Below are 56,245 nucleotides of genomic sequence, written 5' to 3'. Positions count from 1 at the left end.
TTCAGCCCGGCACCCTTGGTTTCTTCGCGGATGATATCCATGCACAGTTCTACGCATTCATCGCAAATGAACACCGTGGGGCCGGCGATCAGCTTGCGCACCTCGTGCTGACTTTTGCCGCAGAAGGAGCAGTAGAGTGTGTTCTTGCTGTCGCCGCCAGAATTCGTCGCCATTTTCCACCTCTCAGGTCTGTTTCGCGCGCCTACCGGTCAACCCGACCAGTGTCCAGACCATCTTTTCGTCGCGTGTCCGAAACAGCTTAAGCCAGCCATTTCCGGTCTACAATCGCAAATTTCCCGCGGCCCGGCAAAGACCGCGGGTCGCGATTACTTGGACTCGTCTTCTTCGCCCGGCTTGATCCGGTTTTCGACGATTTCGTCGATCAGCCCCCAATCCTTCGCATCCTCGGGCGACATGAAGTTGTCACGCTCCAATGCGGCCTCGACCTTTTTCAGGGTCTGGCCAGTGTGTTTGACGTAGATTTCATTGAGTCGCTGCTTCAGTTTCAGCGTCTCTTCGGCGTGAATCATGATGTCCGTCGCCTGCCCCTGATAGCCACCGGACGGCTGATGCACCATGATGCGGCTGTTGGGCAGCGAGAAGCGCATGCCTTTCTCGCCCGCAGTCAGCAACAGGGACCCCATAGAGGCCGCCTGCCCGATCACCAGCGTCGAGACCTTCGGCTTGATGTACTGCATCGTGTCATAGATCGACAGTCCAGAGGTCACGACACCGCCGGGGCTGTTGATATACATGCTGATTTCCTTGGACGGGTTTTCCGCCTCAAGATGCAGCAACTGCGCCACGATCAACGAGGACATGCCATCATGCACCGGGCCGGACAGAAAGATGATCCGTTCCTTCAGGAGGCGCGAGAAAATGTCGTAGGCGCGTTCACCCCGGCTGGTCTGCTCGACCACCATGGGGACGAGCGTGTTCATGTAGTGTTCGTACGGGTCTGTCATGTCGCCCCTGACTTCTAGAGTTTGGTTATCCGTAAGCTCGATTAGCTAACAGAGTCTTAGTGTCGGCCAAGAGGGGCTGCAAGGGGCCGGGTGAAATTGCTCAAGCGTCTGGCGTGGACGAAATATCCGCGCGGTTGTGTTTTCATGCATACGGGGCACCCATTACAAAACGCCCCGCATATTTTAACTTACCCGGATTTCGGCCAAACATATGACAGGGGTGCCCGCATACCAAACCAGCCATTCCTCATGGGGTCCCGTCGCAATGCGGCGTTTTTGCCTGTCTGGCTGCCAAGACAGTCACCCATTGAGGTTTTTGTTCGGGCCTTTTCTTCGTCGCGGCACGACCAACAGGCGGCGTCAGCACCAGTCGCGTACAGCAAGCGCATGACTATTGTCCCGCGGCTTTCATATAGGCGATGATCGCGGCCAGATCCTCGGGTTTGCGCAGCCCAGCAAAAGACATCCTGGTGCCCTTTGCATAGGCCTTCGGGTTGGCAAGGAAAGCAGACAGCGCCTCTTCGTCCCAGACACCTTCCATCGCATCCAGCGTTTTGGAGTATTTGAACCCATCGACCGCAGCGACCTCACGCCCGACCACGTTATTCAACTGCGGTCCGGTGCGGTTTTTGGCTCCATCTCCGATCTGATGACAGGCTTTGCACTTCTTGAACACCTTCTCGCCGGCCTCAACGAGTGCGGGATCAATTGCGGCATGCCCGTCACTTTCCGACGCCGGTGCGGCGTCGGGCGCGGCTTCAGACTCGGGCGCGGCTGCTTCATCTTCAGCCGTATCGGCCGCAGCCTCGGCGGCGGCGGTTTCGTCTGGCGTCACGTCCAGAACCGCCGCACGCATGGTGATTTCCACCGTGTCCTTGCAGGCCTCCATGCACGGCTCGCCGGTGAAGACCGGGATTTCCGTCTCGGCCCGGTCATCCATGTAGAAGCCTTCCGCATTGGGCATCTCGACCCCGGCAAAGTTTTCACGGCTCAGCGTAAAATCCTCGTCCACAAGATCGTTCATATAGAGCAGATAGGCGGTGATCGCATACACGTCGTCGGGCTGGAGGGACTGCGCATTCCCGAACGGCATCGCCCGGTTGATGTAGTCGTAAACCGTTGACAGATAAGGCCAATACGAACCTGTCGTCTTGACCGGGCGATCCTTGGTCAGCGAATTGAAGCCTCCGGTCAGCACCGGCCAACGGCCCACGCCCTCGCCGAAATCGCCATGGCAAACCGCGCAACTCTCGACGAAGATCTCCTCGCCGGTCATGACATCGCCGGAGCCTTCGGGCAAACCGGTGCCATCGGGCCGCACGTCAATATCCCAGACAGCAATTTCCTCGGCCAGTGCTTCGCGGCCAAGCCCCAGCTTGGCGTCGGCGGGCACCTCGTCTGCCTGCGCAGCGGCAATGAACATGCCATCCATATCAGCCGGTGCATTCAAGGCCATACGGCTGGCCTGGTCGGGCAAAGACGCAATCGTGCCATCGGCGAAATTGGCAGCGGCGGCCAGAACTGCCGCGGTTCCCAGAAACGCGCCGCCAAACAGCTTAAGAGACTTCGACATTCTCGGCGACCCCCTGTTCGTTGACATACCAGGTCTGGATGCCGTTATTGTGATAGATTGAGTTCACGCCCCGGATCTCGCGAAGCGCCTGTTTGGTGGGCTGCACATAGCCGGTGGAATCATGCGCACGGCTTTGAAGATAGAGCGGCTGCCCGTCCCATTTGATGTCCAGATAGAAGGCATGCATCGACTTATCGAGGCTTGGCCCAGACATCCGGGCCTGCGCCCATGTCTTGCCGCCATCAATGGTGACGTCGACGCGCGGAATGGTGCCCCGTCCCGACCAGGCCAGCCCTTTGATAACCAACGGTCCGGGACCATGGGTGATCGGCGCTTGCGGGCTGGGGCTGGTGATGACGGATTTCGCGTCCATCTCCCATGTAAAGCGGCGCGCCTTGCCGTCTGGGAAAAGGTCGGTGTATTTCGACGTCTCTTCACGGTGGTGCCAAGGCTTGTCGCCCACTTCGATGCGGCGCAACCACTTGATCCACATATTCCCTTCCCAACCGGGAACGACCAGTCGCAAAGGATAGCCCTGCTCGACGCGCAGCGCCTCGCCATTCATCTTGAACGCGACAAGGCAATCGTCCAGTGCCTTTTCCATCGGGATCGACCGGGTCATGGCAGCCGCATCCGCGCCCTCGGGCAAAATCCATTTGCCCTCGGACTTGATACCTGCCTCGTTCAGCAGCAACCGCAAAGGCACGCCGGTATACATGACATTGTGGATCATGCCGTGAGTGAACTGGCAGCCGTTCAGCTGCGCACCTCGCCACTCCATCCCCGAGTTCGCCGCGCATTCCAGAAAGTAGACGTGATTCTCACGCGGAAACCGCATGATGTCTTCCATCGTGAACACAAGCGGCGTGTCCACCAACCCGTTTATCATCAGCCGGTGCTCGGCGGGATCAATATGCGCGGCACCGCCGTGGTGACGCTCAAAGCACAGACCGTTGGGGGTGATAATGCCGTCCAGATCATGCAGCGGCGTGAAATTGATGGAACTGACAGGATCAGCCGTCAGCCATTCCACCGTGCGCCGGATCACCTGATCTTCATATTCCGAAGGCTTGCCATAAGGGGCAACATCGACTCCGTCGCCCAATTCCTGCATCCATGGCTGGATCTGCGTGATCGCCGGGTCACCTGCCGCCCGCGCCGCACCGGCGCCTGCAACGGCCCCACCTGCGGCCAGGGCCCCTTTCAGAAATGTCCTGCGCGATGCCGTCCCGCTCTTGTCCGAGGCTGACATGCTTTCTCCTCCACTCATATCATCACATTCATGTTAATGAATTACTTTATGTGAGTCTACCTCCGCCGTCCGTTCAGCCTGGTTTTTTGCGCCGGGACTTGAACGGAACAGTCAAATGTCCTAGCTCAGGCAGAAGCGAGGACGACCTCCCCCCATGTTGGGACAGAACCCGGGACGGCCCGGATCAGTAAACGGAGGATAGAATGCGCAAGACAGCAGATCGCGTCCGTCACGCACTCAGCTTTGAAATCATCGCGCTGGTCATTGTCACACCACTTGGGGCCCTGGTTTTTGACAAGCCGATCTCTGATGTGGGGGTCGTGGCCCTTGTCGGCGCCACGGTCGCGACATTGTGGAATTACGCCTATAATCTGGCCTTCGACATCATCCTCAACCGGCTGACCGGCACCACTTTGAAAACGCTGCCCGCCCGTATCGTGCACGCATTGATATTCGAGACAGGCATGCTGGCGCTTTTGCTGCCCTTCTTTGCCTGGTACCTCCAGATCGGCCTGTGGGAAGCCTTCGTGATGGATCTGTCCTTCGCAATATTCTATCTGGTATATACGTTTGTCTTCAATTGGGCTTACGACCGCCTTTTTCCGCTTCCCGAATGGTCAGAAACGCGGGCTTCGATTTCTTGACAAGGTTCTGCCATCCTGTGACCCTCATGGTGCCTTGACGTTACAGAGACCGATACAAGGGTTGTCTGCGCGATGACCGATGCCAATCCCTATTCCTCGCAACCGCCCAAATCCTTTTGGCGCAGCGCCGTTGCGGAACCCGGCCTTTACCGCATGTCCGACCTGTGGACACCCGCGTTCAGCCTTCCCGCCAACGCGCGTTTCGCGACCTATGGATCCTGTTTTGCCCAGCATATCAGCCGCGCCCTTCAAACGCGCGATCTGAACTGGGTGAACGCAGAGCCCGCCCCCGGAAAGACCTCGGCCGCGCTGGCCGCAAAATACAACTACGGCGTCTATTCGGCCCGCACCGCCAATATCTATACCGCCCGCGCATTGGAAACCTGGATCGAACTGGCCGAAGATCCCAAACTGACCAAATCCATCGAGATCTGGCAGGACGGCACCCGATTTCGCGACAGCCTGCGACCGCTTATAGAACCTGACGGTTTCGCCAGCCGCGAAGAGGCGCACACCATGCTGCGCTCCACCGCCAAGGCTTGTCGCCGCTCTATCGAAGACGCCGAGGTTTTAGTGTTTACCATGGGTCTGACAGAGGGGTTCGAGCACGCCGAGACCGGCCAGCCATACGCGCTATGTCCGGGCACCGTGGCGGGCCAGTTCGACGTGGATCTTCATGTATTTCGCAATTACGGTTTTACCGAGATCCTCGCCTCGATGAACGCGGCGATAACAGGCATGCGCCGCATCAATCCGGAAATAAAACTGCTGCTGACAGTTTCGCCCGTGCCGCTGACCGCGACCGCATCCCAAGACCATGTTCTGGTGGCCACAACCTACTCCAAGTCAGTGCTGCGCGCCGTCGCCGGAGAACTGGCGCGAAACGACCCGAGCATCGACTACTTCCCGTCATACGAAATCATCTCGGCACCACCCGCACGCGGGCAGTTCTTCGAGCCCAACATGCGCTCTGTGTCACCCTACGGCGTGTCGCTGGTGATGGAGCATTTCTTTCGCGGCCTGGATCTGTCTGAACCTGCAAAGGATCACAGCCCCGATCCTTCCGTCGAACGTCGCATCTCCGCAGAGAAGGAGATGGAAGCCGAGGATCTTGCCTGCGAAGAGCTGCTTCTGGAGGACGAGAATGCCCATTGACGCGCTGGTCATCGGCGACAGCCACAGCCGCGCGCTGCGCAGTGGTTGCAACGCCAATGGGCTGAAGATTCAGGGGTTCTCGGCGAGTGGTACAAACTGGATAGACCAAACCCTCCGCTTTGACCGCAAACGTGGCCTGCGTTCTACCACAAACCGCGGCATGAACCGGCGCTTTGACAAGATCGCGGAAGCCGTCGGGGTTGAAAACATCTTCGACACTGGCGCGCCTGCGCTTATCAGCCTGTTCAATCTGGGGCGTCTGTCGGGCGGCTTCTCGTGGCACAATCATCACGTCCCCGAAGAGGATGACAGGGACGCCGACGCACTGCACGTCTCGCCGGCTTTTCTGCGCGACTATGTGCTGGAACAGCGCCGGTTTCAGCTTGGTCTGATGAAACGCATATCGGTCCGGTCCAAGGTCTGTATCGTGGCTCCGCCGCCAATCAACCCGTCCCCGGCCAGCCGCGCCATGCGTCGGATCCTGTGCGAGTCCGTCCGCGACATGAAACTGCCTCTGGTGGACCCGTTGGATTTCATGGAGGACGGCACGGTGTCCCTGCCGCCCGAACATATTCACGAGGACGGCCGGCACGGCAACGATGCTTACGGCACATGGCTGGTCGGCCACATGATCGCGGCAGGCGCGATCCCAAAATCAGGCGCTTCGGACGCGGCCTGACCTGCGCCAAATCGAATGACCCGAATCCGCAAAAACGCGTCCAAACCAACACATGTATGCCAACCAACACCTCGCCTCAGGGGGAGGTCATGCGCCAGCATGGCCGGGGGCAGCGCCCCTGCTGCGTGCCAACGCAAAATGAAACCTGAGCGCGCCGACAGGCGCGCACCGCTGGATCAAACCACCGGACCCGCCCCATATTGCGACACATGCGCGTTCAAGATCATGCGCCCACCACCTCGACGGATGTATTGGGCTCCAGCCGAATTGTACCTTCTTTGCGGATGTGGTTTTCCACGACATCCCAGATCTGCGGGCCTTCCGTGCCTTCGTTGACGCTTGCCCAGCCAGCGACGACGTAGTTCTTTGCAGGATCAAGCACCTCGCCGGACTTGATCAATGTCATGTCCGAAATCCGCTCACCCTGCGGTTTTGTAATGTCGATGCGGTAGGCCATGCCGCCAATCCGCACCATATCCCCGCCCTGCTGATAGTAAGGGTCAGGATTGAAGATATTATCGGCGACGTCTTCAAGAATCACTTTGATGAACTCGCCCGTCATCTCGGACCTATAGGCTTTGCCATAGGTCATCGACGTGACATTGTAGATGTCCTCGCGCGTGATGTCCTGCCCCGGCAGGAGCGACGGCCCCCAGCGCACACCCGGCGACATGGCGATATCCGCCTCGCGTTCCGACAGCAGCGCATCGCAGATCAGATCATCCCAGGAGCCGTTGAAATTGCCGCGCCGGTACAACAGCGAATCCGTCTGGCCGATCACCTCTTCCAGCTCGGTCTTGAAGGGTGCGCGCTGCTCATCAATCAAAGCAGAAACCTGCGCGTCCGGCGTGATCACATCCGAGAAGATCGGGATCAACTTGTGGTGGAATCCCATCATCCGACCGTCCCGTACATCCAGATCGACGCGCGACACGAACTTTCCGTTAGAGCCGGAGGCAACGATGATCGTCTCGCCCACCAGCACAGGCTCGGGCAGCGCATCATGGGTGTGGCCGGACAGGATCACGTCTATCCCTTTGACGATCCCTGCCATCTTCTTGTCGACGTCGAACCCGTTATGGGACAGGCAGACGACAAGCTCTGCGCCCATGCCGCGCACCTCGTCGACCATTTCCTGCATATGTTCGTCGCGGATGCCAAAGCTGTATTCCGGGAACATCCATCCTGGGTTGGCGATCGGCATATACGGAAAAGCCTGCCCGATCACCGCAACCTTCACGCCCCCACGCTCGAAGAACTTGTAGGGTTTGAACATCTCTGCCGGCTCGTCCCATTCGGCATCGAAAATGTTCTGGCCAAGTGCCGCGAAAGGCAACCCCTCGACGATCTCGTTCACCCGCTCGGACCCCAGCGTGAATTCCCAGTGAAAGGTCATCGCGTCGGGTTTCAGCGCGTTCATCACGTTGACCATGTCCTGGCCTTGGGTTTTCAGGCAGGTGTACGACCCATGCCAGGTGTCGCCGCCATCCAGCAGGATCGCGTCAGGCCGGTCTGCCCGGATCGCATTGACCACGGTCGCCACGCGGTCCAGCCCGCCGACCTTGCCATAGCCCCGCGCAAGCGATGAAAAATCGTTGTAAGTCAGCGCGTAATGCGACGGAGAGCCGTCCTCGATCCCGAAAAGGCGACGGAAGTCGGCACCGGTGACATGCGGCACCTCGCCCTTGTTTTCACCGACCCCAAGATTGATTTCCGGTTCACGGAAGAAAATCGGCTTCATCTGCGCGTGAATATCCGTGATGTGGATCAGCGAGACATTTCCGAACGTCTCGAACTGCAAAAGCTGGTCCTGTGTCAGCGCCTGCTGTGCAGCCAGTCGGGACCAATTGCCAAAACCGCTGGCCCCAACAAGGGCGGACGCAGCCATAGAGACCTGAAGAAAATCGCGGCGGGAGATCATGGCAGAGTATTCCTGTTATCAGACTGAGCACTAGAGCGGCTTCACATTCGCATGTGTAAATATATCGGATATATAAAACCCGCACCGGAACAATCCGGCGCGGGCAGAATGGTTTACTGACGAACCGCCGGCGTTTCGACCGAAAGACCGTTGCCGCGTGAGGCGACATACAGTTCCAGCGCGCGGAACTCGTCAGAGCCTTCGGCGAAGGTCTCGGCACGCGTGTCACGAATGCAGCCACGGAAACGGTTGTGCTTGGAGATCAGCTTGGCCTGTTTCAGACGGTATGTCGGAAAACCATTGGTCTGGCCCTGGCTCAGGTGATCGGCGCGGATGTAATTGCCATAATTCTGCTCGTGGCAGTTGGCACAGGACAGTTCAAGCTGGCCGTAGCGCGTGTAGTACATTTCCTTGCCCTGCTCCCAATAGGGGGCGGCGTCACCATCGATTGCAACGTCCATCGGCATACCTCGCGACTGAAGCGAGATCAGTGCCGCCATTGACTGCATGTCATTGCCCGACCATTTCCATTCATCGGCCTGCATACGCTCTGTCCGGCATTCGTTGATCAGGTCTTCCATGACCACCAGCTTGCCGTCGGCATCGACTTTGGGCATTGCTGTCGCCAGACCAGCGAAGTTTTCGACGCCCTCGTGACAAGAGGCACAGCTTTCGCCGGCCTCTCCTTCGACCACGTCATAGGCGTCGATGGCCTGATCCACGAACAGCATCGCCGGATTGTCAAAGTCGTCGATTTCCAGCGCCTGTGTCTCGTCGGTGCGGAAATGCCAGCCTGAAACAATCTCGTCGAAAACGTCATCCAGATGCGCGGGCGCAGCCGTCTTGGAGATCATCTCGATCTCGCCGTTGATGATCAGCGTGTCATCGTCGGCACCGCCAGCGAATGCCATCGGGCCCGCCGCGATCAGCAGCCCGGCGATTGCCGTCATTGCCTTGAATCTCATTTATTATTCCCTCCCGTTATTGCGCCCTGCCCGGATGTCCGGACAGGGCTATCGCGAAATCAGGCGACGGTAACGCTTTTGGTTTCCTCGTAGACGGATCCGTCATCGTCATACCAGGTGAACTTGAAATCACCGGTCTCGGGCACGGTCGCCTCGAACTGGAAATAGGGGTTGGTGGAAATCGCCGGTTCCATCGTGACATCGACCACATTCTCACCGTTGAAGTCGCAAGTGAAGCGGTTGATGATCGAACGCGGAATGGTGTTGCCGCTGCTGTCCTTGCGCTGGCCCGACTCCATCGGATGGCTGATGAGGGTCTTGATGGTGACCGCTTCGCCTGCCGATGCCTTGCCGGGAACCTTGACGCGGGGTTTAACTCCGGATGCCATTGTCTCGTACTCCTCTGATCAGCCGCCGCAGCCGCCGATGGTCACTTTTACGGTCTTGGACTGGCGGGCAAAGCTGCCATCGGCCAGCTGGGCAACCGCGATCACGTCCTGCGTTCCGGCCAGTCGAATGCGGGTGCTGGCGGATTGCGACGCTGCCAACGGGCCAAAATTGAACGTTGCCACCGGGGGCGTCGGGTTGCCTGCTGCCAGCACCATGATGGCTGTGGCACCGGGGGCCGAAACCTCGATCGGGACGGTGTTGCCGTTTTCCGCGATCTCGGGTGCCGTCAGTTCGACCCCGGCATCGGCAAGCTCTGCGCCACCGGTGAATTCCGCGATCAGGTCATCCACGGCAGCATTGGCGCGGAACGGCAGAACCGTCAACAGGGCCGCTCCGGCCCCCATTGCCAGCGTTTCACGTCGTGTGAAGTGCATCTCTTTCTCCTCATTGCCGCAGCGCGGTCAGCTTTCCTTCAGGGTCAGCAGATAGGCCACGACGTCCTCGATCTCCTGCGCCGAAAGGATCGGCGTCAGTTCTTCTTCCTTTGCGGCCTTGCCGGTATAGGCATTGCCGGGACGGATAAAGCCGCTGGTCTTGTAAAAGGCGGGCATCACCGACCCCTCGAAGGTCATTTTTGCGTTGGCGACGATGCCGCGCAGTTCTTCTGCACTGCGGTAATCACCGATACCGTCCAGAACCGGCCCGACCTCTCCATGGAAGGGCGTATCCTGCAACGCTGTCACCTCGTGGCAGGCGATACAGTTGCCTTTGGCACGCGATGTCATGATCTTGATACCGTTGGCCGGATCACCGTCGGTGCCGCTGAGCGACGCCGCAACGGCACCATATTCATCAAACTGGACGTCTCCGGGTGCAACGTCGTCGGCTTGCGCCGCCCCCGCTGCCATCACCGCCGCCAGTGCGATCATCGTGATCTTCATGTGTCCTCCCATGCTATCTGTTCTGTCCTCGCGGATAGCTTTGTATACCGTAGGCCAGTGTACGCATCTGACGCAACAACAAATTCACAGAAGTGAATGCCTGCATCGTTGTCACGCGGATCAGTCGGTGTTGCCATCATTTCTTTCCCGGATCATCCGGGCGTGATACCGCTGGAAATCCTCATCACTATCAAGCAGGTATCTTTTCTCTAACACCCAGGTGTACATATCCATCGTCGTGCCACGCGCAAACGCGCCCGGCATCATCGCCACTGCCGCTTGCGGTGCACTCACACCTTCGGGCACATCTTCCGGCAGAAACAGGACCGTGGGCGTGAACAGAATCCCCCATTTCCGGGCCGCCGCCTTTTCGGACGTCACCTCGCCGTCGAAATCGGTCATCTCGGTGTCGCTGTGCAGGTTCAGCCGGACGACATAGAAATTCTCGTCGATAAAGGCGCGCACGTCGTCGCGTGAATAGATCTCTTCATGCATCTTGTGACAGTAGACACAGCCGCGCTGCTCAAAGAAAATGACCATGCGCTTGCCTTCGGCATTGGCCTCGGCCAAATCCTCGCGCATGTCCTTGAACGTGTCGCGAAAGAAGGGCTCGTCATACAGCCCGTCATCACCCATTTCCAACGCGGCACCCGCGGTGGCAAGGCCGCAGATCAGCAGCACTGCGCCTAGAAGTCGTTTCATGTCATATCCTCCCAGATAGATTCAGCCGAGTGAGCCGAAAGACGGAAACGTCGCCAGCATCCAGTTGCCGATCACGCTTACCGTGTCCGTTGCGATCAGGATAGCAAAGAGGATGAGCATCGCCCCCATCACTTTTTCCACATATCCAAGATATTTGCGGTTTCGCGCCGCCCAGGCAAGGAAAGGCCGGGCAAACAGCGCCGCAATGATGAAAGGCGCTGTCATCGCCAGCCCGTAGACCAGCAGCAACAGCCCGCCGCGCCAGATGTCGCCCATCCCGCTGGCGATCATCAGGATAGAGGCCAACGCCGGACCGACACAGGGCGTCCAGCCGAAACCGAAAGCCAGCCCCATCACATAAGCGCCAAGCACCGTTGTCGGCTCTGCCGTGCTTTCGATCCGGGCCTCGCGGTAGAGCAGCCCGATGCGTATCACACCCAGAAAATGCAGGCCGAAGACGAACAGCACCGCCGCCGCGACATAGCTGAGCGGTTGCTTCCACTGTGCGAAGGCCTGCCCGACCACCGTGGCCCCCATGCCAAGCAGCACGAAGATGGAGGTCACGCCCAATGCGAAAGCGACCGAGGACAGCACCAGCCGGGACTGCGCGCCATGCGCCACCGCGCCATCCTCGCGCAGCTCGCTCATCGAGATGCCCGCCATATAGCACAGGTAGAATGGTACCATCGGCAGGATGCAGGGGGTAAAGAAACTGAGCAAACCCGCCAGCGCCGCGCCCAGATAGGATATGTCGAACACGCGTGTCGCTCCTTGAATAATTCACATATTCAAATTAAGTTGTGGATCATGGTTTCGTCAATCAGGTCCTGATGGCACAGATCAGAAATCTTCTTGCCGCATGCGCGGTATTTTTCGGGGCTGCCCTGTCGGCAAGTGCTGCGCCGCAGCTTGTCATGGTGGAACGTGACGGCTGTCATTGGTGCGAAGCCTGGAACGAGGTCATCGCGCCGATCTATCCCAAAACCGACGCAGGAGCGTTTGCGCCGCTTCTGCGTGCGGATCTGTACGAGGAACCGCCCGAGGGCGTGCGTTTTGACCGGCCCGTCAGTTTTACGCCAACCTTCATCCTTGTCGATGGCGGGCGCGAACTCGGCCGGATCGAAGGCTATCCCGGAGAAGAGTTTTTCTGGGTATTGCTGGAGAAGCTATTGACCGACACTACAAGTTACGAGGCAGGCTCTTGAGACCACAGGATTTGATTCAAGACCGCGTAGCCCCTGCAACCCATCGACGAGGACATTAGTGATGCCCCTGCCGGTTCTTAGCCCCGACATGTCGGAAGGCGAACTTGACAAGATCGTTGAAAATGCCACTGCGGCATCGGCGTTTCTGAAGGCGATCAGCCATGAGGGTCGGCTTATGATCCTGTGCCATCTGGTCTCTGGTGAGAAATCGGTGACCGAGCTGGAAGACCTGTTGTCGGCGCGCCAGGCTGCCGTATCGCAACAGCTTTCGCGGTTGCGACTGGAAGGTCTGGTCGTGCCCCGCCGGGACGGCAAGGCGATCTACTACCGTTTGGCGGATGATCGCCCGCGCCTGATGCTGGAGCGCGTCTACGAGCTGTTCTGCGCGGAGGATTGATGCGGCGCGCAGCCGAGTTGGGTGAGAGTGCGTCAGAGGGCCGGCTGCGCAGCGAGGATCGGAGCGAGGGGCCAGCCCCTCGCGCTCCCCGGAGTATTTTGGCCAAGAAGAAGGGGACACAGAGGCTTTGGGACGGACTTGTGGCGTTTGATCGGCAGGACAACAATTTGTCGGTAATATGAGGACAGGCCTTTACCCGGTCGCGTGGACAGAAGGAAGTTCCGCAAGATGCTCGACATCATGACAGAGTCCCACCTGGTCGCGCTGATCGGCCTTGGTGGCGGGGTTCTGCTGGGCTTGGCGGCGCGGTTGGGCCGGTTCTGTACGCTGGGTGCCATTGAGGACTGGCTTTACGGCGGCTCGGACATTCGCTTGCGGATGTGGGGGGTGGCTATTGGCACGGCGATCCTTGGCAGTTTCGTCCTGATTGGCAGCGGTGCCTTGCCTGCGGGAGAGACAATGTACCTGTCATTGCGCTGGATGCCTGCCGCGTCGATCATCGGTGGGCTGATGTTTGGCTATGGCATGGCGCTGTCGGGCAATTGCGGCTACGGCGCGATTGCACGTCTGGGCGGCGGCGATCTGCGCAGCTTTGTTATCGTGTTGGTGATGGGCGTCTCGGCCTATGTGGTGTTGAGCGGCCCGCTTGCGCCTTTACGTGCGGCGCTGTTCCCGCCGGTGCCTGTGACCGATGAGGGCGTGCCGGGCATCGCGCATATGCTGGCGGGGGCGACCGGCATTTCCGTTATTTTCTGGGGCCTTGGCATTGGTTTAACCTTGTTGGCAGCATCATTGGGTAGCCGCGCCATGTGGCGCGAACCGGCGGCCATATTCTGGGCGGGGGTGGTCGGGGTCGCGGTGATCTCTGGCTGGGCCGGAACGGCCTGGGTTGCGGCGCGCGGCTTTGCAGGCTTGCCCGTGGTCTCGCATAGTTTCTCGGCACCGATGGGCGAGAGCATTCTGTTTGCGATGACCGGCAGCGCGCGGCCGGTTTCCTTTGCCGTCGGGTCGGTTGCAGGCGTCTGGGCCGGGGCGTTCATCGGCTCGCTTCTCAAGGGGCATTTCCGCTGGGAAGCCTGCGAAGATCCGCGTGAATTGCGGCGTCAGATTCTGGGGGCGATCCTCATGGGGGCCGGCGCGGTGATCGCGCTTGGCTGCACTGTTGGCCAGGGCATCACGGCGTTTTCCGTGCTGGCGATTTCAGCGCCCGTGACCTTTGCGGCGATTTTTGCGGGCGCGGCCTTTGGTCTGCGGCAATTGATCGAAGGCTTTCAGCCCGCAGAGTGATACCCGACCGGAATGGGGTAAAAGGGGGCATTTGTACGCTGGAATTGTACAAATGCCCCAGAAGGTTAGTATGCGGCGATCACCCCGTCTCGGCCAGGCGCGCGACATAGCGCGCCAGCGTGTCGATTTCGAGGTTCACGCGGTCCCCGACGGCCACCCGGCCCCATGTCGTGACCTCTTTGGTATGCGGGATGAAGTTGATACCGAATTCCGCGCCCTCGACCTCGTTCACGGTCAGTGACGTGCCGTTCAGCGCCACGGATCCTTTCGGCGCGATGAACCGCGACAGCGAGACGGGGGCGCGCAAGACAACGCGCGTGCTGTCGCCCTCATCCCGGACCGAGATAACCTCGGCGACGCCATCGACATGGCCCGACACGATGTGACCGCCCAGTTCGTCGCCGACCTTGAGCGCCCGTTCAAGATTGACGTCCCGCCCTTTGGCCCATGTATCCAGATTGGTCTTGGACACGCTTTCGGCACTGATTTCGACATCGAACCAATTGGCACTCAGGTCAATCACGGTGAGGCAAACACCGTCACAGGCGATGGAGGCCCCGATGTCGACGCCGCTCGTGTCATAGGACGTGCCGATCCGGGCGCGCAGATCGCCGCGCTGCTCCAACTGAAGGATTTCGCCCACATCCGTAATTATGCCCGTAAACACAATCTTTTCCCCATTCTGTTAATTTGACCGAAGCTTCTGGATCGGCCATAGTCATCCGCAAGACTGTAGCTGTGTATATGTAGCCTTTGTATGAGGTATTTGAACAAGTTGAGCAACGAGTCTCCAGATAGGCGCGCGTTCCTGTTTCTTCAGTGACCACATGGACCATTTTTCAACCGGCTGGGTGTGATGCTGCACCACGCGGGGGCAGATGTCTGGCGTGTCGGTTTCAACGCAGGCGATCAGGCCTACTGGACCGATCCGCAAAGCTACATCCCCTACACCGGTACCGTCGACCAATGGCCAGATCGGTTTGGCGAGCTGGTGGATGAAAAATCCGTCACCGACATCGTGCTTTACGGCGATACGCGGCCGATACACGCCCTCGCGGTGAAAGAGGCGCATCGCCGCGGACTGACCGTCCATATCTTCGAGGAAGGCTATCTGCGGCCCTGGTGGGTGACCTACGAACGGAACGGATGCAACGGCAATTCACGCCTGATGGACATGACTGTGCCGCAAATGGTCGAGGCGCTGCGCCAGTCGGATATGGAGGCCCCCCTGCCCCCGTCCCATTGGGGCGACATGCGCGCGCATGTTCTTTACGGCGCGCTGTATCACTGGTTTGTCATGTTCCGGAACGGCAAGTACAAGAACTTTGAGCCGCATCGCAAACTAAGCGTGTCCCAGGAATTCCGCCTGCATCTCAAACAGCTTCTGCTGATGCCCGCGATCGCGGCACGACGACGAATTGCCACCGCGCGTATCCGGCATGGCGGCTACCCCTACCATCTGGCGCTTTTGCAACTGGAACATGATTCCAGCTTTCAGCAGCACTCGCCCTTCACCTCGATGAGCGAATTTCTGGAACTGGTGATCAGCGGGTTCGCCGAGGGCGCCCCGAAGCATCATCATCTGGTGGTCAAGGCGCATCCGCTGGACGATGGCCGCGTCCCGTTCCGCAGGGTCATCGCCCAACTGGCAGAGCGTTACGGGATCAGCGGCCGCATTCACTATGTCCATGGCGGCAAGCTGGCACAGATGCTGAACGAGGCGCGCAGCGCGGTCACCGTCAATTCGACCGCCGCACAGCAGGTGCTGTGGCGGGGATTGCCGCTGAAAGTGTTTGGAAAAGCGGTTTACAACCAGCCGGAATTCGTCTCGGACCAACCCTTGAGGGATTTCTTCGCGGGTGCCTCGCGCCCAGACCGACGCGCCTACAAGGATTATCGGCGTTACCTTCTGGAAACCAGTCAGGTGGCCGGGGGGTTCTATTCCGCGCGCGGGCGCAGGCAGTTGCTGCGGCATGTGGTCGACATGATGCTGTCCCACGAGGATCCTTATGATGCGCTGCTGTCGGGCACCGCGGCACCGCGGCAACAGTTGCGGCTGGTGACCTGACCACGGCTATCGCCTGCGCTGGCAATATGGATTGGTTTCCGGTAGCTTCCGGCGGACAGCCGAGGCAAAACAAGAATAGTCCAAGGAAGCCAGACAGTGAAACCAACCGCCACCCGCTGGGCAAAATCCGTGGCTCTTCTGGCCGTCGTGTCGATTCTAGCGTCTTGCGGTCTTCCGCGTGTCGGGCCGAACAAGCGCGAAATCTACGCCGGATCGGTCCAGAAGGACGGCAACGCCTTTGTCGTTTCCGTCGATGATCATGTCACCCGCGCCATTTCTGTTGTGCCATCCTTCGGGTTTTCCGACAGTTTCCGGCATGCGGCAGCCTTGGGCAGCGACACGATTCGCGCCGGTGACACGCTGGGTCTGACGGTCTGGGAAAACGTCGATGACGGGCTTTTGTCCAACGAAGGTCTGAATGCCACCGTGCTGGAAGAGGTTCAGGTCGATGGCAACGGCTTTGTCTTTGTGCCCTATGCAGGACGCATCAAGGCTGCGGGCAATACCCCCGAGGCGATTCGCCGTATCATCACCAACAAGCTGGCCGACCAGACCCCCGATCCGCAGGTGCAGGTGCGCCGCTTGGCCGGGGACGGGGCGGCTGTCAGCCTGATGGGTGCCGTGGGCGGTCAGGGGGTCTATCCGATCGAACGCCCGACCCGCACGCTTTCGGCGATGCTGGCCCGTGCTGGGGGCGTGACAATAGATCCCGAAGTTGCCCAGGTCCGCGTGCTGCGTGGTGGCCAGACCGGCAAGATCTGGTTCAAGGATCTGTACGAAAATCCCCAGATGGACATCGCCCTGCGCGGTGGCGACCGCATCGTGATCGAACAGGACAGCCGCGCCTTTACCGCGCTGGGTGCGACCGGCCAGCAGGCCCGCATGAAGTTTGAACATCAGTCGCTTACCGCGATCGAGGCGATCGCGCAGGTCGGCGGCCTGACGCCCTCTGCGTCGGACCCGACCGGGGTGTTCGTGATGCGCGACGAATCTGCGAGCGTCGCCAATCAGGTTTTGGGCCGCAATGACCTGCAAGGCGATCAGCGCATGGTCTATGTGCTGGATCTGACCCAGCCCAACGGCATTTTCATCGCCCGTGATTTCACCATTCGCGACGGCGACACGCTGTATGTGACCGAGGCGCCGTTCACGCAATGGAACAAGGTTGTTGCCGCGCTCACCGGTTCTCTGACGTCGATCACAACGGCAGATACCGCCGCCACGGCGTTGACGGGCGGTTAACGGGCGCGACATGCATCGGAACGAAACCGCCGGGAAGCCATCTTCCCGGCGTTTCTACGTCTACAATGGCGGTTTTCTGACCCAAAGCCGTGTCCGCCGCATCCTTGCCCTTGCCGGGTATCGCGTCTCGCTGGGTCTGCCGGGGCCGGATGACCTGATCGGGGTCTGGGGTCGCAGCCCGACGGCCCACCGGGGCGAGGCGATTGCGCAACGCCGTGGGACGTCACTGGTCCGGGTCGAGGACGCGTTTTTGCGCTCTGTCCGCACCGGGCGTGATGGTGATCCGCCGCTTGGCCTGTTGATCGACCGGTCGGGCGTGCATTTTGACGCCAGCCAGCCCAGCGATCTGGAAAAGCTGCTGCTGGATCACCCGCTTGACGATCCTGCGCTGTTGGCGCGGGCCCGGACGGGCATGGCGCGGCTTCAGACAGCCGATCTGAGCAAATACAACAGTTTTGATGCCGGTCTGCGCGCGCCGGAGCCGGGCTATGTGCTGGTTATTGACCAGACACGCGGTGATGCTTCGGTGACGGCCAGCAACGGCGATGCGGCGCGGTTCCGCGCGATGCTGGACGCCGCGCGGGCAGAGCATCCGGCGCGGCGCATCTTGCTGAAGACCCATCCGGAGACGCAAGCGGGGCATCGGTCGGGCTATTTCCGGTCAGAGGATGCCGACGGCAACGTGGTGTTGTACGACGGCGCGGCCTCGCCCGGGGCGCTGTTGCAGGGGGCTGTTGCGGTCTACACGCTGTCGTCGCAACTGGGGTTCGAGGCGATCCTTGCCGGGCACCGTCCGCGCGTTTTTGGCCAGCCCTTCTATGCCGGTTGGGGGCAAAGCGATGACGAAAGACCCGTTGCCCGCCGCCAGCGTCACCTGACGCCGGAACAGATTTTTGCGGCCGCGATGATCCTTTATCCGCACTGGTACGATCCCTATCGCGACAGGCTTTGCACATTTGAACAGGCCGTCGAGACGCTGGAGGCGCAGGTGCGGGCCTTTCGCGACGACCGTCGGGGATGGGTGGCCGAGGGGATGCGTCTGTGGAAACGCGCGCCGTTGCAACGGTTTTTCGGCAATGAGCGCAAGGTCCGGTTCGAGAATGACACCCCGGCGGAAACCGCCCGCACAAAGGGCCTGCGCCATATGGTCTGGGCGGGCAAGGCCACGCCCGGATCGGATGCGGTACGGGTCGAGGACGGTTTTTTGCGTTCGCGCGGTTTGGGGGCAGAGCTGATCCCGCCGCTGTCGCTGGTTTGCGACACGACAGGCATCTATTACGATCCTTCAAAAGCCTCGGATCTGGAACAGTTGATCGCGCAAAGTCCGGACCTGCCTGCTGACCAGATCCTGCGCGCCGAGCGCCTGATCGGCGCGATCACGGCCGGTGGGCTATCGAAATACAACCTGTCGCAACGCTGCCCGGAGCTTCCACCCGGCCACCGGATACTTGTGGCCGGACAGGTCGAGGATGATGCCTCTATCCTGACCGGATGCGGCGCGCTTCGGACCAATCTTGCGCTCTTGAAGGCGGCACGCAAGGCCAATCCCGACGCCATTCTGCTTTATAAACCGCATCCGGATGTCGAGGCGGGGCTGCGCAGCGGGACGGTTCCCGAGGCAGGTCAGATCGCCGACAGGGTGCTGGATCACACCGATATGGCGGGGTTGCTTGAGGCAGTGGACGAGGTCTGGACCCTGACATCCCTGACCGGGTTCGAGGCCTTGCTGCGCGGTTGCCGGGTGGTGACACTGGGCGCGCCGTTTTACGCAGGCTGGGGGCTGACGACCGATCTGGGCGAGGTGCCCGGTCGGCGCCGGGCACGGGTGACGCTGCCGGGGCTGGCGCATGCGACATTGATCGCCTATCCGCGCTACCGCGACCCGGTGACCGGCCTGCCCTGCCCGGTCGAGGTGATCGTGGACCGGCTGGCCAAAGAACAGGTGTCAAGGCCCGGACCGTTCAACCGAAGCCTGTCCAAATTGCAGGGGTTGTTCGCCAGTCCGGCGCATCTTTGGCGAAGGTAGCTCTGGATTTGGGTGGGTCTTCAAAGCGCAGAGTTCGCGCCGCGTGTGACGGCAAGGACAGGCAAGTGGCGCGGCTACTCCGGCGCTGTGCGACGGGTCCAGCGGTGCATCACATCCGGACCGATCGCGCGCGTTTCGACCAGATCAAACCGCGGCGCATCGGCGAGATGCTCCAGCCCGAGCGCGCCGATCGAAGGCCGCCCCTCGGCACCCAGAGTGACGCCAGCGGTAAAGCCGATCAGTTCATCCACCAAACGTGCCTCGAACAGGGAGGCGGCCAGCGTTCCGCCGCCCTCGCAGAAGACGCGTGTCAGCCCGGCTTGCCCCAACGCTTGCAGCACCGACGTGGGATTCAACTGTCGGCCCAGCAACGTGCAGGGCAGCAAGCGTGCGCCCAACCCCTCCCACGCCTTGTGAAGCGTCGCATCGGCATCGGGTCCGTGGCAGATCCAGACCGGAACCTGTGACGCGGTGCGGGCAAGCTGACCCATCAGCGGCAGGTCGAGCAGGCGCGACACCACGACCCGCACGGGTTGATGCGCAACGCCCAGACCGCGCACGGTGAGCGATGGATCGTCGGCCCGCGCAGTGCCACCGCCCACCATCACCGCATCGTGCTGGTTGCGTTGCGCATGGACCAGACGCCGGGCATCGGGGCCGGTGATCCACTGGCTTTCGCCGCTGGCGGTGGCGATGCGGCCATCAAAACTGGTGGCGAGTTTCAGGGTCAGCCAGGGCCGCCCCTGTTCCACGCGGCGGAAGAAACCGGCGTGATCCTCGGCGGCCTGCCCCGCAAGGATGCCCGTTGTGACGGCGATGCCGGCCGCGCGCAGCATGACAAAGCCACGCCCCGAGACGCGAGGATCGCTGTCCTCGAACGGGGCGACAACGCGGGCGATACCGGCCTCAATCAGCGCCTCGGCGCAGGGGGGTGTCTGGCCATGATGGGCACAGGGTTCCAGCGTGACATAGGCCGTGGCCCCGCGTGCGGCCTGTCCGGCCTGCGCCAGCGCCACGGTTTCGGCATGCGGGCGCCCGCCGGGTTGGGTCCAGCCGCGTCCGACGATGCGACCCGCTTGCACGATCACGCAGCCCACCGCCGGGTTTGGCCAGCACCTGCCCTGCCCGCGCCGACCAAGGGTCAGCGCGTGGGCCATATGACGGGTATCGGCCTTTGTCACTTTTCCGGGGCGGGGTCCGGGCGCAGCTCGCTGACGAACTTGTCGAAGTCATCGGCGGCCTGAAAATTCTTGTAGACGCTGGCAAAGCGCACATAGGCCACGGTGTCGATCCGGGCCAGCGCCTCCATCACGATCTCGCCGATCTGCTTGGACGGGATGTCGGTTTCGCCCATGCTTTCCAGCCGCCGCACGATGCCGGAGATCATCTGGTCGATCCGTTCCGGCTCTACCGGGCGTTTCTGCATGGAAATGCGGATCGAGCGTTCCAGCTTGTCGCGGTCGAAATCTTCGCGTCGGCCATTGGTCTTGATCACCACCAGATCGCGCAGCTGCACGCGTTCATAGGTGGTAAAACGGCCGCCACATGCCGGACAGAAACGTCGCCGTCGGATCGAGACATGGTCCTCTGCGGGACGTGAATCCTTGACCTGAGTGTCGATATTTCCGCAAAACGGGCAGCGCATGGGCCATCCCCCTATGTTGATCCGCCTCTGTTTGTAGGTCTATGGGCCCACTTGGGCAGTACTATAGGACAGCCGCTAGGGTTTGGGTAGATGTGTTTTACACACGCTAGATAAGCGCGAAAACGCGGCGTATCCGCGTCAGTCGACGACCAGCGCCAGACCGGGACTATCGCCGCTATGGGGGCAGCCGCCGTTGAAGGTCTGCACCACATTGTGGCGCGCGGGACAGCGGCAGGCTTCCGGAGAGATCGGCTATTCCCGCCCATCCAGCCGTAGGGGTGGGTGCCTGCGGTCCGGTCCCTCGCGCTTCTTCATGACGCTACAGCCTTTGCCAAACGGTCGCAGTCTTGTCTGTGGCTGGCGCATTCACCGTCCTGCCCCTCTGGGTGATTTATTATCGACAATTCTGTTGACAATCCTCTTGGTAGCTTTAACAACAGTGCGGACAGCCGGGGATTGCCGGCACCGAGAAGGAGCGACAAGCGGATGACTGCATACCCCGTGGATACCGGCAATCTGTCCGACCTTCTGTGTGCCATGTTGGAACACGAAGGCTGCGCGCCAGAAGAGGCGCGGATCGTCGCCGATCACCTGGTCGAGGCAAGCGCACGCGGGCATGACAGTCACGGTGTCGTCCGGATTTCACGCTATGTGCAATGGCTGCGATCGGGCAAGATCAAGGCCAACCGCGCGGCAAAGGTGATCGCCGATATCGGCGCGCTGGTGCAGCTCGACGGGCAGTCCGGCATGGGCCAGCGGCTTGCCGGGGAGGCCATTTCCATAGGTATCGAGCGCGCCCGCAGCCACGGAACCGCAATCATCGCGATGCGCCACGCCGGCCATATCGGCCGGCTGGGTGCCTATGCCGAACAAGCCGCGCGGGCCGGCTTTGTCTCGCTGCATTTCGTCAATGTCGGCGGCTCGCGGATCGTGGCACCCTTCGGTTCGGCCGAGGCGGCCTGTTCCACCGCGCCCATCGCCATTGGCGTGCCCAATCCGGGCGGCGATGATTTCATCCTCGATTTCGCCACCTCCATGGTCGCCGAAGGCAAGGCGCTGGTCGCCGCGCGCGGTGGACCGCCGCTGCCGCCCGAGGCCCTGGTGGGCAGCGATGGTCAGCGGACCTCGGACCCGCAGGTCCTTTATGGCGACACCCTGAACGCACCGGTGCCGGACCCGCGGGCCGGCACCGGTGCGCTGCGCACCATGGGGGACCACAAGGGCTCGGGCCTGGCGCTGGCCTGCGAACTTCTGGCCGGGGCGCTCACCGGGAACGGCACCAACAAGCAGGGCGACGGGATCTTCGGCAATGGCTATGTCGCCATCGTCATTGATCCGGCACGGCTCGACGACACCGGCGGCTTCGCGGCCGAGGTGCGCGACTACATCGATTTCGTCCGCGGACTGCGACCCGAAGCAGGGTTGGAGCGCGTGCAGATCCCCGGCGACCCGGAACGCGCGCGCCAGCACCACACCCGGTTGAACGGGCTTACGGTGCCTCCCGGCGTGATGCTGGCCATACTCGACCTGGCCGAAGAGATGGGCCTTGACGCCCAGGGGCTGGAACACGAGGCCATGGCCTAACTGCGAGCGCGGCACTGTGCTCCGTGACAGGATTTGAACAACGAAAGGAAAAAGCATGTCGATTCCGAGCGTACGCGAGATCTGGGAGAACGGCGACAAATGCATCAACGGCTGGTGCGCCATGCCCTCGACGGTGACCGCCGAGATCGTCGCGCGGCAGCCGTTCGACACGCTGACGATCGACCTTCAGCATGGGCTGGTGGATTACCAGATGGCGCTGACGATGCTCCAGGCGATGGGCGTGAGCGACGTGCCAAAGCTGGCCCGCGTGCGCTGGAATGACCCCGGCTTCATCATGGCGCTGCTCGACGCAGGGTTTACCGGCATCATCTGCCCGATGATCAACACCCGCGCCGAAGCCGAGGCCTTCGTGTCGGCCTGCCACTACGCGCCGCGCGGGTCTCGCTCTTTCGGGCCGACGCGCGCCTCCATCGCCTACGGTGCCGACTACCAGGAACAGGCCAAGACCCGCATCGCCACCCTGGCGATGATCGAAACCCGCGAGGCGCTGGACAACCTCGATGATATTCTCACCGTCGAAGGGCTCGATGCAGTCTATATCGGGCCGTCCGACCTGGCGATCTCGATGGGCTACCCGCCCTCGCTCGAGAACATCGCGCCCGAGGTCGAAGAGGCGATCGTGACGATCCGTGAAAAGGCCCAGGCCGCCGGGCGCTTTGCCGGCATCCACACCGGAAATTCCGCCGTCGCCGCGGCCAAGCTGAAAGACGGGTTCAACCTTGCGTCGCTGTCAACCGACACCAAGATCTTCTCGGCCGCCGTCGCCGACATGCTTCGCAATGCGCGGCCAGACGCGGGTGACAAGACGGTGAAGGCACTTTATTGAACCAGAGTGGAGCGGGAGGCATGCGCAGTTCATGGAAGTGATTGACCAGATCGAGGAAGACATCGTCTTCGGCCTATATCCACCGGGATCCCGGATCGTGGAGGATGCGCTGCAAAAGCGATTTGGTCTCAGCCGCTACCTGCTGCGCAGCATCCTCGGCGAGCTAGAGAACCGCGGATTGGTGACCCGTGTTCCCAATCGCGGTGCGCTGGTGGTGGAGCCGACGCCTGACGAGATCGACGACCTCTACGAGGTGCGCGAGATCCTCGAGTTGCGGGCCGCCGAACGCACGCCGTTTCCGATCCCGCCGGCCGGGCTGGGGCAGATGGAGGAACTGGTGGAAACCCATGCCGAGGCGGCCTCCGCGCGCGACCTGCGCCGGGTATTCCGGCTTAATGTCGAGCTGCACCGACACCAGTATTCGTTCTGCCCCAACGAGATGCTGCAACGGGTGATCGAGGAATACTCGCGCCGCGTGCACAGCATCCGGGCGGTAAAATACAACGATCCGGGGCATCTCGACGTGGTGGTGGCCCAGCACCGCGAGATCGTCGAGGCGATGCGGCAATGCGACACCGCGCGATATGTCGAGGCGGTGCGGGTGCATCTGCCCGATTCCAGCATCGCATACCGCCGCGCCTGGGAGCTGAAACATGGCCGCAGCGAACAGGTGGGCTGAACGCCCCGCGCCGCTGCTGACAGCACCGGCGGATTAAGCAGCATATCCTTTGAAATCGTGCTTGCGCCTCGTGCCGCGGGGTGCGCCCGGCTGCGTGATGAGCAGGTGGACATTTGTGTCAATAAAGTTGTTGACAATTATGGCGGCAATCTGGCTCACTTCCCGCAAGTGGATGAGGAAGAAGACATGACCAGCAAACGATTCCTGATCGGCAATGCCGCGGGGTTTTCCGGCGACCGGGTCGATGCGGCGCTGCCGGTGGTGCGCACGCTTATCTCGCGCGGCCTGCCCTCGGCGTTGTTCTTCGAAGTGCTTGGCGAACGCACCGTGGCGCTGGCGCAGATGGCCCGCAACGCCGACGCCGACAAGGGTTTCGAGCCCATGCTCGACCGGCTGCTGGCACCGGTGTTGGGCCTCTGCCTTGAACACGGCATTCCGATCATTGGCAATTTCGGCGGTGCCAACCCGCAGGGTGCGGCGCGCCGGATCGCGGCGCTCGCCAAAGAGCTGGGTCTGCGTCCGGTCAAGGTCGGCATTGTCGAGGGCGATGATGTGCGCGGCCTGCCGCTGGAAACATACCCGGTGTTCGAGGCCGATGCCGGGATCGACACCCATGGCGGCGACATCATCGCCGCCAACGCCTATCTCGATGCGCAGCCCATCGTTGCAGCCCTGCGTGGCGGTGCCGACGTGGTGGTGACCGGCCGCACCGGCGATCCGTCGCTGGCGCTTGCCCCGCTGATCTGGCATTTCGGCTGGTCCGCCGAGGACTGGGACAAGCTGGCCGTGGGCGCGGTGGCCGGGCATCTGCTGGAATGCGGCGCGCAGCTTGCCGGCGGCGTGTTCTTCGATCCCGGCTACAAGGACATTCCGGACCCCGCCAACATCGGCTTTCCGATCGCCGAGGTGGAGGCCGACGGCGGCCTGGTGGTGACCAAGGCCGACGATACCGGCGGGCGCGTCAGCGTGGCCAGCGTGACCGAGCAACTGCTCTACGAGGTGCACGACCCGTCGCGCTACGTCACGCCGGATGTCACCGTCGACATGACCGCCATCACCCTGGAGGAGATCGCGCCCGACCGGGTGCGCGTGGATGGCATCGCCGGGCAGCCGCGGCCCGAGGACCTGAAGGTGACGATCAGCCACGACGGCGGCTGGCTGGGCGAGGGAGAGGTCAGCGTGGCCGGCCCCAACTGCCGCGCGCGAGCAATGGCGATGGCGGATGCGCTGCGCGAACGGCTGCGCATCCGCCAGCTCGCGGTGCGCAGCCGGATCGACCTGATCGGCATGGGCGCGGTGCATGACAATGACGCAGGCGACCTGACGCGCGCCCACGCAGGGCCCGAGCCCGTCGAGGTGCGGGTGCGGATCGCTGCTGCCGGGCCGCACCAGGAAGATGTTGACCAGGCCGCGCGGGAGGCGCTGGCGATGCTTTGCTGCGGGCCGGCCGGTACCGGAGGGGCGCGCTGGCACACGACCCGTCGGGTCGCCACGCGCTCCTGCCTGGTGCCTCGCCGCGATGTTCCGGCACAGGCGCGCTTTCTGGAGGAGCAGGCATGATCGAAGTTCCGCTGCACGAGGTCGCGCATGGCCGCGCCGGAGACAAGGGTAACCGGCTCAACATAAGCGTGATCCCCTACAAGCCCGAGGCCTGGCCGCTTTTGGCCGAGCAGCTCACCGAGGCGCGGGTGCTCGAGGTCTTCCGCCACCGCGGAGCCACCGCAGTTCGCCGCTACGAGATGCCCCGGATCAACGCCTTCAACTTTGTCATCGACGATGTGCTGGAAGGCGGCGTGAACACCGCGCTCAACCTCGACGGTCACGGCAAGACGATGTCGTTCCGCCTGCTGGCGCTGCCGGTCCGGGTCGACCGAACCATGCTCGCCGACGCCAGCCCCTGGGCTGAAGACACGTCGCCGGGCGATGTCGCACAGGCACAGAAAACGTAGATTGAGAGAGGAGAGAGACATGAAACTCATGAAAACACTATGCGCGGCCGCGCTCGCCGCGGGTCTGGCCACCGGGGCCGGGGCCGAGATTTACCGGCTGCAAACCAGTCAGAACGCGGGCGATTTCACCCTGCAATATTTGCAGAATGTCTGGGTGCCGCGCCTGACCGCGATGAGCGGTGGCGAAATCGAGCTGGAGCTTTTGCCGATCAATTCCGTGGTGCCCGCCGCCGAAGGGCTTGATGCCGTGTCGATGGGCATTCTCGACGGGTTCCACGACGCCGTCAGCCGTTCGACCGGCAAAGACCCGGCCTTCGGCATGTTCGCCGACATGGTGGCGGCCTATGACAACCCCGACCAGGGCCAAACCATGTGCATGAATGCCGGCGGCAAGGCGTTCCTGCAAAAGCTGGTCGACAAGTATTCCGACAACATGGTGCATGTGGTCGGCTGCGCCCCCTACACCCGTGAATCGCTGCCCTCTGCGGTGCCAATCCGTGGTGTCGCAGACCTGAAGGGCCTGAAGGTCCGCGCACCCGAGGGCCTGCCTGCCGAGCTGTTCAGCCGCGCAGGGGCCACGTCGGTGCCGATCCCGTTCTCCGAGGTCTACACCTCTCTGGAGAAGGGCATTATCGACGCCGCGGATGCCAGTGCCTATGTCAACAACCATGCGACCGGCCTGCACAAGGTGGCCCCCTACCCGATCCAGCCCGGCATCCACAGCCAGGCGATCCTGTACCTCACCTTCAATAAGGACGTATGGGATGCCTTTACGCCCGCCCAGCAGGAAATGATCAACACCTGGTACATGGCCGCGTTGCCCGACCTGCGCCGCTATTCCAACCTGGAAGACTACAAGATCATCGCCAAGGATCGCGCCGGCGGAACCGACGTAAAGGAAATCATCGACTGGTCGCCCGAGGACCGGGCCAAATTCCGCGAGATCGCAAAATCGGTCTGGGAGGACTACGCCAAGCTCTCGCCGCTGGCGCAGGAGGCCTATGAGGTACAGGTGCAGTACCTGCGCGACGCCGGCCTGCTCGAATAACTTCGCAACTCCCTTGTGTCCGGGTTCGGGCGCGGGGGAGCCACAGCGGGGCGGCGGCGGACGCTGCCTCGATTTTTCCGCATTGCAGACGAGGCTGAGAGAACCGAATGCCGACCGATACCGAAATACTCGATTTCGACACCGCCCGCCATCCGGGCCGGATGCCGTCCGTGATCGCGCATTTGAGCCGTTTCATCGGCCACGCCATCCCCCCGCTTTATCTGGTTTGCGCGGCGATCACCGTCTTCGAGGTGTTCACCCGCTATGTGCTGGCTTCGCCCACCCAATGGGCCTTTGAAGTGGTGATGACGCTCTGCGCCCTGGCCTGGGTGCTTTCGGCCGGCTATGTCACGCTCTATCGTCGCCATATCGCCATCACCGTCATCACCGACATGGCCAGCGAACAGACCCGCCGGGCGCTTGGCATGGTCTCCACCATCGTCAGCGCGGTCGCGATTTACATTCTGCTTGAAGCCTCGCTGACGCCGATGTTGAAGGCTGTCGATCTGGTCCAGCGAACTGGCAGCGGCTTCAACTCGCCGATGCCGATGATGCTGAAGATCGGCCTGGTCGCTGGCACCGTGCTTTATGTGGTGCAGCTGTTTGGCAACCTGTTGGAAGATGTCAGGAGCCGCCTGTGGCGTAGGGTCGTCACGATTGCGGGCATCGTGCTGGCGCTGCGCATCCTGGCGCTTCTGCTCGATCATTATCTCGGCAGCAGCGCCCTTACCGATTTCTTCTGGTCGCTGTTCTCGCCGCTGGAGCCGCTGAGCAATCTGGGCCGCGAGATGGATATCCGATCGCTCCCGCTGAGCTGGGTTACCGTCTTCATCGTTGCTGCCCTGCTGGTGTTGATGATGACGGGCATGCCGCTGGGCGTGGCGACACTGACGGTGTCGATTTTCTGCGCGCTGCTCTACTTCGGTCCGCGCGGGTTGTTTCTGGTGTCGTCCAACGTCACCGGGCTGCTGGAGCATTACACCCTGGTCGCGGTGCCGCTCTTCGTCCTGATGAGCTGCATCCTCGAACGCTCCGGCGTCGCCAAGGATCTGTTCGACGCGATGAGCATCTTCGCGGGCAACCTGCGCGGTGGCGTGGCGGTGCAAACCACTGTCGTCGCCGTGGTGCTGGCCGCCATGACCGGCATTATGGGCGGCGAGATCGTGATGCTGGGCCTCGTCGCGCTGCCGCAAATGCTGCGGCTGGGCTACGATCGCAAGCTGGCGATGGGGGTAATCTGCGCCGCCGGCTCTCTGGCCACGCTGATCCCGCCCTCGATCATCATGATCGTCTATGGCCTTGCGGCCCAGGTCGGCATCGGCGACCTGTTCATGGCCGGTGCCTTGCCGGGCATGCTCTATGCCTCGCTCTACATCCTCTACATCCTGGTGATCTGCCGGCTCCGGCCGCAAATGGCGCCGACCTCCTCGGAGATCGCTGAACGCGCCGGAGAAGAGCAGACCCTGGCGCGCCACCGCCTGATCGCGGTGATCATGGCGCTGCTGGTCATCGGCATGGTGATGGGCAGCATCTATGCCGGCATCGCCTCGGTCACCGAGGCCGCGGGCGTCGGCGTGATCGGTGCCTGCATCGTCGCCGCGATCCGCATGGAACTGAACTGGAAGATGCTGCTCGACGCGCTGATGCGCACCACCACCACCGTGGGCACCATCATCTGGCTGGTGCTCGGCGCGGTGAGCCTCGTGGGCATCTACAACGTCATCGGTGGTGCCGCCTTCATGCGCGAGCTGTTCACCGGGCTCGACATGCACCCGATGCTGATCATCCTGCTGATGATGGCGGTGTTGATGGTGCTGGGCACGTTCATGGAGTGGATTGCGATCGTCTTCATCACCGTGCCGATCTTTGCGCCGGTGGTGATGGATCTCGGCCCGGCGCTCGGGCTTGAACCAGAGCAAGCGGCGCTGTGGTTCGGGGTGCTCTTCGTGATGAACATGCAGATCTACTTCCTGTCGCCCCCCTTCGGCCCCGCCGCCTTCTGGCTGAAGAGCGTGGCCCCCAGCGACGTGAAGCTGCAAGAGATCTTCGTGGCGATGCTGCCGTTCATCGTGTTGCAGATCATCGGTCTCGCGATGGTTATCATGTTCCCGCAGATCGCCCTTTTCCTTCCGGAATACCTCTCGCAATAGGAGCGAACCATGGCACCTGACGAACGCGAAGCCACAGACCCGAACTATCGCCCCTGGAGCTGGATTTCCGGCTTCATCCTGGCCGCGGTGGTGGTCTGGTTGATGTTCGAACTGTCCCTCCAGATCGGCTGAAACCTTCCGGCAGGGCGACCCTCCCCCAGTTCTGCCGCAACTGCCCGGTGGCCGGTCAGCGTGGCCCACCACCGGGAAATTCTCTCGGTCTCGCCACCGGGTGCATCCCTGAACGAGGGCGCTCATGACCTTTAATTATTGCCTGATCGGCGGCGGCATCGTCGGGCTGGCGACGGCGAGGGCACTGCTGGAGCGGCGGCCCGGCGCAAGGCTGGTGGTGCTCGAAAAAGAGACCTGGCTGGCACCCCATCAGACCGGCCACAACAGCGGCGTCATCCACTCCGGCATCTACTACGCACCCGGTTCTCTGAAGGCCGAACTGTGCCGCGACGGTGCCGACGCTACCAAGGCCTTCTGCCGCGCGCATGACATACCGTTCAAGACCTGCGGCAAGCTGATCGTCGCCACTGATGCGCTCGAGCTGGAGCGGATGGACGCGCTCTACCGCCGCTCCATCGAGAACACGGTCGAGGTGGAGCGGATCGACCGCGAACGGCTGGCGGCGATGGAGCCAGACATCTCGGGCCTCGGCGCTCTGCTGGTGCGCGCCACCGGCATCGTCGACTATGCCCGCGTGTGCGAGGCGATGGCCGCCGACATCCGCGCTGCGGGCGGCGAAATCCGCCTGCAAGCCGAGGTGACGGGCCTCAGCGAAGGTGACGGGGAGGTAACGGTTGGGGTCAGCGGACAGGACACGCTGCACGCGCACAACCTCGTGGTCTGTTCCGGCGCGCAGGCCGACCGGCTGGCGCGCATGGCCGGTCTTGCCCCCGATTTCCGCATCGTGCCGTTCCGCGGCGAGTATTTTCGCCTGACAAAGCGCTGGGAGGGCAGACTGCGCCACCTGATCTACCCGGTGCCCGACCCCGACCTGCCCTTCCTCGGCATTCACCTGACCAACATGATCGACGGCTCCATCACCGTCGGACCCAATGCCATGCTGGGCATGGCCCGCGAGGGCTATGACAGGTTCGCGGTGAACCTGCGCGACATGGGCGATGCGCTGCTTTTCCCGGGCTTCTGGAAGTTGCTCGCCGCCAACCTCCGCCCCGGCCTCGAAGAGCTGCGCAACAGCCTGTTCCGCCGCCGCTACCTGGCGCAATGCCGCAAGTATTGCCCGGCGCTAGAGCTTGACGATCTGGAGCCGATAGAGGCCGGCATTCGCGCCCAGGCCGTGGGTCGCGACGGCAGTCTGATCCACGACTTCCTGTTTCTCGACACGCCACGGGCCGTTTTCGTCTGCAACGCGCCGTCGCCCGCGGCCACATCGGCGCTGCCGATCGGAACACACATCGCCCAGCGGCTGCTCGAACGCCCGGGGCCGCACGCCCCGTCTTGCCCCATTGAGGAGGATCGCCCCATGAATACGACCACGTTCCCGGTCAGAACCCGACCGCAAGCCCCAGGCCGGCCAGGCCTTCGCCCCATACCGGGGCGGGAGGTCGCATGATGGCCCGCGTTTTGGTTCTCGACCCGATCCACCCCGATGGCATGGCGCTCTTGCAAGCGCGCGACGACATCGAGATCGTGCATCTTGAAACGCCGACCGAGCAGGCCATCGCCGCGCAGATGCCGCAGGCCGATTACCTCTTGCTGCGCGGCCGCACCGTGGCCGAGGCGCATTATTGCGATGCCCCGCGCCTGCGCATGGTCTCGCGCCATGGCGTCGGCTGCGACAACCTTAACTCCGATCAGCTCCGCAGTCTCGGCATCGGCGTCGCAATCACCGCCGATGCCAACTATGTCGCGGTGGCCGAACACGCGATGATGCTCACGCTCGCCGCCTGCAAGAATCTTGGTCAGGCGCAACATGTGGTGCGGAACGGCGATTGGACGGTGCCTGAAAATCGCGGCGCGCGTGAACTCTGCGACGCCGAGACGATGGTGTTCGGCTTTGGCCGGATCGGTCGGGCTTATGCACAGCGCGCAGCGGCCTTCGGTGCGCGGATCCGGATCTTCGATCCGTATCTTCCCGAGGACGCTGCTCTGCCCGACGGCTACCGGCGCGCGACCGATATTTTGGAGGTTGCTGACGCCGACGTGATCAGCCTCCATATGCCGCTTTCAACCGAAACCGCCAACCTCTTCGATGCCACGCTCCTGGCGCAGCTCAAGCCGGGGGCGATCGTGGTGAATACCGGGCGCGGCGGCGTGGTCGATGAAGCTGCCGTGGTGGCGGCGCTGGAAACCGGAACGCCGTCGATCTACGCGACCGACGTTTTCGCAAAGGAACCGCCCGCGCGCGATGACCCGCTTCTCAAACACCCCGGTGTGATCGTGACCCCGCATTCCGCTGCAATGACGACCGAGAGCGTGCGGCGTATGGCGATGCGGTCGGCGCAGAACATCCTCGACCATCTGGACGGAACACTTTCCCCCGAGATGGTGGTGCTTCCTGTTGGCAGGGGCGTGGACGGGTAGATAGAACGTACCCCGCAGAAAGAACCGTTGGGCCTCTCAAGTTTGGAAAGAAGTGGATGACCACGCCCGGAGTCCAACAGATGCTTCAACGCAAGTTGAGGGTCCTGCGACCTATGGTGCGGGTCGGCCATGTAGCGAAGACTTGACCAAGCGTACAATTGGTTCGCCGCCCACAACGTGTCGGATATGATCTTTCCCGATCGCGAAGCCACAATCCGGCAATGCCGGACCTTCAGGGCCTTCCTGATGAGGCTTGGCCAATAAGCCACCCAGCAGTTCCCGCCTATTTGGCGAGCCCTGCCACTGGCGATGCGCGCAGCAGGGCGGACGACCGCTTTACCGCTTCGGAAAGGACACGGGTGCGTAGAGAAGCCGACAGAAATTCCGGCGCGCCGAGACGCCTGTTATTTCGGGCCAGCGGCACCGAAAATGGAAGACTCCGGTTCTACGGACGAAATGGACCCCACCCTCTCGATGGTTCCCACGCCCTACACCGCGCGCGATGTGAACCAGTTTGTGTACCACTTCGAGGTAGAGACGCAAGGACGGCCGCTTGACCTATGCCTATCCCAGTGAAAACTAACGTGCTTTAAGGGGGTTGGCTGGGGTCGCAGGATTCTTAGATAAGCTATTGATATAAAATTAAAATATAGCGCATCTTAGGATATGGTGTCAATCTCTGTGAAAAAAAACAGGAATGTGCAGCAGACCGTGCTTCAGAGGAATCGCGGGGCTGAACCTTATCTCCTTCTCCGCGAATTGCGTCAATTACTGGTGGCAAGCTGGCTTGGTAAGCAGTCCGACTGATTGCCAAGGCGTGCAAGGGACCTGCGACCCGATGCGTCCATGGGTATGAATTTGCACTGTTCCGGGCTTGGTCCTCAGTTGATCGATGGCGCTTCTCCAGGCGGTTCGACCCGCCGAGATTTATGTGGGGGCGAGGGAAAGCCGTGTTCATCGAACCAAAACGCGGCATTTCGCCGGCCGAAATGTCGTCGTGCGGCTCAGACCGGCTATTCCGCCAAGTCTTAACAATAGTCAGGTTTGCCTGCGGTCTTGGTGCCCATGCTTGCACCGCTCGGAAACCTCCCATATTTTCTGCAGTCCCAAGGCGCGAAGTTCGGAAGATCAATATGGGCTATGTGAAGACAGCGATGCTGATGGCGGCGATGACCGCGCTTTTCATGGGCGTCGGCTACCTGATCGGCGGCTCGGGTGGCGCGGTGATCGCGCTTGTCGTCGCGGCGGCGATGAACGCCTTTACCTGGTGGAACTCGGACCGGATGGTCCTGCGGATGCACAATGCCCAGCCGGTGCTGCCCGGCGACCGGATCGGCCTGCACGCCCTGACCGCCGAGCTTGCGCGCAACGCGGGCCTGCCCGAGCCGACGATCTATCTGATCGACACGCCCCAGCCCAATGCCTTTGCCACCGGTCGCAACCCCGCCAACGCGGCCGTGGCGGTGACCTCGGGCCTGCTGCAAAGCCTGACGCGGGAAGAACTGGCCGGGGTGTTCGCCCATGAGCTTGCTCATATCCGCAACCATGACACCGCGATCATGACCGTCACCGCGACCTTCGCCGGGGCGATTTCCATGCTGGCCAACTTCGCGCTGTTCTTTGGCGGCTCGCGCGAGCGGATGGGGCTGATCGGCACGCTGATGATGATGTTTCTTGCCCCTTTGGCGGCGGCACTGGTGCAGATGGCAATCAGCCGGACACGAGAATATGCCGCCGACAAGGCGGGCGCCGAGATCTGCGGCCAGCCGCTCTGGCTGGCCTCGGCACTGGAGAAGATCGCGATGGGCGCGGCCCGGATCGACAACCACGCCGCCGAGCGCCACCCCGCGACGGCGCATATGTTCATCATCAACCCGCTGCACGCGCACAAACACGACAATATCTTCGCGACCCACCCCGCGACCGAGAACCGCGTGGCCGCGCTACGCGCAATGGAGGCGCAGCGCGGTCGATCTTCGGGCACCGCCGGTCAGCGGATGTCTGGCAGTCGTGTTCCCAATACCAAAAATCGCAGACGAGCCGGGCCTTGGTCCTGACCAAGCCTTTGTCGAGCGAGGTTGATCGTGCTGCCATCGGATTGGAACTATGGCCAGGTTCATCTCTTTTCCAACTGCCTCGGTCTGCAACCGGCCCAAAGGAGACAGCCAGCCAACGCGAGTCTGCTACAATCTGGCCCGCCGTTCCGATCTTTCTCTGCGGCTGCATGATCCACATGCCGTAAAATTCACAGCGTGTGGACAAAGCGGCATATTGCTGACGCAGCCGTAACTCACGCAGAAATCGCCCTCACTCGCGGGAAGCTTTCTGCTGCGATGCAGCTCGCATCGTCAAGGCCGTCCTTGAACGTCCTCAGCAGGCGCAGAATTCACTCTGCCCTTTCTCTGCATGCCACCGGAATCCGACCGGAGCGGACGAAGGACGAATTCGCTGCACTCCTCCCCGGTGACCGCCACAAGCCCATATTTCCTGCCACAAGACCAAATCGCAAGCATCTCGAAAAGGCAGCGTTCAGAGGCTCCGACGGGGCATGCCGGCATCACCCGCAAGCTGGTCAAAGCGCCGCCGAGAACTGAGGTCAGGCCGGAGGTGACGACATAGACGAAGAATTTCGTCCGCCAGATGTCGATGCCCAGCGAGGCCGAAGCGAGTTCATTGTCCCGGATTGCCGTCAGCGCCAGCCCCTTGCGGGAGCGCAAGAGCAGGTAGACAGCCGTGACGACGATCAGCGCCGCGCCAAGTGCCAGCCAGTAGGAGAGCGCCTCGCGCGCCGAGCGGCCATCGGCCATCGAGCGCACGATGTCGGTGGGCAGTGAGGTGCCAGAGCCGCCTCCCAAGGCGGAGACCTGCGCAAAGCTCAACCGGAAGACCTCGGCCATGACCCAGGTACCGATGGCGAAATAGGCGCCGCGCAGGCGGAAGATCAGTGCCGCAACCGGGATTGAGATCAGCGCGCCCAGCACGCCTGCCAAGGCAATGGCCACCAGCGGCGGAAGCCCCGCGAAGATCGTCAGCGCAAACAGCATGTAGCCGCCGAAACCGACATAGGCTTGCTGCCCGACCGAGACCAACCCGGCGTAGCCTGCCAAAAGGTTCCAGAGCGAGGCCAGCGCGAGGTATAGGAATATCTCCCCCATCAGCCGCATGTCGGCCCGGCCCGCCCAGTAGGGTGCTGCGATCAGGATCACCGCGATCAGCGCGCCCAGAATGGCGGCGACCTTGGCGGCGCCCGAGGTACGGCTTATCCGGATATCTGTGTTCATGCCGAGATCCTCGGGAAAAGGCCGTTGGGACGCACGGCAAGAATGACGAGAAAGGCGATGTGGCCTGCCAGAAGCTGCCAGCCCGGGTTGATCGTGGCGCCCACGGTCTGGGCCACGCCGAGGATGACGCCGCCGACGAGGGTGCCCCAGAGGTTGCCCAGCCCGCCGATGATCACCGCCTCGAAGCCGAAGATCAGGCGACCACCCCCGGCCGAGGGGTCGAAACTGGTGCGGATGCCCAAGAGGATCCCCGCCACCGCCGTCACTGCCAGCGCCAGCGCCATGGCCAGCCCGAACACATGGCGCTTGTTCAGCCCCATGAGCTGGGCGATGTCCTGGTTGTCCGAGGTGGCGCGAAAGGCGCGGCCCAGAGGCGTGCGGTAAAAGGTCTATTGCAGGCCCGCGATCACTGCGACGGCGATGGCAAAAGTCAGCAGCGGCAAGACCCCCAGCGAGAGCGGCCCGAGCGCGACGGAGGCGGTTTCCAGGGCACCTGCGTCCATCTTCTGCGGATCGGCGGAATAGCCTTCCAGCAAGGCGTTCTGGATGATCACCGACAGCCCGAAAGTCACCAGCAACGGCGGCAGGATATCATCGCCCAGCGTATGGTTCAGCACCGCCCGTTGCAGCAAATAGCCGATCCCGGCCATCGCAGGCACCACCACGATCAGCGCCACCAGCGGATGCACCCCCAAGGCCACGGTCGTGGTCAGGCCAAGATAGGCTGCCAGCACGATCAGGTCGCCATGGGCGATATTGACCAGCCGCATGACTCCGAAGATCAGGCTCAGCCCGGCAGCGAAGAGCGCATAGAGCCCGCCCAGAAGCGTGCCTTGCACAACTGCATTCACGAAATCCATCATTCCACTCCGAAATAGGCGCGCGCGATGTCTTCGCGCGAGACGGCGTCGGATTTGCCTTCCAGCGACACCCGGCCCTCTTGCAGGCAATAGACGCGGGACGACACCGCCAGCGCCTTGGTGATGTCCTGCTCCACGATCACCGCCGACATGCCGCCGCCGACAATGCCGGGCAGCGCCTTGTAGATGTCGCGGATGATCACCGGCGCGAGGCCGAGGCTGATCTCGTCTAACATGATCAGTTCCGGGTTCGACATCAGCGCGCGGCCGATGGCGACCATCTGCTGCTGCCCGCCGGACAGCGAGGTCGAGGCCTGCGCCTTGCACTCTTCCAGGATCGGGAAAAGGTCATAGACCTTGCGCAGGTTCCACGGCCCCTTGCGATTGACCCGCCCGCCGATCATCAGGTTTTCCTCGACCGAGAGCGACGGAAAAAGCTGCCGCCCTTCCGGCACCATCGCGAGGCCCATCTGCGCGATCACGTCGGGGCGTTCCGCGCCGATGGCTTTGCCGCGGAACCGCACCTGTTCGGGCTTGTTACCGATCAGCCCGGAGATCGAGCGCAAAAGCGTTGTTTTGCCGGCGCCATTGGCGCCGATGATGGCCAGAACCTCGCCTTCGGAAACGGTGAGATCGACGCCGTAAAGCGCCTGGAAGTCGCCGTAGAAGGCATCGAGGCCGGTAAGTGTCAGGATCGCATCACGCATCGGCTTCAATCCCCAGGTAGATTTCCTGCACCTCGGGGCTGTCCATGATCGCCTTGGGCTCGCCCTCGGCGATCTTCCTGCCGAAATCGATCACGATCAGCCGCTCGACCACCGCCATCAGTGCGTGGACCACATGCTCGATCCAGATGATCGAGACGCCGTTGGCATGGATCGACTTGATGGTGGAGATCAGCGAGGTGCATTCCGCTTCGGTCAGCCCGCCGGCGATCTCGTCGAGAAGCAAAAGCCGCGGTTTTGCGCAGAGCGCGCGGGTCAGTTCCAGCCGCTTGCGGTTGAGCAGCGTCAGCCCCCCGGCGCGGTCATTGGCCTTGCCGAGAAGCTCGGTCTGGTCGAGCACGTCGACGCAGAGCCGCTCAGCCTCATGCCCGCGCAGACCGGCGGATTGCGTCGCCGCCACCATGGCGTTTTCGAACACCGTCATGTGGGTGAAGGGCTGCGGCACCTGGAAACTGCGCGCGATCCCGGCGCGCGACCGGCGCGCGGCACTATTCGAGGTGATATCCTCGCCGGCGAAGGTGATGCGCCCGCCATCCGGCTGCAGCGTGCCGGTGATCAGGTTGAACATTGAGGTCTTGCCCGCGCCGTTCGGCCCCAGCACACCCAGCGCTTCGCCCTGGATGAGACCGTAGGTCAGGCCATCCGCCACCGTTACTGCGCCGAAAGATTTCGAAACTCCGTTGAGTTCCAGGATCTGTGTCATGGCGATCCCCCTCATATATTGGAGATAGGCGGCGGATCACTCCACCGCCCCTTGCGATCAAAGCAGCTTCAATTTGCCGGTCAGCGGAATGTCGGGCGCATGGCTGTTGGCCACGATCTTGAGATCGAAGGCGTCGCCCTCTTTCTGCCACTGACCCGCAACCAGCGGCGTCTTGGTGACGTTGTTGATCGGGCCGTCGGACCAATCGACCCGGCCGACGATGGTGTCGAGCTTCGTCTCGGGGATCGCCGCGGCGATGGATTCGTAATCCTCGAGATCCTCGGCGCGTTTGACGACGTCGGCCACCACTTCGAACAGCGCATGCTTGAAGCCGATCGGCTGGGTCCATGGGCGGCCCGATGCGGCGGCGTACCCCTCGGCAAGCTCTTTGGCCGACGCGCCCGTCAGGGACGAGGCGAAGGGGTGGTTGGGAGACCACCAGACCTCAGAAGAGAGCCCGTCTCCACGCTCGCCGAGGGATTCGATGACCGAGGGAAAAAGCAGCGCCTTGCCGATGGTCATGATCTTGGGGTTGAACCCCTGCTGTGCTGCTTGCGACCAGAAGGTGGCGAAGTCAGGCGCGATCATGTTGCCGGTGACGATCTCGGTACCTGCGTCCTTGAAGGCGTTGATGTAATTCGAGAAATCGTCGGTCAGCGGCTGGTAACGGCCCGGGTCGGTCAGGTCGTAACCGGCGGCGGCCAGCGGCCTGGGCAGGCCAAGCTCGGCGTCGCCCCAGGCATTGCCGTCGGCGTCGTTCGGGAACAGCCCGCCGACAACCTTTTTAACGCCCGAACTGTCCCACATTTCGAGGAAGGCGCCGATCACGTCCTCGAGGCCCCAGAAGAAGTGGTAGGTATAGTCGAAACCCGTCCCCGGCACGCCGTTGCGGCCAAAGAAATAGGGCTGCCAGGGGCAGTCGGTGGTGATGCAGGGCACCTCGTTGATCTCGGCCTGGTCGGACACCGGGTTCACCGTGTCGGGTGTCGAGGCGGCGACGATGATGTCGACCTCGTCACCGAGGATCAGGTCGGCAGCAACTTCGGCAGCTCGGTTCGGGTTCGACTGGCTGTCCTTCGAGATGATCTCGATGTTCCAGGTCTTGCCGTTGTTCTCGATCCCGGCGTTGAAATGGTCCTGAACCGCGGCAAGCACATAATCGTCGGCCTCGGCAAACCCGGCCAGCGGCCCGGTGCGCGGGCTGACGTGGCCCACCTTCAGCGTCGGGGTCTGGGCATAGGCCCGGGTGCTGCGCAGGATCGCCGGCGCGGCGAGCATGGCGGTGCCACCCACCAGAAAGCCACGGCGCGAGGGTGTCTTGAAGTGTTGTCTCATGTTGTCCTCCCTTGGTGCCGGTCTCCCTCCGGCGGTTGTTGTCTCAGTCGAGAATTCCGTCGAGTTTTCTCAAGTGTGTGCCGACGCGTGCGCGCACGGCCTCGGCCTCGGCCTCGGTCCACTTGCGGAAGCCTTCGCCGCTCTTCATGCCCAGCTTGCCGTCCCTGACCAACTGTTCAAGGTAGGGCGACGGACCCTGACGGCTTTCGAGGTCGAAGAGCACGTTCTCGTGGATATCCAGCGTCAGATCGGTGCCGACCAGATCCGCGTTTTCCAGCGGCCCGAGCACGGCCAGCCGACGCCCGAAGCAGGATTTCACAACGGTATCCACCGCTTCGGCGTCACAGATGTCGCGTTCGACCAGGCTGATCGCCTCGCGCCAAAGCGCGTGCTGCAGGCGGTTGCCGATAAATCCTGGAACGTCCTTTTCGACCATCACCGGGGTCTTTCCGGCGCTTTCCAGCAGGGCATACATCCGCTCGGCCACTGCAGCGTCGGTCCATTCGGTCTTGATGACCTCGACCAGCGGGATCAGGTGCGGCGGGTTCCACCAATGGGTGCCAAGCGCGCGTTCGCGCAGTCGCAACCCTTCCATGATCCGGGTGATCTGGATGACCGAGGTGTTCGACGCCAGCACCGCGTGGTCGGGCGCATGCGCTTCGACCTCGGCAAAGATCTGGCGCTTGAGATCGAGCTTTTCCGGCGCGGCCTCGAAGACGAAATCCGCCTTGCGGACCGCAGAACCGACTGAGCTGCAAAGTTCGATCATCTTCAGCGCGCGGGCGATCTCGTCCTCGTCGGCACCCAGCACCTTGAGACTGTCGGAAATCCGCTTGGGTGCGGACTTCAGAGTCTCCGCAATTGGGTCCGAGATCGTCACGTATTGCCCGGCACGCGCCAGCGTCAGGGCGATGCCGTGGCCCATGAGCCCGGCACCGATGACGGCCATCTGTTGTTTCTTGGGAACCATCGCTCAACCCGCCGTGTAGCCACCGTCGGCATAGAGAATATGCCCGGTGTAGAAATCGGATGCCTTGGAGGCGAGAAACAGCAACGGTCCGGCAAGATCTTCCGGCTCGCCCAGACGCCCCTTGGGCACGCGGGCGAGGAAACCTTCGCGCACGGCCTTAGCCTTGTCGTCGTCGCCAAACATCCACGCGGTCAGTGGCGAGCGGAAGACGGTGGGCGCAATGGCATTCACGGTGATGCCGGTCGGGCCAAGCTCGCAGCCCAGCGCCTTGGTAATCCCGTCAACCGCCGCCTTGGAGGCACAATAGGCGGTGTAGCCCGCCGGGTGGCCCAGAAGCCCGCGCGCCGACGACACCAGCACGATCTTGCCGCCTTCGGCCTGTGCTTTCATCTGGCCTGCAGCGGCCCGCGCCAGCAGCCAGGTTTGCGTCACGTTGGCATCCATCACTGCGGTAAGCCGCGCTGCGTGAGGCACGAGAAAAGGTCCAGACGGAGTTCTCGTTCGAGCAGTAGGGATCACTCATGAGTGTTCCCTGACCGGCTCCCCGGTCGGAAGCCGTTGCCTCGTTGACAAAGCCGTGAGCACTGCGACGGAACCCGCCAAAGGTTTCGTATCAGGCGAGACGAGACCCTCAGACAGGACATGAACATGGACAATCTCTCAGACAGACCAGACCGCTTCGGCCCCGTGAGCCGCGCGCTGCATTGGAGCATGGCCGCGCTGTTCGCGCTGCAATTCCTGTCTGCTGCCGCGCATTGGGCCCTGCCGCGCGACAATGCCCTGCGGCAAACGTTGTGGAGCTATCACATCGATTTGGGGGTGACGCTGTTCCTGTTGGTGCTGTTGCGGGGCGCGTGGGCGCTTTGGAACCTCCGTCGAAGGCCACGGCATTCGGGCCTGGTGGGGCGGGCGGCGACTGCCGGACATGCGGCGCTTTATGCGCTCATGATGATCGTTCCTGTCGTCAAGATCCCGGCCGCCGCAGGCGGGACCCGCGGGCTCAGCTACCTTGGCCTCTCGATCTTCCCGGCGCGTGAGACGGCGATTGCCTGGACGCAGGCCGCAGCCGGCTGGCACGGCGGGATGGGGTGGATGCTGGCGGCGCTGGTGCTGGGACACATCGTGATGGTGTTGGGCTGGCATCGCTTCATCAAGCGTGACGACGTGCTGAGCCACATGGCCTGACAGACGCAACCGAAAATACATACCTCCCGCCACCCACCGAGGGACGATGCGGGATCAGGAGCTTGAAATACCTTGAAGAGATTCATCATCGTCCTCCTCTCGCTGGCCGTCCTGACCGGCGCCTATGCAATCGCCTTCGGCGTTCCCGTGCAAGTCGCGCAGCTTTGGGGCGGTGCCCCGGCCGAGGAAACAGCCGCCGCGCCGCGCGGCGGCCCGGATGGCGGTCCTGGCGGCGTGCGCGGGCAGGCACGGTCGACGACCGTCGTGCTCGCACCGCTGGAGGAGCACGCCTATACGCTGGTGCTGCGCACCGTCGGCAGCGCCGTGTCTCTGCGCCGGTCCGAAGTGGTGGCGACCGAAGCGGGCGAGGTTGTCGAGACCGCGTTGCAAGCCAACAAGGCGGTCGAGAAGGGCAATGTCCTGCTGCGGCTGGATGATCGCACCGAGCGCCTGACGCTGGAAATCGCCGAGGCCAACCGCGATCAGGCGCAGGCCACCGTCACCCGCTACCAGGGGCTTCACCAGAACGGCAGCGCCGTGGTGACGGATGTGGCGCTCTCCGAGGCGGAGGTTGCGCTGCGTCTGGCCGTGGCCAATGTCGGGCTGGCCGAGGTTGTGCTGGACAATCGCACCATCGTGGCACCGATTTCCGGGCGGCTGGGACTGAGCAATGTGCATGTGGGCGACCAGCTGTCGGGCGGTGACGCCATCGTGACCATCGACGACACCTCGACCTTGCTGGCGACTTTCGAGGTGCCGGAGCGTTCCATCGGGCTGCTGACCGAGGGCAAGCCGGTTCTCGTGACGACGCCGACCTACACCGGGCGCGTTTTTGAGGGCAAGGTCACCGCCTTCGACAGTCGTCTCGACAGCGTCACCCGCAGCGCCACTGTCGAGGCCGAGATCGACAATGCGGAAGGGCTGCTGCTCTCGGGCATGACTTTCGCGATCCGCATGACCGAGGAGACCGCGCCTCTGCCGGTCGTGCCCGCCACAGCGATCACCTGGGACCGCTCCGGCGCGGGCATCTGGATTGTCGAGGAAGGCCGCACCAGCCGCGCGCCCGTTACCATCCGCTACCGTGACGGCGATCAGGTCTGGATCGAAACCGAGGCGCAGGTGGGCGCGCAGATCGTGACCGAGGGCGCGGCGAAGCTGCGTGACGGGGCGCAGGTCACCACGGCGGACGCCAGCCGGGGGCCGGGCGCATGAGCTTCGAAAAACGGGCGCACAAGGCCGGGTTCGCCGATACCTTCGTGGCGCGGCCGATCTTCGGGATCGTGCTGAACCTGCTGATCGTCATCGCCGGTCTTGCGGCGCTCACCAGCATCGACATCCGCGAAATGCCCGACGTGGACCAGCCGGTCCTCTCGGTCCGCACGACTTACGACGGTGCGGTGGCGAGTACAGTGGACTCCGAGGTTACGCAGGTGCTGGAAGACGCGCTGAGCGCGCTCGAAGGCATGTCCTACATCGAGTCGACCTCCAGCACCGGCTCCAGCCGCATCACCATCGATCTGTCCGACGGCACCGATGTCGACGTCGCCGCCAACGAGGCGCGCGAGATCGTGTCGAGCACCCTGCGCGCGCTCCCGGACGACATCGACGACCCGACTGTCACCAAGAGCGACAGCAACGCCGACGCGATCATCCGCCTTGCGCTGCTGGGCGAGGCAAGCTTCGACCAACTCACCCAGATCGCCGAGGGCGCGGTCCATGAGCGCCTGTCGCTGATCGACGGCATCGCCGAAGTGACCGTACGCGGCAACCGCGCCAACGAGTTTCGCGTGGCGGCAAACCTGCCCAACCTGCTGAGCCGTGGGTTGACCGTCTTCGACCTCTCCGCCGCCTTGACCCAGTTGCGCGACGACACAGCGCTGGGGTCGCTGTCCACGCAATCACAGACCCTGTCGCTGCGTGTCGGCAACGAAGAAATCACCGTCGAGACCATCAACCAATTGCCGATCAACGACACGACCCAGGTGGCGGACGTCGCCTTTGTCCAGCTCATCCCGGAGGAGTCGAGCGTCTACACCCGCGTGAACGGCGAAACCGCCGTCAGCCTCGATATCACGCGGCAATCCGTGGGCAACACGCTGGAGATCTCCCGCGACGTGGGCGCAGCCGTTGACGAGTTGCGCAGCCAATTACCCGAGGGCGTGCAGCTTCTGGTCACCTCCGATGATGGCATCTTCATCGAAGGCTCGATCAACGAGGTGGTGAAGTCGATCCTCATGGCCACCGTGATCGTGATCGGGGTGATCTTCCTCTTCCTGCGCTCGCCGCGCGCCACGCTGATCCCCGCCGTCACCATCCCCGTGGCCCTGATCGGCACGCTGGCCGCGATCTGGCTGACAGGCTTCTCGGTCAACACCATCAGCCTCTTGGCGCTGGTTCTGGCGACCGGGATGGTGGTGGACGATGCCATCGTGGTGATCGAGAACATCATGCGCAAGCGCAAATCCGGCATGGGCGCCTTCGCCGCCGCCGCCGCCGGCACCAACGAGGTGTTCTTCGCCGTGATCTCGACAACGGCCACGCTGGCGGCGGTGTTCATCCCGATCTCCTTCCTGCCCGGTCAGGCGGGCGGCGTGTTCTCGGAGTTCGGCTTCGTGCTGGCCTTCGCGGTCACGCTGTCGTCGATCACGGCGCTGACGCTGGCGCCGGTGCTGGCGGCGCTGCTCGATCCGGGCAAGTCGCAAGCCAAGGCCACGGTTTCCACGCCCGGAGTCCTTGCGCGCACCTTCGACCGTGTCATGGATTTCGCCATCCGCACGCCGCTTCTCGTGCTTTCCGTCGCCATCGGCTTTGCCATGATCGCCATGGGGGCCGCGACGACGTTGCCCTCCTCCATCACGCCGGAGGAAGACCGCGGCTTCTTCCTCGTCCAGGCCCGCGGGGCGTCGGACACCACCGTCGACTACCTGGATTCCCAGGTCCTGCTGGTCGAAGAGATCCTCGCACCCTACCTGCAAGGCGGCCAGATCGAGACGGTGCAAAGCATCATCGGCATCGGCGGCGGCACCAGCGCCTTCATCGTCGTGCGCCTGCCGGACTGGGCCGAGCGCGACTTCACCCAGCAGGAACTCATCGCCCAGATCAGCGGGCAACTCTCCTCGGTGCCCGGCGTGCAGGTCAGCGCACGCTCGACCAACAGCCTCAACATCCGCGGGGCGGGCGGCGGGCTGGGCTTTGCCGTCACCGGCACCAACCTTGCCAATATGACAGAGGCGGCCGACAGCCTTGTTGCGGCCATGTCGCAGGACGCCACCTTCCTCAATCCGCAGCTCTCGAACAACAGCGTCGATGCGCAGCTGGAAGTCACCGTTGATACCGCGGCCGCGAGCGACATGGGGCTGAACAGCTCCGACGTCACGCAGTTGGTGCGGGCAATGGTGCAGGGCAATGTCGCGGTCAGCGTATTCTCCGATGATGTGGAGGTAGACGTCAACGTCCTCCCCGGTGGCCCGCCGATCGACGATCCCTCGGACATCGCATCGCTCTCCATCCGCCTTCCCAGCGGTGCCTACATCCCGCTGTCCACCGTGGCCTCGCTGGAAACCGTGGTCAGCGATGCGCAGATCCAGCGGCTCGGCGGAGCCTTGTCCGTCGCGTTGCAGGCCAACCTCGGCGAAGGCGTGGATCTGTCGACTGCGATGGACCGGGTGCTGGAAATCGCGGACGAGGTTCTGCCCGAGGGCATGGGCATCGCCCTCACCGGCGAGGCCGCGACGCTGGATGACACGCAAGGGGGCATGTACGCAATCTTCGGCGTTGCGCTGATCGTCGTTCTGCTGGTGCTTGCCGCCCAGTTCGAAAGCTTCGCCAGCGCGGTCGTCATCATGCTGACCGTGCCCTTCGGCCTTGCCGCCGCACTCTTGGCGATCTCGATCACCGGCGGGTCGCTGAACTACTACAGCCAGATCGGCCTCGTGATGTTGATCGGCGTGATGGCCAAAAACGGCATTCTGATCGTTGAATTCGCAAACCAGCTGCGCGAGGCTGGCGAGGATATCGACACCGCCATCCGCAACGCGCTCCGCCTGCGCATCCGCCCGGTAATGATGACGATGGTCTCCACTGTTTTCGGCGGCTTGCCCCTGATCCTGACGTCTGGCGCGGGAGCAGAGGCACGCATCGCCGTTGGCTGGGTGATCGTCGGCGGCCTTGGCTTTGCGACCGTCTTCACGCTTTTTCTGACTCCGATTTTCTACCGCTGGATCACAACCTGGGGCGCTGCACCTGGGGCCGCAGCCAAGCGGCTCAGGACCGAGACGGAGGGGATGTCAGGTGCGTAGTTTTGGACCTTTCGCCGGGGACCTGCGGTGCGGGTTCCCGGCGACGACCAGAAAAGGCAGTCCAGTGCACTATACGTGTGCCCAAGTCTGCTGCTGAAGGTGGCTCCTCGTAGAAGAGGATCCTGGGGGATGTGGTCCTCAAGGAAGAACTCATAGAAAAGTGCTGCCTGCGCTTCCTGTCTCGGCCCAACATTGGTCAACCCTCCCGCTGGACAGAAGAGTTGAATCAGCAACTTATGCTTCGATCAAGCACAAGTTTTTCAACGAAAAACGATCGTTGTCTTCGGAGTCGATGCGAAGGGCCCAAGCCGGAATTTAGCCAGTCAACTCGATGCTGTAATGCAGCTTGTCCGAAGCAGCCACTGACGAATTGCAGCATGTTGATCTTGCCCTTGGCTGTCAGGCAGACCAAGCCGCAATACTCGGGATTGCGTCCGTCAACTTCCCGGCGACCGCAGCGCATGACCTAACTGCTTTGCCGCTTCGACCGCGGCCTCGCCGCGCAGAGGCCATGCCTGCGTGAGGCCTTCGATGATTACCAGAAGCGCGGTGTCAGAGCCTCCCAGCCCGGTCGCCGTTGCGGCCCGTGTCGCCACCTCGGCCTTGTGGCGCTCAAGAAGAGCGCGGAGAGGGTGACTGCCCGGGTCGGCGGCCACGGCTGCATGAAAAAGGCAGCCGTGTGACGTCTCGGTCGCCATCCACTTGCCGACGCGGGACAGGATCGTGTCGAGCGCCGTTTCAGGCTCCCTTGGCAGGTCGTCGAAGACACGGGTGAGATAGCGCTGATGCCGATTTTCCAGTGCAGCCAAGACCATTTCCGCCCGGGACGGCGTGTATTTGTAGAGCGTGCGCAGGCTCACGCCCGCGGCATCACGCAAGTCCTCGACGCTGGGCTCGGCGAAGCCACGGCTTGCGAAAGCGCGTTCAAGCCCCTCGGATATCTTGCGCATCATATCACTCATGCTTGACGATGTAGAATGATCTCTCTACCTCCACAAGTAGAGCAATCATTCTACATCGGAGCATTTGCCAATGACACTTCCTGAAACGATGAAAGCCGTTGTCCTGACGGGCCATGGTGGGCTGGACAAGCTCGAATGGCGCAAGGATGTGCCGGTGTTTCGACCGGGCGCAGGTGAGGTGTTGATCCGTGTGGGTGCATCGGCGGTGAACAACACCGACGTCAATACCCGCACAGGCTGGTATTCGAAGGCCGTGCGGGGCGACACCGGCTCGGCCGCCGCGGAGGGCTATGCAGGCGCCTCCGATGCCGACGGAGCCTGGTCCGGTGCGCTAAACTTCCCGCGTATTCAAGGCGCGGATTGCTGCGATGAGATCGTGGCGGTCGGTGACGGTGTGGACGCCGCGCGGATTGGTCAGCGCGTGCTGGTGCGGCCCATGCATCGCCCCGCAGGCGCGGACCCGGATGCACTGGTGACCTTCGGATCGGAGCGCGACGGCGGCTTTGCCGAATACACGACCGTTGCCGATGAACACGCGCTGCGGATCGACAGCCCGCTCACGGACATCGAACTCGCCTCCTTCCCATGCGCGTTTTCAACCGCCGAGGGCATGATCCAGCGCGCCGGACTGGGCGCGGAGCGTGTGCTGATCACCGGGGCATCGGGCGGCGTCGGCTCGGCGGCCGTGCAACTCGCCAAGCGGCGCGGCGCGCATGTCACGGCGTCCACCAGCCCCGCCAAGATGGACGGGCTGAAAGCGCTTGGCGCAGATGCGGTAATGGACCGCAACGACGTATTTCAGAAAGAGGGTTTCGATGTCGTGCTCGACCTGGTGGGCGGGCCGCGCTGGCCCGAACTGCTCGATGCGTTGGTCCCCCGAGGGCGCTACGTGACCTCGGGCGCGATCGCCGGCCCGATCGTCGAACTTGATCTGAGGACACTCTATCTCAAGGACCTGGCGCTCATCGGCAGTACCCGACAGGACCCGCGCGTCTTCACTGATCTGGTCAGCTGTATCGAAGCAGGCGAGATCCACCCCGTGGTCGTTGAAACCTACCCGCTGCGCGAATTGCGCGCGGCGCAGGAAGCATTCCTCGAGAAGTCGCACATGGGAAAAATCGGGATCGTGATCGCAGGATGACGGCAACAGGAAGGGGATCGACGGCCTTCATGGGCGTCGTTCATGACGCTCATGAGGAGCATGGCCAAGGTTGTGGAAGGGCTGGTCCCTGGAATTGTCTCCAACGAGCACAAGGATCATCTGGGCGGGACAGAGCGGCCCATCAGCAATTTTATGCCCATTCCCGCCGCCTGTTCCAGCGCCGAGCGAACTATCGCAGAACCCTTGGACCCGGGTTCAGTCAGGAGAACTCTCGGTCATCAACCCTGCCGGAAAATCACATTGTCTGCGCGTATCAGTTTGCTCGAGACTGAAGGCGCGCCAGGACTTCCATCGCCGTTCGAACCTTATCGGACGGCACGAACACGTTGTCATGGTGGTACGCGGCGACCATGTTGCAGGGGATGCCAGCGTCCCCAAGTGCGGTCGACACGGCGGCCGTAAGCCCGACACCTTCCAGAGACGCATACACGTTCAGGGTGATGCATCGCATCGGGTGCTCCACATCAAGGCCTTTTTCTTCAGCCACTTCGACAGGAACGATCAGCGACATCCCTTCCTCTTCCTTGAAGGTCGATATCGCCTGGGATGAAAGTGATTTGATGAGAGCAGGGTTACCCGTCGTGATGAACACGAAAGCACCCGGTTTAAGCTTAGGCGTCATACCCGCGATCATATCGCGGGCAGTTTTCGCGACTTTCGTCATCTTTGTTCTCTCCACCAAATCTCGCCGGATCATAATCTGACTTCCTCACTGACAAGACGTCGAGTCGCTTGCTCAGAACATGCCATTATCATGGACGCTGGTCTCGGGAAGTTCCTGAAGAACGTCCCAGTGTTCCACAATCTTGCCCGTGTCATCGAGCCGAAAGATGTCGATCCCTGCATATTCCAATCCGCCCGGCCAGATTTGATGGCAATGCAGAATAACGTGACAATCCTCAGCAAAGGCGCGTTTCACTTCGACCCGCTTGCCTGGATATTCGGCGGCCATGCGCTCGAAGTAATCGATGAACCCCTGTCGTCCGCTTGCCACGTGTGGATTGTGCTGGATGTAATCGTCGCCCGCGTATCGCTCGATTGCCTCACGGGGGCGGCTATCATTGAACATCATCTTGTAAAACGCAATCACGTCGCGCTTCATGATCTCCAGATCAGTCATGACCGTGGTCTTTCGAATTGGCCGAGATGATGTCTTCCATCGCTTCGACGATCTCAGCAACTTTGGCCAGATCCGCCGCATCTTGATGTGGGGGCGCGAACTGGCCAGCGTCATTGTCGTAATAGCGCCCGGAGGCCGTGGCAAAGTCCTCGGACAGCGCGGCGCGGCGCAGGATCTCGGCGCCGATGGACAGATCGTTGCCAGCCACGCCGAAGCCTTCCTTGACCATCTTCGAGGCCAGCAGAGATCCGGGGTTCACGGCGATAAAGGCCGGTCCATCGGGATTGGCGCGGGCCAGCTCCTGCGTCCAGATGGTGATGGCCAGCTTGCTTTGCGCGTAGGCCTCCATGTGCTCAAGCGCGCGCTTGCCGCGCATCGCGTCCACGTCTACGGGCGCTTGCGCCGCTGACGACAGGTTCACGACGCGGCCATCCTTCGGGAGGATCGGCAGCAGATGCCGGGTGATCAGGTAAGGCGCAAGCGTGTTGACCACGAAGCGGAGGTCGAGGCCCCCTGATGTGCGGGTCTCGTCGGTCTTGAAGACGCCGGCGTTGTTGATCAGCACATCGATCCGATCATGACGGGCCCGGATCTCCCGGGCCAGCGCCTCGACCTCGTCCAGATGCGAGAGATCGGCGCGGTAGGTCTCGGGCGCGCCGCCCACGTCCTTTGCGGCGGCCTCCAGCTTGTCGGCGCTGCGGCCGTGCAGAAGGACGGTGTGGCCTGCCTCCGCGAGTGTCTTTGCGGTCAGCAGACCGATGCCATCGGTCGCGCCGGTGACCAGGATCGTTTTGGACATTGGGCTTTCCTCAGATTCGGAAGTCCGGCAGGATATCCTCCGCCAGCCGATGCATGGTATCTCCAATATCCGCGCCGTTAAATCGCAGGTTCAGAGCGACTTGGTTGATGCCAAGATCGCGGTTCTGCGTCAGGTAGCGCCGCAGGTGGTCCGTAGCTGACGATCCAGACTGTCTTCTCGAGGATCAAATCTCGCTCGCCCTTCAGCTGCTACTCATTCCCGCAAGCATGGCACCGAGCGCGACGAAATGGATCAGCATGATCGCCTTGTCGTTCCAAAACACACCGACCACGAACCATCCGAGAACGCCTACAAGGAACAGGTACAAGTTCCAAGGTGTCCAGCCAAAGGCCGTCGCCGTGTAGCCCATGATTTGTATGATTGACGCGGCCCATTTCACCGTGAAGGCGGCCCGCCCGCTCGAGGGTGCGGCCATCGCGACATCAGACAGCACGGCTCAGTCCCCCGTCAATCCGCAGGTTCTGGCCGGTCATGTAGCCACCACCCTCGGACGCCAGCCATGAGATCAGCGAGGACACCTCCTCCGCCTTCCCATAGCGCCCCATCGGGATGCGTGCGCGGCGGTCCTCGGTTTCGGGCAGGCTGTCGATAAAGCCCGGAAGCACGTTGTTCACGCGAATATTATCGGGGGCGTACTTGTCCGCATAAAGCTTGGTGAAGGCGGCAAGGCCCGCGCGGAACACGCCAGACGTCGGAAAGAGCGGGTCCGGTTCAAACGCCGCGAAGGTCGAGATGTTGATGATCACGCCGCCACCCTGTGCCTGCATCAAAGGCGTCACCAGCCGCGTGGGCCGAATAACGTTCAGCAGATAGACTTCCATGCCAACGTGCCACTCATCATCCGAGATTTCCAATATCGGGCCTTTGGGGCCGTGCCCTGCCGAGTTGACCAGGACATCGACACGGCCCCAGCGGTCCGCCGCGCCCTGCACCAGCGCGGCAAGATCGTCGTTCGAGCGGTTCGATCCTGTGACGCCAAAGCCACCCAACTCCTTGCCAAGCGCCTCGCCCTTGCCGGACGATGACAAGATCCCGACCTGAAAACCGTCTTCGGCCAACCTGCGGGCTGCATCCGCGCCCATGCCACTGCCACCAGCGGTTATGAGCGCTACTTTTTCTCCTGGCATTGAACTCTCCATCATTGCTTCCCTCCCGGATTTAAGGAAGTTCGGCGATCATTGCGCGCAAGAATTGATGTCGTCTGACAGCAGGAATACTATCACCACATGACCCAAATTCCGCCCCTCAATTCCTTACGCGCTTTCGACGCCGCAGGCCGTCATCTGAACTTTCGTGCGGCGGCCGACGAAATGGGCGTGACGCAAGGCGCAGTTGCGCAGCAAGTGCGACAGCTCGAAGCACATTTGGGGATACCCCTGTTCGAGCGTTTGCCCAAAGGGCTGGCATTCACATCATCGGGCCGAAGCTACCACGGGCGCGTCGTCACGGCGTTTGAAGAGTTGCGCGCCGCCACCGCGACATTGCGCCCCGAACCGGGTAGGGTCTTGGTGAGCGTCACGCCGACCTTCGCGGCCAAGTGGCTCATCCCGAATCTACCGGATTTTTCGGCGACACATCCACAGATCGACCTGCAAATCCTCGCCACTGAAAAGGTGTCGAGCTTTCATGGCGACGGGATCGATGTGGCCATCCGCCAAGGCAAGCCACCCTTCGGCGCTGCGCTGGATGCGGTTCGTCTGTTCCGACAAGAGATCATCGCCGTGGCGGCCCCCTCGCTTCTCGCACCGCACGGCTTGCCGCTTTCCCGGGAAACGCTGTCACATCTGCCGAAACTGCACGATGCGCATGATCTGTGGCCTGCGTTTCTCAGGGAATTGAAAGCGGATGATCGCGGTGGCCATGGGCTACGATTGAGCCAGACCGCCCTCACCATGGACGCCGCACTTTCGGGTCAGGGCATAGCCCTTGTCAGCAGCTTTCTCGCGCAAAGGGACATTGCGGCAGGTCATCTGGTTCAGGTAATTCCCGAGACACTTTTGGGCGACCAACACTTTTACATGTTGGCGATGCGCGGACCAAAACGCAGCCACGCGGCACAAGCTGTCGTGGAATGGTTCGCCGCGAAAGGAGAATATGCATAGCTGACTTTGGCGCGTACTTGCAGCGAGGGTACAGAATTCGCCCCGATTTCGGTTGTTTGGCTTCGATGTGCTCGCCATGCCTGCGCGATCTGTCGCACGCAGTGCAGCAGGCCCTCGATCGCTGTCCGTGCATGTGCGAGAAGCTGTCGGATATCTTCCGGCGTCGCTCCCGCCTCGAGATGCAGGTCACGAAGCACCAGGATGTCGTCGACAAGCGAAATGATCCGGGCCGCAACGTCCTTCTCTTCGAGTGCGCCGCATTCATTCCAGGGGAAGGTCGACGGGGCCTTGCGGCCAGAGATCGTGGCTTCGAATACGATCTCGTCGGTTTCCGCATCGCGAAGCTGAACGGCGGAAACTTCCCGCTGATCGCTCAATGCCACGTCGACATCCAGTGCCGCCTGCAGGGCCGTGCGTGTGCCGACAATGATCGGGAACGCGAACCCTCTGTCGTGGCCGACGTCGATGCCGTAGTCGACGGAATCCAGCAGGTCCTTCAATTCCAGAAGGCCATGGTCGGAGTAGTGCTTGTCCACCGTCGTGCCTTCAAGGTGACCGAGGATCCGCTGGCGCGTGCCGGTGTCGATGCCCAGGCCCATGAGCTTTGACGACAGCGTGCGCCGCATGGCGTAGATATCTTCGCGCGGGTCCTGCAGCTTGAGGGTCTTGAAGAGGTTCCGCAGGCGATCACCGAAGATCTGTGACCGTCGCCCGTGAGGCCGATCCGGTTGGATATCCGGAAAGAGCCAGGTTTCCCCGGACCGACTTTTCGCAACGACCCATTCCCGGAAGCCGAGGTCGAGAAGGATTTGCGGAATCGGCAGGACGCGCCGGGATTGCTCGTTCTTCAGCACCGCGTCCTCCTCGTCTCCGACGAAGAGGCAGAGTATGCCGCCCCGCCGCACGACGTCCGGCACGGCGGCCTGGAGGATCTCCTCGGGGCGCACGCCCATCGTGATCATGATCAGCGGAACCCAGTAGATCGCGTCCCTGATGATATAACGTTTGCGCGCGGTCGCCTTGCGGCTGCGCAACTTCTGCGAAGAACTGCCCAGATAAATCGGCGACCGCAAGAGGCGGGATACATGCTCAAGCGACCAGGACATGAGCCGTTTCGCGCGCGACACCCGTTTCGGAAGACCGCAGCTGGTCTTTTGCGCCTTGTGCCAATTCTGCATCCGTCCTTTGAGCTGCGCATGGGAGGAAACGACGCGATCATCTTCGTCGACATCGCGCCCGACACGCCTGCGCCCGAGCGCTGCCCGGAAAATGCGATTGAGCATGTCGCGCTGCACGAACAGGTATCCATCTGTCAGTCGTGGTGCCAGCTCCTGCACGAGCCTGCGGCGCTTGTCCGGCACCGACAGCGTGTCGAGGCGCATGATTCCCTCCAAGAGCGCGGCGTCCTTCGCGTCGGCGTCGCTGATTTCCTGGCGCGGGCAAAGCTTCCGGCCATCCTGGCCATGACGGTTGCGCCCGTGGCTTTTTCCCCACCCTTTGGGAAGCATCCAGACCATGTGCAGGAAGTCGAAGGATTGCTCGAGCACGATCGAGGTAGGCATCGGACTGCTCGGCCGGAGCGTTGCTCTCCTGTCGCGCGATCATTCCGGCCACCGCCCGTCGCACGATCTCCCGCAACATCGCCCGGACCCGGGCCTCGCTGATCGGGCTCGCCTGAAGTTCTGCCAGCACCTGTCTCTCTCCTGCCTCGATAGCGGACAGCAGGTCGACAGACCGCTTCACCGCGTCGGAGAGAACTTGGGTGCGGAGCGAAACCGACAGAAATGTCGGCGCGCCATGACGCCGGATTTCTTCCGGCCAGCGGCGGCGAAAGTGGAAGACCCGGTTTCTGCGAACCAAGTGCAAACCCCATTTTCTGCCGGTGACACGTGGCCTGCATCCGGGCCGATGTGAAGCAGTTTGTGAAGCACCGTGATGTGTAGACGGGAGGCTGGCCGCTTGATCAGTGGCTATCCCATTGGGAAGTATGGAGTTTTTTTGGTATCATTGGCTGGGGTGGTAGGATTCGAACCTACGATACACGGTACCAAAAACCGATGCCTTACCGCTTGGCTACACCCCAACGTGAGCCGCTACTTACGCAATAGGCTTAGCCGTATCAAGCCCTCAAAGTCAAAAATATCTCTTCAACAATGAATGATCTGCCGGACGCGTCGAAAGTCGTGTTCGGACCTTTCACGCCGTTCGTTTATCGTGGCCGGTCTGACCATGAAAACTATAGCAGGCCCGGCCTTTTCGTTTAGAACGATAGAGCGCATCATCGGCATCCGTGATAATCTGTTCAGCGCTTTTCGGCGTCAGACCGTCATGCATTGCGATCCCGACACTTCCCGAAACCCGGCAAATGTTATCGGCAAAGGCGACTGGCCTCTCGATACGTTCGATCAGGCGTTGGGCAAGCTGGGATAACTTTTCAGCATCAGTAAGTTGCGGAAAAATCAACAAGAATTCATCCCCACCGAATCTGACCACGGTGTCGTTTTCACGGGTGACTTCCAGCATGCGCTGCGCCACTTGCTTCAGGACATGATCGCCGGCGGCATGGCCGTGTTGATCATTGACCTGCTTGAAATAGTCCAGATCGAGATGCATCACCGATACGGCCTGATCGGTGGCCAGCAGACGCGAAAGCACATGATCCATCGCGCGGCGGTTTTTCAACCCGGTCAAGGTATCCGTAAACGCCTGCTCTTCCGCAGCCATTCTTGCCCCTTGCAAACGCTCGTTGAGCAATCGCGACGCCTGCATCGCGGCGGATTTGGCTTCGACCAGATACAGCATCTCAACAGTCAGATCCGTCGGGGCGAAATCGGCATTGGTCAGGTGATAGTCTCGAACGCTATCCACCACCGAGATCCCGAATGACAGATTCAGAATCGCGCCACCCGTTTCATCTGCGACAAGCACAGCCTTCAGACTGGTATGGGGCGGCTCTCGAAACCGGAGCTGGAGTTTGCGACCGGCAATCGCCAACAGATCCGACATCATCCCGACGCCTTGCGGGCGGTGCAGATCAAACACGTCCAGCAATCGTTTCCCGACAAGCGGGTCCCCGATCCGTAATTTCGCCAGAGTTGGACCGACATGTCGAATTTGTCCGGTCGCATCCACGGTCAGGTGCATCGGACAAAGAATATCAAGAATACGGTCAGACGCCATCTACATCGCCTCCGCCCGTATGATTGACACGCGCGCCCAGATCGAAACTGCGACCGACCGAATATTCAGTCTCGAAGAGAGTGATCTCTACAAATTCTTCAGTCCCATCTCCCTTTCCGAAATCGAGGCAGGCAAGCGTGCCGTAATCATCCGCCAAGGTTCGGAGCAAACCAACCAGCACATGTCCAAAACCCGGCATCCGAGAACGACAGATCAGCCGAAATTCGGTCGACCCGGATTCGTGAAGCTCTAGCTCTGGCAGTTCAAGGTCAGAAACGGCAAGTCGCGCCCTTTCAGGAAGATCGTCCAGTGAATGCAGAAATTCGATGAAATCTCCGCCCCCGAAGCGCAACAGCCGTCGCAGGGATTCATTGTTGGGGTGGGACACAAGGTATGTCCCCATATCTTCCAACAGTCCGGCGCGAGGCTTTGCCAGTTCGGCACTGCATGCATCAAGGAAAACGCTGGTCAAGTCGTCTTCGTAGACCAACATAGACTCGAAGCTGAGAACCCCGCTATCCGTGCGATGCGCTATACGATCCCAAACCTGTGGGCCATATGTGTCACGCACGAAACACTGAATCGTCCGGTTGATTAGGCCATGCATCAATTTCATCCCTATTCTCAGGGCCAGCTTGACACGCGCTACATTAAGATTCGTTGAATCTCTGGCGGTCCTTCTTTTCTTGATCCCTCCGGTTGCGGTGCTGCCGCCGAAAGAGCGCCACAGCAATCATCTCTGCTCGCGCGCAATCAATCCTATTACGGCCGAGGCGATGGCACACAACCTGCGGCATTCAACTTGGGAAATGCCGCAGAGCATCTTGGCGCGATCATTGAAAAAAATCGGTTCAAACGAAACAAACAATGGATAGATTTTCGGAGGCGTCAGTTGGCGGGCCCACCGTTGATCCGTAATCATCAGACTGCCGCGGGGGTCCCGATGTATCAGCGGCAGATCCGAACCGCATGGACGCAACACGTCAATGCGGCGAGAGATAGTCGGCAGAAACGTAACCGGTGACTGACGGTGCCTGTGCCAAAGAGACCCGACACCAGAGCTGGCCCAACTCGGTCACACAGTCGCGGCGGATCACTTCGGTGCCGTCCGGCAAGCCCAGAATTACTCTAAAGCCAAGTCCGGGGCCGCCACGCAGCTTCAAAAGCTCATCCTGCCCGGCACCTTCAACCAAAGTCCGCCCGCCTGCGCCATGACTGCACCCAGCGACGAGTACGAAAGCGAAAAGCACAATAATCTTAGTTCGGTTCATGGTTTGACCTCGGTCGTTCCGGGCGTGCGCCCTGTTTACACGGCTTTGCCACACGAATTCATGTTTGGACGTAAATTACCGGGTCCGTAATGGGTCTGTCGACAGAAGTATAGTGAGCTACTCCCTTTCCTCGCGACGCATTGGTATGTCGCGCAATACCATCACAAATTATTTGAATGCAGGCAGGATTGAGTCGCATTTTATGGCGCGAGAGCGGCAAAGCAAACTTGATCCGTTCGCCGAACAGCTTGCCGATCGATTAAAGAGGCTCTGTTGCGCAAGTCCGTTGAAGGGTTAGTCTTGTAAAACGTATGCGCCGTCCCCGTCCCATTGATTTCTGCGGTTCCGTTGCACTGAGCCAACGGCGAGTTTCGTTCTGAGTATTCAGAAGGAGACGACGATGG

Annotated in this window: 56 protein-coding genes, 1 tRNA gene and 2 pseudogenes (1 of these 59 cut by a window edge); 25 read left to right on the top strand and 34 right to left on the bottom strand. The window is 61.9% G+C overall.

Annotation, left to right across the window (positions count from 1 at the left end; translation table 11 throughout):
• From clpX to soxC, 4 genes are all read right to left on the bottom strand, one after another.
• Positions 1–173: the 5' end (the start) of an ATP-dependent Clp protease ATP-binding subunit ClpX gene (gene clpX / locus B8991_RS17545; RefSeq protein ID WP_084354227.1), read on the bottom strand. It extends 1,093 nt beyond the left edge of the window; the window shows 173 of its 1,266 coding nt (coding positions 1–173); its start codon is at positions 171–173; the stop codon falls past the left edge of the window.
• Between the two features lie 153 nt (positions 174–326).
• Positions 327–965: an ATP-dependent Clp protease proteolytic subunit gene (locus B8991_RS17540; RefSeq protein ID WP_084354225.1), complete on the bottom strand. Its 639-nt coding sequence runs from the start codon at positions 963–965 to the stop codon at positions 327–329.
• Between the two features lie 391 nt (positions 966–1,356).
• Positions 1,357–2,538 (bottom strand): c-type cytochrome, encoded by a 1,182-nt coding sequence (locus B8991_RS17535; RefSeq protein WP_084354224.1) that lies wholly within the window; start codon positions 2,536–2,538, stop codon positions 1,357–1,359.
• Positions 2,522–3,790 carry a sulfite dehydrogenase gene (gene soxC / locus B8991_RS17530; RefSeq protein WP_084354223.1) on the bottom strand — a complete coding sequence of 423 codons (1,269 nt, stop codon included), beginning with the start codon at positions 3,788–3,790 and terminating at the stop codon, positions 2,522–2,524. The genes B8991_RS17535 and soxC overlap by 17 nt, the downstream gene beginning before the upstream one ends.
• 203 nt (positions 3,791–3,993) lie before the next feature.
• On the opposite strand from soxC, the gene B8991_RS17525 reads away from it, so the two are divergent.
• The 3 genes from B8991_RS17525 to B8991_RS17515 all read left to right on the top strand — a co-directional run bounded on the left by B8991_RS17525 (position 3,994) and on the right by B8991_RS17515 (position 6,268).
• Entirely contained in the window at positions 3,994–4,434 is a 441-nt protein-coding gene (locus tag B8991_RS17525) for a PACE efflux transporter (protein WP_084354222.1), read from the top strand.
• A 72-nt stretch (positions 4,435–4,506) separates the two neighbouring features.
• Positions 4,507–5,589, top strand: coding sequence for a GSCFA domain-containing protein (locus B8991_RS17520; RefSeq protein WP_084354221.1), 1,083 nt, complete (start codon positions 4,507–4,509; stop codon positions 5,587–5,589).
• Entirely contained in the window at positions 5,579–6,268 is a 690-nt protein-coding gene (locus B8991_RS17515) for a hypothetical protein (protein WP_084354220.1), read from the top strand. The genes B8991_RS17520 and B8991_RS17515 overlap by 11 nt, the downstream gene beginning before the upstream one ends.
• A gap of 223 nt (positions 6,269–6,491) precedes the next feature.
• On the opposite strand, the gene soxB is transcribed toward B8991_RS17515, so the two are convergent.
• From soxB to B8991_RS17480, 7 genes are all read right to left on the bottom strand, one after another.
• On the bottom strand, positions 6,492–8,189 hold the full coding sequence (gene soxB, locus B8991_RS17510; RefSeq protein WP_084354219.1) for a thiosulfohydrolase SoxB: 1,698 nt from the start codon (positions 8,187–8,189) through the stop codon (positions 6,492–6,494).
• Positions 8,190–8,302: 113 nt separating this feature from the next.
• The gene (gene soxA, locus B8991_RS17505; protein ID WP_084354218.1) at positions 8,303–9,154 is read right to left on the bottom strand and encodes a sulfur oxidation c-type cytochrome SoxA; all 852 of its coding nucleotides are present in this window, start codon (positions 9,152–9,154) and stop codon (positions 8,303–8,305) included.
• Positions 9,155–9,213: 59 nt separating this feature from the next.
• The gene (soxZ, locus tag B8991_RS17500; RefSeq protein ID WP_084354217.1) at positions 9,214–9,543 is read right to left on the bottom strand and encodes a thiosulfate oxidation carrier complex protein SoxZ; all 330 of its coding nucleotides are present in this window, start codon (positions 9,541–9,543) and stop codon (positions 9,214–9,216) included.
• A gap of 18 nt (positions 9,544–9,561) precedes the next feature.
• On the bottom strand, positions 9,562–9,978 hold the full coding sequence (gene soxY, locus B8991_RS17495) for a thiosulfate oxidation carrier protein SoxY (RefSeq protein WP_084354216.1): 417 nt from the start codon (positions 9,976–9,978) through the stop codon (positions 9,562–9,564).
• 27 nt (positions 9,979–10,005) lie between these two features.
• Entirely contained in the window at positions 10,006–10,485 is a 480-nt protein-coding gene (gene soxX, locus B8991_RS17490; RefSeq protein WP_084354215.1) for a sulfur oxidation c-type cytochrome SoxX, read from the bottom strand.
• A 120-nt stretch (positions 10,486–10,605) separates the two neighbouring features.
• Positions 10,606–11,187: a thioredoxin family protein gene (locus B8991_RS17485; RefSeq protein WP_084354214.1), complete on the bottom strand. Its 582-nt coding sequence runs from the start codon at positions 11,185–11,187 to the stop codon at positions 10,606–10,608.
• A gap of 21 nt (positions 11,188–11,208) precedes the next feature.
• Entirely contained in the window at positions 11,209–11,946 is a 738-nt protein-coding gene (locus B8991_RS17480; protein WP_084354213.1) for a cytochrome c biogenesis CcdA family protein, read from the bottom strand.
• Positions 11,947–12,017: 71 nt separating this feature from the next.
• Between B8991_RS17480 and B8991_RS17475 the strand changes: the two genes are divergently transcribed.
• The 3 genes from B8991_RS17475 (at position 12,018) to B8991_RS17460 (ending at position 14,076) form a co-directional block, all read left to right on the top strand.
• Positions 12,018–12,392, top strand: coding sequence for a thioredoxin domain-containing protein (locus tag B8991_RS17475; RefSeq protein ID WP_084354256.1), 375 nt, complete (start codon positions 12,018–12,020; stop codon positions 12,390–12,392).
• A 61-nt stretch (positions 12,393–12,453) separates the two neighbouring features.
• The gene (locus tag B8991_RS17470) at positions 12,454–12,789 is read left to right on the top strand and encodes an ArsR/SmtB family transcription factor (protein WP_084354212.1); all 336 of its coding nucleotides are present in this window, start codon (positions 12,454–12,456) and stop codon (positions 12,787–12,789) included.
• 228 nt (positions 12,790–13,017) lie between these two features.
• On the top strand, positions 13,018–14,076 hold the full coding sequence (locus tag B8991_RS17460) for a YeeE/YedE family protein (protein ID WP_084354210.1): 1,059 nt from the start codon (positions 13,018–13,020) through the stop codon (positions 14,074–14,076).
• 79 nt (positions 14,077–14,155) lie between these two features.
• Here the strand turns inward: B8991_RS17460 and B8991_RS17455 are convergent, their stop codons facing one another.
• On the bottom strand, positions 14,156–14,743 hold the full coding sequence (locus tag B8991_RS17455; protein ID WP_084354209.1) for a riboflavin synthase: 588 nt from the start codon (positions 14,741–14,743) through the stop codon (positions 14,156–14,158).
• A 180-nt stretch (positions 14,744–14,923) separates the two neighbouring features.
• Here B8991_RS17455 and B8991_RS17450 point away from each other — a divergent pair, with 180 nt between their 5' ends.
• From B8991_RS17450 to B8991_RS17440, 3 genes are all read left to right on the top strand, one after another.
• A complete protein-coding gene (locus tag B8991_RS17450; RefSeq protein WP_235866679.1) occupies positions 14,924–16,144 on the top strand; it encodes a capsule biosynthesis protein in 1,221 nt (406 codons plus the stop codon).
• A 96-nt stretch (positions 16,145–16,240) separates the two neighbouring features.
• Complete coding sequence (locus B8991_RS17445) at positions 16,241–17,386, top strand: polysaccharide biosynthesis/export family protein (RefSeq protein ID WP_084354208.1); 1,146 nt, start codon at positions 16,241–16,243, stop codon at positions 17,384–17,386.
• Positions 17,387–17,396: 10 nt separating this feature from the next.
• Complete coding sequence (locus tag B8991_RS17440) at positions 17,397–19,412, top strand: capsular polysaccharide biosynthesis protein (protein WP_084354207.1); 2,016 nt, start codon at positions 17,397–17,399, stop codon at positions 19,410–19,412.
• 74 nt (positions 19,413–19,486) lie between these two features.
• On the opposite strand, the gene ribD is transcribed toward B8991_RS17440, so the two are convergent.
• Positions 19,487–20,593 (bottom strand): bifunctional diaminohydroxyphosphoribosylaminopyrimidine deaminase/5-amino-6-(5-phosphoribosylamino)uracil reductase RibD, encoded by a 1,107-nt coding sequence (gene ribD, locus B8991_RS17435; protein WP_268876750.1) that lies wholly within the window; start codon positions 20,591–20,593, stop codon positions 19,487–19,489.
• A complete protein-coding gene (nrdR, locus tag B8991_RS17430; RefSeq protein WP_084354205.1) occupies positions 20,590–21,057 on the bottom strand; it encodes a transcriptional regulator NrdR in 468 nt (155 codons plus the stop codon). Before nrdR ends, ribD begins: the two co-directional genes overlap by 4 nt.
• Positions 21,058–21,543: 486 nt before the next feature.
• On the opposite strand from nrdR, the gene B8991_RS17425 reads away from it, so the two are divergent.
• The 11 genes from B8991_RS17425 to htpX all read left to right on the top strand — a co-directional run bounded on the left by B8991_RS17425 (position 21,544) and on the right by htpX (position 33,924).
• A complete protein-coding gene (locus B8991_RS17425) occupies positions 21,544–22,641 on the top strand; it encodes an Ldh family oxidoreductase (RefSeq protein WP_084354204.1) in 1,098 nt (365 codons plus the stop codon).
• A gap of 55 nt (positions 22,642–22,696) precedes the next feature.
• The gene (locus tag B8991_RS17420; RefSeq protein WP_084354203.1) at positions 22,697–23,488 is read left to right on the top strand and encodes an HpcH/HpaI aldolase family protein; all 792 of its coding nucleotides are present in this window, start codon (positions 22,697–22,699) and stop codon (positions 23,486–23,488) included.
• A 31-nt stretch (positions 23,489–23,519) separates the two neighbouring features.
• Positions 23,520–24,167, top strand: coding sequence for a GntR family transcriptional regulator (locus B8991_RS17415; RefSeq protein WP_084354202.1), 648 nt, complete (start codon positions 23,520–23,522; stop codon positions 24,165–24,167).
• A gap of 186 nt (positions 24,168–24,353) precedes the next feature.
• Positions 24,354–25,727 (top strand): acyclic terpene utilization AtuA family protein, encoded by a 1,374-nt coding sequence (locus tag B8991_RS17410; RefSeq protein WP_084354254.1) that lies wholly within the window; start codon positions 24,354–24,356, stop codon positions 25,725–25,727.
• Entirely contained in the window at positions 25,724–26,116 is a 393-nt protein-coding gene (locus B8991_RS17405; protein WP_218673248.1) for an AtuA-related protein, read from the top strand. The genes B8991_RS17410 and B8991_RS17405 overlap by 4 nt, the downstream gene beginning before the upstream one ends.
• A 19-nt stretch (positions 26,117–26,135) precedes the next feature.
• The gene (dctP, locus tag B8991_RS17400; protein ID WP_084354201.1) at positions 26,136–27,164 is read left to right on the top strand and encodes a TRAP transporter substrate-binding protein DctP; all 1,029 of its coding nucleotides are present in this window, start codon (positions 26,136–26,138) and stop codon (positions 27,162–27,164) included.
• 107 nt (positions 27,165–27,271) lie between these two features.
• On the top strand, positions 27,272–29,314 hold the full coding sequence (locus B8991_RS17395; RefSeq protein ID WP_235866677.1) for a TRAP transporter large permease subunit: 2,043 nt from the start codon (positions 27,272–27,274) through the stop codon (positions 29,312–29,314).
• Between the two features lie 9 nt (positions 29,315–29,323).
• Positions 29,324–29,446, top strand: a complete 123-nt coding sequence (locus tag B8991_RS21740) for an olfactory receptor (protein ID WP_218673247.1) — start codon at positions 29,324–29,326, stop codon at positions 29,444–29,446.
• A gap of 124 nt (positions 29,447–29,570) precedes the next feature.
• Positions 29,571–30,896 carry an L-2-hydroxyglutarate oxidase gene (gene lhgO, locus B8991_RS17390; RefSeq protein ID WP_084354200.1) on the top strand — a complete coding sequence of 442 codons (1,326 nt, stop codon included), beginning with the start codon at positions 29,571–29,573 and terminating at the stop codon, positions 30,894–30,896.
• A complete protein-coding gene (locus B8991_RS17385; protein ID WP_179141534.1) occupies positions 30,896–31,867 on the top strand; it encodes an NAD(P)-dependent oxidoreductase in 972 nt (323 codons plus the stop codon). The genes lhgO and B8991_RS17385 overlap by 1 nt, the downstream gene beginning before the upstream one ends.
• 1,133 nt (positions 31,868–33,000) lie before the next feature.
• Positions 33,001–33,924: a zinc metalloprotease HtpX gene (gene htpX, locus B8991_RS17380; protein ID WP_084354198.1), complete on the top strand. Its 924-nt coding sequence runs from the start codon at positions 33,001–33,003 to the stop codon at positions 33,922–33,924.
• A 291-nt stretch (positions 33,925–34,215) separates the two neighbouring features.
• Here the strand turns inward: htpX and B8991_RS17375 are convergent, their stop codons facing one another.
• The 8 genes and pseudogenes from B8991_RS17375 to B8991_RS17345 all read right to left on the bottom strand — a co-directional run bounded on the left by B8991_RS17375 (position 34,216) and on the right by B8991_RS17345 (position 40,215).
• Entirely contained in the window at positions 34,216–35,148 is a 933-nt protein-coding gene (locus B8991_RS17375; protein ID WP_084354197.1) for a branched-chain amino acid ABC transporter permease, read from the bottom strand.
• Positions 35,145–35,522, bottom strand: a pseudogene (locus B8991_RS22035) (ABC transporter permease subunit); the annotation flags it as partial. The pseudogene B8991_RS22035 and the gene B8991_RS17375, both read right to left, overlap by 4 nt.
• Before the next feature lie 15 nt (positions 35,523–35,537).
• A complete protein-coding gene (locus tag B8991_RS22030) occupies positions 35,538–36,008 on the bottom strand; it encodes a branched-chain amino acid ABC transporter permease (protein WP_235866676.1) in 471 nt (156 codons plus the stop codon).
• Positions 36,008–36,715 (bottom strand): ABC transporter ATP-binding protein, encoded by a 708-nt coding sequence (locus tag B8991_RS17365; protein ID WP_084354196.1) that lies wholly within the window; start codon positions 36,713–36,715, stop codon positions 36,008–36,010. The genes B8991_RS22030 and B8991_RS17365 overlap by 1 nt, the downstream gene beginning before the upstream one ends.
• The gene (locus tag B8991_RS17360) at positions 36,708–37,436 is read right to left on the bottom strand and encodes an ABC transporter ATP-binding protein (RefSeq protein WP_084354195.1); all 729 of its coding nucleotides are present in this window, start codon (positions 37,434–37,436) and stop codon (positions 36,708–36,710) included. The genes B8991_RS17365 and B8991_RS17360 overlap by 8 nt, the downstream gene beginning before the upstream one ends.
• A 57-nt stretch (positions 37,437–37,493) precedes the next feature.
• Positions 37,494–38,771: an ABC transporter substrate-binding protein gene (locus tag B8991_RS17355; protein WP_084354194.1), complete on the bottom strand. Its 1,278-nt coding sequence runs from the start codon at positions 38,769–38,771 to the stop codon at positions 37,494–37,496.
• 43 nt (positions 38,772–38,814) lie between these two features.
• Positions 38,815–39,741 (bottom strand): 3-hydroxyacyl-CoA dehydrogenase family protein, encoded by a 927-nt coding sequence (locus B8991_RS17350; protein WP_218673246.1) that lies wholly within the window; start codon positions 39,739–39,741, stop codon positions 38,815–38,817.
• A 3-nt stretch (positions 39,742–39,744) separates the two neighbouring features.
• Entirely contained in the window at positions 39,745–40,215 is a 471-nt protein-coding gene (locus B8991_RS17345; protein ID WP_218673245.1) for an SDR family NAD(P)-dependent oxidoreductase, read from the bottom strand.
• Between the two features lie 174 nt (positions 40,216–40,389).
• On the opposite strand from B8991_RS17345, the gene B8991_RS17340 reads away from it, so the two are divergent.
• The 3 genes from B8991_RS17340 (at position 40,390) to B8991_RS17330 (ending at position 45,224) form a co-directional block, all read left to right on the top strand.
• Positions 40,390–40,926 (top strand): cytochrome b, encoded by a 537-nt coding sequence (locus B8991_RS17340; RefSeq protein WP_084354248.1) that lies wholly within the window; start codon positions 40,390–40,392, stop codon positions 40,924–40,926.
• A gap of 72 nt (positions 40,927–40,998) precedes the next feature.
• Positions 40,999–42,138: an efflux RND transporter periplasmic adaptor subunit gene (locus B8991_RS17335; RefSeq protein WP_084354192.1), complete on the top strand. Its 1,140-nt coding sequence runs from the start codon at positions 40,999–41,001 to the stop codon at positions 42,136–42,138.
• Positions 42,135–45,224 (top strand): efflux RND transporter permease subunit, encoded by a 3,090-nt coding sequence (locus tag B8991_RS17330; RefSeq protein ID WP_084354191.1) that lies wholly within the window; start codon positions 42,135–42,137, stop codon positions 45,222–45,224. Before B8991_RS17335 ends, B8991_RS17330 begins: the two co-directional genes overlap by 4 nt.
• A gap of 437 nt (positions 45,225–45,661) precedes the next feature.
• On the opposite strand, the gene B8991_RS17320 is transcribed toward B8991_RS17330, so the two are convergent.
• Positions 45,662–46,186 (bottom strand): TetR/AcrR family transcriptional regulator, encoded by a 525-nt coding sequence (locus B8991_RS17320; protein ID WP_084354189.1) that lies wholly within the window; start codon positions 46,184–46,186, stop codon positions 45,662–45,664.
• A gap of 70 nt (positions 46,187–46,256) precedes the next feature.
• Between B8991_RS17320 and B8991_RS17315 the strand changes: the two genes are divergently transcribed.
• A complete protein-coding gene (locus B8991_RS17315) occupies positions 46,257–47,327 on the top strand; it encodes an alcohol dehydrogenase family protein (protein WP_084354188.1) in 1,071 nt (356 codons plus the stop codon).
• Between the two features lie 274 nt (positions 47,328–47,601).
• Here the strand turns inward: B8991_RS17315 and B8991_RS17310 are convergent, their stop codons facing one another.
• The 5 genes from B8991_RS17310 to B8991_RS17290 form a co-directional block, all read right to left on the bottom strand.
• A complete protein-coding gene (locus B8991_RS17310) occupies positions 47,602–48,012 on the bottom strand; it encodes an ACT domain-containing protein (RefSeq protein WP_179141533.1) in 411 nt (136 codons plus the stop codon).
• Positions 48,013–48,084: 72 nt separating this feature from the next.
• Positions 48,085–48,468: a nuclear transport factor 2 family protein gene (locus tag B8991_RS17305; RefSeq protein ID WP_084354186.1), complete on the bottom strand. Its 384-nt coding sequence runs from the start codon at positions 48,466–48,468 to the stop codon at positions 48,085–48,087.
• Positions 48,461–49,267, bottom strand: a complete 807-nt coding sequence (locus tag B8991_RS17300) for an SDR family NAD(P)-dependent oxidoreductase (protein ID WP_084354185.1) — start codon at positions 49,265–49,267, stop codon at positions 48,461–48,463. The genes B8991_RS17305 and B8991_RS17300 overlap by 8 nt, the downstream gene beginning before the upstream one ends.
• 202 nt (positions 49,268–49,469) lie before the next feature.
• Positions 49,470–49,703 carry a DUF6552 family protein gene (locus B8991_RS17295; RefSeq protein WP_179141532.1) on the bottom strand — a complete coding sequence of 78 codons (234 nt, stop codon included), beginning with the start codon at positions 49,701–49,703 and terminating at the stop codon, positions 49,470–49,472.
• A 7-nt stretch (positions 49,704–49,710) separates the two neighbouring features.
• Positions 49,711–50,415 (bottom strand): SDR family oxidoreductase, encoded by a 705-nt coding sequence (locus B8991_RS17290; RefSeq protein ID WP_084354183.1) that lies wholly within the window; start codon positions 50,413–50,415, stop codon positions 49,711–49,713.
• Positions 50,416–50,514: 99 nt separating this feature from the next.
• Between B8991_RS17290 and B8991_RS17285 the strand changes: the two genes are divergently transcribed.
• On the top strand, positions 50,515–51,390 hold the full coding sequence (locus B8991_RS17285) for a LysR substrate-binding domain-containing protein (RefSeq protein WP_084354182.1): 876 nt from the start codon (positions 50,515–50,517) through the stop codon (positions 51,388–51,390).
• Here B8991_RS17285 and B8991_RS17280 read toward each other — a convergent pair.
• The 6 genes and pseudogenes from B8991_RS17280 to B8991_RS17260 all read right to left on the bottom strand — a co-directional run bounded on the left by B8991_RS17280 (position 51,303) and on the right by B8991_RS17260 (position 55,841).
• Positions 51,303–52,952, bottom strand: a complete 1,650-nt coding sequence (locus B8991_RS17280; protein ID WP_084354181.1) for a site-specific integrase — start codon at positions 52,950–52,952, stop codon at positions 51,303–51,305. The genes B8991_RS17285 and B8991_RS17280 overlap by 88 nt on opposite strands.
• Positions 52,953–53,109: 157 nt before the next feature.
• Positions 53,110–53,250, bottom strand: a pseudogene (locus B8991_RS22350) (DUF6538 domain-containing protein); the annotation flags it as partial.
• Between the two features lie 148 nt (positions 53,251–53,398).
• Positions 53,399–53,473, bottom strand: a tRNA-Gln gene (locus B8991_RS17275).
• A 113-nt stretch (positions 53,474–53,586) separates the two neighbouring features.
• Positions 53,587–54,570, bottom strand: a complete 984-nt coding sequence (locus B8991_RS17270; RefSeq protein WP_084354180.1) for a diguanylate cyclase domain-containing protein — start codon at positions 54,568–54,570, stop codon at positions 53,587–53,589.
• The gene (locus B8991_RS17265) at positions 54,560–55,177 is read right to left on the bottom strand and encodes a heme NO-binding domain-containing protein (RefSeq protein ID WP_084354246.1); all 618 of its coding nucleotides are present in this window, start codon (positions 55,175–55,177) and stop codon (positions 54,560–54,562) included. The genes B8991_RS17270 and B8991_RS17265 overlap by 11 nt, the downstream gene beginning before the upstream one ends.
• 376 nt (positions 55,178–55,553) lie before the next feature.
• Positions 55,554–55,841, bottom strand: a complete 288-nt coding sequence (locus tag B8991_RS17260; RefSeq protein ID WP_084354179.1) for an SH3 domain-containing protein — start codon at positions 55,839–55,841, stop codon at positions 55,554–55,556.
• Positions 55,842–56,245: the final 404 nt, after the last annotated feature.

This window comes from Primorskyibacter flagellatus (assembly GCF_900176485.1).
GTDB lineage: Bacteria > Pseudomonadota > Alphaproteobacteria > Rhodobacterales > Rhodobacteraceae > Primorskyibacter > Primorskyibacter flagellatus.
Note: the sequence above shows the minus strand (reverse complement) of the source record. Positions and strands in the feature narration are given on the sequence as shown.

Bases quoted from the DNA above. Each gene is read 5' to 3' on its own strand.
- B8991_RS17540 (WP_084354225.1), bottom strand. From the start codon at position 965: ATGACAGACCCGTACGAACACTACATGAACACGCTCGTCCCCATGGTG.
- B8991_RS17535 (WP_084354224.1), bottom strand. From the start codon at position 2,538: ATGTCGAAGTCTCTTAAGCTGTTTGGCGGCGCGTTTCTGGGAACCGCG.
- soxC (WP_084354223.1), bottom strand. From the start codon at position 3,790: ATGTCAGCCTCGGACAAGAGCGGGACGGCATCGCGCAGGACATTTCTG.
- B8991_RS17525 (WP_084354222.1), top strand. From the start codon at position 3,994: ATGCGCAAGACAGCAGATCGCGTCCGTCACGCACTCAGCTTTGAAATC.
- B8991_RS17520 (WP_084354221.1), top strand. From the start codon at position 4,507: ATGACCGATGCCAATCCCTATTCCTCGCAACCGCCCAAATCCTTTTGG.
- B8991_RS17515 (WP_084354220.1), top strand. From the start codon at position 5,579: ATGCCCATTGACGCGCTGGTCATCGGCGACAGCCACAGCCGCGCGCTG.
- soxB (WP_084354219.1), bottom strand. From the start codon at position 8,189: ATGATCTCCCGCCGCGATTTTCTTCAGGTCTCTATGGCTGCGTCCGCC.
- soxA (WP_084354218.1), bottom strand. From the start codon at position 9,154: ATGAGATTCAAGGCAATGACGGCAATCGCCGGGCTGCTGATCGCGGCG.
- soxZ (WP_084354217.1), bottom strand. From the start codon at position 9,543: ATGGCATCCGGAGTTAAACCCCGCGTCAAGGTTCCCGGCAAGGCATCG.
- soxY (WP_084354216.1), bottom strand. From the start codon at position 9,978: ATGCACTTCACACGACGTGAAACGCTGGCAATGGGGGCCGGAGCGGCC.
- soxX (WP_084354215.1), bottom strand. From the start codon at position 10,485: ATGAAGATCACGATGATCGCACTGGCGGCGGTGATGGCAGCGGGGGCG.
- B8991_RS17485 (WP_084354214.1), bottom strand. From the start codon at position 11,187: ATGAAACGACTTCTAGGCGCAGTGCTGCTGATCTGCGGCCTTGCCACC.
- B8991_RS17475 (WP_084354256.1), top strand. From the start codon at position 12,018: ATGGCACAGATCAGAAATCTTCTTGCCGCATGCGCGGTATTTTTCGGG.
- B8991_RS17470 (WP_084354212.1), top strand. From the start codon at position 12,454: ATGCCCCTGCCGGTTCTTAGCCCCGACATGTCGGAAGGCGAACTTGAC.
- B8991_RS17460 (WP_084354210.1), top strand. From the start codon at position 13,018: ATGCTCGACATCATGACAGAGTCCCACCTGGTCGCGCTGATCGGCCTT.
- B8991_RS17440 (WP_084354207.1), top strand. From the start codon at position 17,397: ATGCATCGGAACGAAACCGCCGGGAAGCCATCTTCCCGGCGTTTCTAC.
- nrdR (WP_084354205.1), bottom strand. From the start codon at position 21,057: ATGCGCTGCCCGTTTTGCGGAAATATCGACACTCAGGTCAAGGATTCA.
- B8991_RS17425 (WP_084354204.1), top strand. From the start codon at position 21,544: ATGACTGCATACCCCGTGGATACCGGCAATCTGTCCGACCTTCTGTGT.
- B8991_RS17420 (WP_084354203.1), top strand. From the start codon at position 22,697: ATGTCGATTCCGAGCGTACGCGAGATCTGGGAGAACGGCGACAAATGC.
- B8991_RS17415 (WP_084354202.1), top strand. From the start codon at position 23,520: ATGGAAGTGATTGACCAGATCGAGGAAGACATCGTCTTCGGCCTATAT.
- B8991_RS17410 (WP_084354254.1), top strand. From the start codon at position 24,354: ATGACCAGCAAACGATTCCTGATCGGCAATGCCGCGGGGTTTTCCGGC.
- B8991_RS17405 (WP_218673248.1), top strand. From the start codon at position 25,724: ATGATCGAAGTTCCGCTGCACGAGGTCGCGCATGGCCGCGCCGGAGAC.
- dctP (WP_084354201.1), top strand. From the start codon at position 26,136: ATGAAACTCATGAAAACACTATGCGCGGCCGCGCTCGCCGCGGGTCTG.
- B8991_RS17395 (WP_235866677.1), top strand. From the start codon at position 27,272: ATGCCGACCGATACCGAAATACTCGATTTCGACACCGCCCGCCATCCG.
- B8991_RS21740 (WP_218673247.1), top strand. From the start codon at position 29,324: ATGGCACCTGACGAACGCGAAGCCACAGACCCGAACTATCGCCCCTGG.
- lhgO (WP_084354200.1), top strand. From the start codon at position 29,571: ATGACCTTTAATTATTGCCTGATCGGCGGCGGCATCGTCGGGCTGGCG.
- B8991_RS17385 (WP_179141534.1), top strand. From the start codon at position 30,896: ATGGCCCGCGTTTTGGTTCTCGACCCGATCCACCCCGATGGCATGGCG.
- htpX (WP_084354198.1), top strand. From the start codon at position 33,001: ATGGGCTATGTGAAGACAGCGATGCTGATGGCGGCGATGACCGCGCTT.
- B8991_RS17375 (WP_084354197.1), bottom strand. From the start codon at position 35,148: ATGAACACAGATATCCGGATAAGCCGTACCTCGGGCGCCGCCAAGGTC.
- B8991_RS22030 (WP_235866676.1), bottom strand. From the start codon at position 36,008: ATGGATTTCGTGAATGCAGTTGTGCAAGGCACGCTTCTGGGCGGGCTC.
- B8991_RS17365 (WP_084354196.1), bottom strand. From the start codon at position 36,715: ATGCGTGATGCGATCCTGACACTTACCGGCCTCGATGCCTTCTACGGC.
- B8991_RS17360 (WP_084354195.1), bottom strand. From the start codon at position 37,436: ATGACACAGATCCTGGAACTCAACGGAGTTTCGAAATCTTTCGGCGCA.
- B8991_RS17355 (WP_084354194.1), bottom strand. From the start codon at position 38,771: ATGAGACAACACTTCAAGACACCCTCGCGCCGTGGCTTTCTGGTGGGT.
- B8991_RS17350 (WP_218673246.1), bottom strand. From the start codon at position 39,741: ATGGTTCCCAAGAAACAACAGATGGCCGTCATCGGTGCCGGGCTCATG.
- B8991_RS17340 (WP_084354248.1), top strand. From the start codon at position 40,390: ATGGACAATCTCTCAGACAGACCAGACCGCTTCGGCCCCGTGAGCCGC.
- B8991_RS17330 (WP_084354191.1), top strand. From the start codon at position 42,135: ATGAGCTTCGAAAAACGGGCGCACAAGGCCGGGTTCGCCGATACCTTC.
- B8991_RS17320 (WP_084354189.1), bottom strand. From the start codon at position 46,186: ATGAGTGATATGATGCGCAAGATATCCGAGGGGCTTGAACGCGCTTTC.
- B8991_RS17315 (WP_084354188.1), top strand. From the start codon at position 46,257: ATGACACTTCCTGAAACGATGAAAGCCGTTGTCCTGACGGGCCATGGT.
- B8991_RS17310 (WP_179141533.1), bottom strand. From the start codon at position 48,012: ATGACGAAAGTCGCGAAAACTGCCCGCGATATGATCGCGGGTATGACG.
- B8991_RS17305 (WP_084354186.1), bottom strand. From the start codon at position 48,468: ATGACTGATCTGGAGATCATGAAGCGCGACGTGATTGCGTTTTACAAG.
- B8991_RS17300 (WP_084354185.1), bottom strand. From the start codon at position 49,267: ATGTCCAAAACGATCCTGGTCACCGGCGCGACCGATGGCATCGGTCTG.
- B8991_RS17295 (WP_179141532.1), bottom strand. From the start codon at position 49,703: ATGGCCGCACCCTCGAGCGGGCGGGCCGCCTTCACGGTGAAATGGGCC.
- B8991_RS17290 (WP_084354183.1), bottom strand. From the start codon at position 50,415: ATGCCAGGAGAAAAAGTAGCGCTCATAACCGCTGGTGGCAGTGGCATG.
- B8991_RS17285 (WP_084354182.1), top strand. From the start codon at position 50,515: ATGACCCAAATTCCGCCCCTCAATTCCTTACGCGCTTTCGACGCCGCA.
- B8991_RS17280 (WP_084354181.1), bottom strand. From the start codon at position 52,952: ATGCCTACCTCGATCGTGCTCGAGCAATCCTTCGACTTCCTGCACATG.
- B8991_RS17270 (WP_084354180.1), bottom strand. From the start codon at position 54,570: ATGGCGTCTGACCGTATTCTTGATATTCTTTGTCCGATGCACCTGACC.
- B8991_RS17265 (WP_084354246.1), bottom strand. From the start codon at position 55,177: ATGCATGGCCTAATCAACCGGACGATTCAGTGTTTCGTGCGTGACACA.
- B8991_RS17260 (WP_084354179.1), bottom strand. From the start codon at position 55,841: ATGAACCGAACTAAGATTATTGTGCTTTTCGCTTTCGTACTCGTCGCT.